Source organism: Anaerovirgula multivorans (assembly GCF_900188145.1).
GTDB lineage: Bacteria > Bacillota > Clostridia > Peptostreptococcales > Natronincolaceae > Anaerovirgula > Anaerovirgula multivorans.
Genome location: NZ_FZOJ01000007.1, coordinates 57,672 through 115,342, shown reverse-complemented (window position 1 = coordinate 115,342; position 57,671 = coordinate 57,672). Strand labels below are relative to the sequence as shown.

The following is a 57,671-nucleotide window of genomic DNA, read 5'->3' as shown; positions in this document are numbered from 1 at the left end:
AGAAACAAATTTGAAAATAGTAGCGAACAAGGATAGTAAGGTAACAAAAGAGGTGATAGAATATTTTGATCGAATATGGGAAAATCAAGGGGGAGACTACACCGTTGACTTTTCAAAATATCAAGAAGATAATTTTCTCAAAAATATGATTTATCGTTTTCAAGAATGGAGTGGACTATCTACTTTTTAATTATTTAATCAATGATTTTTTCTCAAGAAAAGATATTTTGCAATGAAACTGAAGCAGATGCAGACATTGGCATGCAAATTATTAGAAAAGAGGTACAGTAAGATGGAATTAATGGAAGACAAGAAGCATTTTGAATACGGGCAAAAGGAAATAGACTACCTAAAAAGAAGAGATAAAAAGCTTGGTGTAGCTGTTGATAGAATAGGGATGATTAAGCGGGAAATTACACCTGATCCATTTATAGCACTTGTTTCAAGTGTTGTTAGTCAGCAGATTTCTAATAAGGCTGCCGAGACGGTATGGAATAGATTTAATAATCTAGTAGGAAACATCACACCAGAAGGTATTATAAAAGCAGAAATATCAGAAATTCAAGGCTGTGGTATGTCTTTAAGAAAAGCTGAATATATAAAAGGGATTGCAGAGGCTGCAATATCTGAGAAGATAACTTTTAACTTACTGCATACTTTGACGGATGAGGAGATAATAAAAACCCTTACCTCTCTAAAGGGAGTAGGTGTTTGGACGGCTGAGATGCTATTGATTTTTTCCCTCCATCGACCGGATGTGGTAAGCTACAAAGATTTAGCCATCTGTAGAGGGATGATGAATCTATATGGACTTAAGGAGCTTCCAAAAGAAAAATTTCAGGTATATAGAAAACGGTATTCCCCCTATGGTTCCGTTGCATCTTTATATTTATGGGCACTCTCTGTACTATAGTTTTTACATGTTTTCACAAAATTTGTTTGTTAAGCATTTTAAATACTTAGATTCTTCGCCAAGGCTCAGAATGACTTGCAAAAAAAATTTATCAACCTATTGACAATTTTGCATGAAAATGATATTCTTTATCAATAAGAGGGATGTTAATAATTAAACTATAAAGTAGGGTGAGTTCATTATGGTATTATCAAAAACAAAGATTGGTCAGACTTTTAATATTAAACAAGTTGAAGGGAAAGAAAAAGTAAAAAAATTTCTTTTTACTTTAGGATGCTTTGAAGGAGAAGAAATTACACTTATTTCCAAACTTGCAGGAAATTATATAGTTAATATTAAAGACAGTAGATATGCACTTGATGAAAATATGGCAAAATCTATTGTGATAGAAGCATAGGCTAGCGTTTTTGTTTCTTATTAAATATTATATTGCTAATATGCTATGGATTATAGCATATTATATTTTTGTTAATGCTGATAATGATTATCAATATAAATAAGCGGTTATAATGAGGGGGGGATTTACGATGAGAATAGCATTAACGGGTAATCCTAATTCAGGGAAAACTACACTGTTTAATGCAATTACAGGGAAAACAGAGTTTGTAGGAAACTGGCCTGGTGTTACTGTAGCAAAGAAGGAAGCAGAGCTTAAAAAGAAGTATAATCCGAAGGGGCTTGACGTTAGAATTGTTGACCTTCCAGGTACATATTCTATTTCACCATTTACTGGTGAAGAAGCAATTACTAGAGATTTCATCTTGGGAGAAGAGCCAGATGTAATCATTAATATTGTTGATGGTGCTAATGTTAGTAGAAGCTTGTTTTTTACAACACAGCTTCTAGAATTAGGGGTTCCAGTAGTTATTGCTCTTAATAAGAGCGACATTGTATCTAAAAGAGGAGATACTGTAGATCAGACTGCTTTAAGTCAGGAATTAAATTGTAAAGTTGTTGCTACTACCGCCACATCGGAAGATGGGTTATTGAATTTAATGAATGAAGCTGTTAAATTGGGCAAGGAAAAGAAAACTCAAATTGCGCCAGATTTCACAGGCAAAGACTCTGATGATTCTGATAAGGCAAGACAAAAGTTTGTAGATGGAATTGTTGAAAAGTGTCAAGTTAAGAAAAGAGATGCAAGCAAGGTTACTTCTTCTGATAAATTAGATAGAATTATAGCCCATAAATGGTTAGGATTACCAATATTTTTCTTGGTAATGTGGGCAGTGTTTTCATTTTCTATCGAAGGGCTGGGGGGGTACTTATCAGAATACTTTAATGAGGTAGTGTTCGGAGAAATAGTGCCGGATGCGGTCAATGGTTTTTTAGAGGGCGTAGGAATTAATCCACTCTTGCAAGCCCTTATCGTAGATGGTGCCATTGGTGGTGTGGGAGCTGTTGTAGGGTTCTTACCTCTAGTTATGGTATTGTTTTTTTGTCTATCCCTTCTTGAGGACTGTGGATATATGGCTAGAGTGGCAGTTGTAATGGATCGGTTTTTCAAGAAAATCGGACTATCTGGTAAGTCTATTATACCAATGATTGTAGGTTCTGGTTGCGCTATTCCCGGTGTTATGGCAACAAGAACGATTGAAGATGTTAATGAAAGGAGAATGACTACAATTCTTACTCCTTTTGTACCTTGCGGCGCTAAACTTCCAATTATAGCTCTTTTTGCGGCAGTATTTTTTCCGGGAAGTTCTTGGGTTGGACCCAGCATGTATCTTATTGCAATTATAATGATTGTACTCGGCGGACTTTTATTAAAGAAAATCTTTGTATGGGAGAATTCATCTCAATTTATTATGGAGCTTCCGGAATATAAATTGCCCAGCTTAAAATATGCTTTTCTTCAAATGATAGACAAAGCAAAAGCGTTTATTTATAAAGCTACAACGATTATACTTGTGTGTAATACGTTAGTATGGTTTGCACAAGCATATAGTTGGGGATTTAAGCCAGTAGAAGATCAAAGCCTAAGTATACTTGCTTCAATTGGGACAGTGATTGCTCCGCTTTTGATTCCACTTGGATTTGTTGGATGGCAGCTTGCAGCTGCGGCAATAACAGGCTTTATTGCCAAAGAAAATGTTGTTGCTACATTTGCAGTACTTTTAGCTGTGGCTTCAGAAGAGGCCTTACATTTACCCGGAGGTGCTTTAATACAATTTTTCACACCGGTGACAGCTTTTGCTTATCTTGTGTTTAATTTGTTTACTCCACCTTGTTTTGCAGCAATTGGAGCTATGAATTCGGAAATGGGTTCAAAAAAATGGTTATTAAAAGCTCTTGCTTTCCAGTTCGGGGTTGGATACATTTTGGCGATGATGGTAACTCAAGTTGGCTCGTTGATCGTATATGGAGCACCGGCAGTAGGTTTCGTGCCAGCGATAATAATACTAGCTGGCACTACAATTTACCTTGTTTTAACGATTAGAAAAGCAGATTCTAAACGTGCTGCGTTAGGAGTTGAAGCATAATGTTAGGAAATGTTATCGTTGGTTTAATATTTGCGATGATTATCGTATTTGCTTCAAAAAAAGTATACAAAGATGCCAAAGATAATAAATGTAGCTGCGGCAGTAGTTGTTCTGATAAAAGCAAGTGCAATAAACACTAGTTAACATCAATATATAAAGAGAATAGTCATCAAAACAAGAATGTGATGACTAGGGAAAATTCAGAAACCCATGAGCAATTTTTCGTGGGTTTCTATTTATTTTTGAGAATTAGGGAACTTAAAAGGAATTTTTGCGTCTTACCTATGTAAGAGCATATAAAAGAGAAGTAAATAAGATGCTCTGGTGTTGTAGACTTTTTATGGATATGACATCAAGATAAATAAGCTTATATAATACTTAAGCGAATTACGTAAAACTAACATAATTTGAAAAAATCAAGTGAATGAGGAGGAATGATTTTATGATTAAATCAAAGTTTACAAAGGTGTGTGTCGTTGGGATATGCTTAACCACAATTTCATCAAGTGCTGTTTTTGCTAATTCAGAAAATTTAGAGTTGCGTACAAGTCCAAGTATAGAAGTAGGTATTGAAAGCCAGCTAACTCAGAAACATAGGGAGATTGACAAGTACATTTTTGAGGAGAACTCCGAAAAAATGGCAGAGATAGGATTTACTGTAACCCACACAGGGCCAAGGGAGGACTATATTGAAATAGGAGTCACACCCTACAGTGAAGAAAATGCTGATTTTCTTTATGAGATTTTTGGAAAAGATAGTGTAAAGATTGTTGAAGGTCAACAGGCTTATACGTTGAAGATGTGGGTGGATTCTGATGACTCAGGAGTGAATAATACAGATAACAAATTTTTAATGGAAAATAGAATAATAAAGGATCGGGATATTCGAGTGCAAGTAGATGGTGAGTGGTTAGAGACAGAAGTTGCCCCTTTCATCGAAAATAACCGAACATTAGTCCCACTAAAAGGAATTATGGAAAAATTGGGTGCTACGGTAGAATGGGATCAAGATCAGAAAGCGGTTAAGGTACTTACGGAGGACATGAGTATTGTATTAGCTATTGGAAAAGATACTGCTGAAATAACCAAAAGTGTGGATGGAGTAGTGAACGTAGAAACCTTAAAGCTGGAAGTGCCTGCTAAGGTTGTAGAGGGACGCACCTTTATTCCGGGACGTTTTGTTGCAGAAACTTTAGGAGCTTCAGTGGGATGGGATGATTCAAACCGTGCAGTTACCATTGAAACCGAGGGTGACAAAGATGTGATCATTATAGAAAAGCCAATTCACTTTGAAATAGTAGAGGCCGAAAAGATTGATGAAAATCAGACATTATCTGCTTGGTATGAAGAAAACATAAAAACTCCAGGATTTCATACATTAACTGATGGACAGTGGCATTATGTTTTAGTCACTGCAGGGGAAAAATCAACAGGAGGCTATGATTTGCAAATAGGTAGTGTTACCCAAGTAACACCAGGCACAGCATATATTGATGCTACTTTATTAGCTCCTTCAAAAGACGAAGTCGTCACTCAAGCTCTAACATATCCAAATATATTGATTAGATTTGATAAGGATGGAATAGAAAAGATTCAAGGAAATTTAGCAGATTTACCGCCAAGTGTTGTTGAACCAGGGCAAGATGAAATTGGTGAATCATTGGAGGAAATGGGGAAAGCAATAGCTATTGATGCTATTAAAGAGATGAAATTATATAATTTAATGCAGAAAGAAATGAAAACTTTTAAACAAGATGAAATAGACGACTTGATTAATGTTTTAAATACAAGTCCCACATACAAGGGGGGGTACCCCATGATGCTTGCAGGAAATAGCATCATGATTACTTCAGACGATGAAACGAATATCCAGTTGACCAGCTATGGTTTTGAGGAACACGTTTTGGTTGGAGGACAAATAGACGGTAAAGATGTATCCTATTGCATCGTTAGTCCAGAAATCGGGAAAATTCTCTTGGATATAGCTGAATAAAATGAAAAATCAGCTGTATTCGTCTAATAATTAAAAGCAGATAATAAAGAGGCGAATAAAAATATACTCCAAATCAAAGAAAAATTGACAAATATCTGTTTGAATACTATGCCGAAGAAATGAATAGGAGGGATGGGTTGTTGAAAAAGAGATTTTCAATAATGCTATATTTATTATTAACAGTAACATTAATGGCTTGTAATGCTAGTGCCAGTGAAAATTCTTCGCCAAATGATGCCCCCGGAATTATAGGATACGTCATGGAGAAAGAAGATGATAGAATCCTTGTGATCGATCCAGAGGCACAAGATTTTAGCGAAACTGGTGGAGTTTCAGAATATTATAACGCTATATGGTTTAATAATGCTCCTAAAGATATCGGTATAGGTGAGAAAGTGAAGGTATGGTATGATTATACGAGAGATTCATATCCTGCTCAATCTGAGGTGATGTATATAGAAGTAATTCCAAGTCAGAAACCTGAGGGAGTAAATTTGACTGAAGGGGAAGCTTTATATAAGGCGCTAACATCTCAGTTATTGAATACAGATAGTATCATTGTTGTTAAAACCATTGAGTACAAGAAAGAAACTGACAAGTGGGATATCAAGCTTAAGGAAATTTGGAGTGATATACTACACGATGTTGAAGTAGATGATAGATAAGATAGATAAATGATCCATGATTGTATAAAATCAAATCATGGATCATTTTGTTGCATAAAGAACAATTTACAAATTATATAAATTTGCTTTTATGGCTACCGAAATGATACAGATGTACACAAAATTGAGATGGATTAATTGCTAAAAAGATTATTACTTAAGAGACATTGAGCACTGGCATATTTTTTTACTTTATGATAGGTTATAAATAATATAGTTTTTCATAAAATTAGGAATTGATTGGAGAGATAGGATATGGTTGCAAAAATCTTAATAGTAGACGATGCTGCATTTATGAGAACGGTTTTGAAAAATTTTCTTATAAAGCATAACTTTGAAGTGGTTGGCGAGGCTGCAAACGGAGAAAAAGCAGTTTTCAAATATAAAGAGCTCAGACCAGATTTAGTAATAATGGATATTACTATGCCGGACATGGATGGTCTAGAAGCAGTTAAAGAAATTAAAAAAAGTTTTCCAGAAGCAAAGATCATTATGTGTTCAGCTATGGGACAGAGTCAAATGATACTTGAAGCAATTCAAGCAGGAGCTAAAGACTTTATTGTTAAACCTTTTCAAGAAGATCTGGTGATAGAAAAAATCAAGAAAAATTTAGGAATGTAAGCAATGCACACATTTAAATAGTCGATCATAAAGATAATAAGATCTAGGGAGAGGAAGAAAATCACAGTCCAAGTTGAGTTAAATAGATAAAAAATAAATAAGCTATATATACAAAACATCTGTTTATAGGAGCAGGTGCTTTTTAATATAAACAGATATAGACATACGCCTTTAAATTTTAATAGACTAAGGGCACATTTGCAGCTCACGGTTTTGTGCGAAATCGTAGCCCGTGTATACTAAAATTTAGTTTTAAAAGCGTATGTCTATAAAAATATGGAAAAGCTAGAGTAATATAAATTTTGGAGTTATAAAAGAGGAAGAGTTTATTTATAGAAATAAAAAAAGTTGATAAAAGCAGATTAAAGTTAGAGAAGTGATAAACTTAATAATCGATGGCTATTGGGTCATTATCATATGATTTCAAAGGTAACAAAAAATGAGGCTACAGTTATCTAGAAAAAATGGTTGGCAAATGGTATTATTAAAATATTAAGCAAGTGAGGAGGAAGCTGTTTGAACGATGTTTTAAGATCACACCATATAAATTTCGATCAAAATTTAATGGGCTCTACAAATCAACATTTAGACTTTATGTTGGAAATAGAGGGAAGGATAGAGGAAGGTAAACTTAAATGTTATATAAATCATATTAATAGTCATTATGTTAATTATTTAAAGGTTGAAAAAAGTAAAATTATAGGTAGTAGTATTGATAATATTAAAGATGACTTTACAAATATATATTATAAAATAATAAATTATTTTTTAGAAAATTCTACTGAAGACAGTATGAATATCTACATGAAAAAAGATGATGAAAACTTTGAAATAGCAAATTTAGAAGATATAAAAGATGAAAAATGCCAACTATGGCAAATTAAAGCTTATGCTTTTAGTAGAGATATTGATTTTTTAAAAGCATTTATTTCGGTAAAGGACATTAACAAAGAATTATATTCTGTAAAAGAAAAATGTAGTGTAAAAGATATGAAAAGCTATACTGATAAAATTATGAATTTATCAGATATTGTTTCAAACTTGTCCCATGCCTGGAGGCAACCTCTTAATAGTTTAAATTTTTCCATTATCAATCTCATGGATGAAATCGATAGCGAAACAAAAAATTGCAGATTAATGGAAGAGTATTATAGAGAAATATGGCAAATCATAAAAAATCTTTCTAGTGAAATAGAAAAATTTAACACTTTTTTTGAAATGGATTATAAAAAAGAAAATTTTGATATAAAAAAATATCTAGATTTAGTTTTTGAAATCTTAGAAGAAAAAATCAAAAGGGAACACATAACAGTTGATGTTATCACAAAAGAAAAGATTAGCCAATATGGTTCTCCTAATGAATTTATTCAGATCATGTATTGTATTTTTTTTGATATTATTGAGCATTGTAAAGATGAGTTAGACATTGATAATAGAAAATTAATGATTCAAATAAGCACAAATAATAAAAAAGTTTTTTTTGATATAAAAATTAACTACAATGCAGATAAGTATAAAGAGTATAAATTATATCTCAATCATTTATCGATGTTTAGTAATATAATACATAAAAGGATGGAAGGTACTATTGATTTAATTAATAAAGGAACAGAAAATAGATTAATAATAGGCTTTCCTTTAGACATATAGGAGGAATATTATGAATGAGGAGACTACAATAAAAAAGATAAAGGTGCTTTATGTAGAAGATGAGACGATTACAAGAAATCAAGTTTCAAGATTTCTAAAAAAAAGAGTTGGTAGGGTAATTACAGCAGAAAATGGACAGGATGGAATAAAAAAATTTTTCGAATATCAACCCGATATAATCATAACAGATTTAATCATGCCAGATATAAATGGAATTGAAATGATGAAACAATTGAGAACCAAGGGTTTTCGATGTCCTTGTATTATTACATCAGCATTATCTGATTCAAAAACTATCTTAGAAACAGTAGATTTGAAAATAGAGAAATATTTAATAAAACCAATTGACATAGATTTATTGATGGAAAATCTAACACAAATAGCAAATGAAATTTTAGAGAAAAGAGAAAATTTATTAGTAGTAAATCAAGATTCTATTTTAACAGAAGACATAAAAAATGAATTAGAACTTGAAATTAGGAATCTCTATTCAAAGTATCTGAAAAAAGTGACCGGAAAGGGAGCAAAACTAATTAATGTTTTTATAAATGGAAAAGAGATAGAAATTCTTTTAAAAGAAAGCCTGACTATTTTAGAAGAAAGTTTATTGGCTACAGGCCAACATTACAAAGGTATTGAATTAATTAGAAAAACAATTTATGGAAATACTATCAATGAAGTTGAGGAGCAGATAAGTGATTTGATTGGTAGAAAAATAACAATAAAGAAAATAGATATATATCCTAAAGAAAGATTTGAGAGGATATTACTACAAATTGTATAGAATGAATAATAGAGTTAGTAAATAAAAAAGCACATATTTTACTGTTCAGAAAGACTCAAAGAGATATAAAGAGAGAGAGACCTGAGGGTATACTCTAGCATGGTTTTCCAATACTTCTAATTAATAAATCGTCTCTAAATGCTAAGTAGGAAAGACTAATTTTATATGTACATATATAGACTTTAATATACAATTTTCCCCTCAAAAATATAATGGTTGACAAAAATTGATATTTGAGATATATTGTAACTAAGTTTAAATATTGATATTATTTTATCATAATTGAGTCTTTAAAAATGAATATAGATATACTTTTGTATAAGCTATAGTCCTATTAAGGTCGTCAAACAACTATAAAAACAACATAAATTGATAATTATGGGAAAGCTATATAAATCAAATGTAATGTTTGCAATTTAACTAGTCCATAATAAAGGATTCAAAAGAATCCTTTATTATGGGCTTTTTTATTTTCAAATAGACCTCACTGGCAAATTTGACGACACTATATAAACTTAAATATTTAAAGGGGGGGAAAAGAAAATGTCTTATAAAAAATGGACAGATTACGAAATTCAATATTTAAAAAGAAATTATGGAATAGAAGGTATAAAAGAAATAGCATATAAATTACATAGAACTTCAGATTCTATCTTTAAAAAAGCAAAGCGCTTAGGTTTGACAACGGCTATAAAAAAATGGAATGAAAAGGAAATAAATTATTTAACAGAAAAATGGGGCACATCTTCTATGGAGCTAATAGCAAAAACATTGAGTAGAAGTCCTGTTTCTATTAGGAAAAAAGCAATAGAACTTCAATTAGGACCTTCAAGAATAGGGAATGGAGAATTTTTAACAACTGGAGATATCGGTTTTTTATTGAATAAAGATCCTAACTTAATATATAGATGGGCTAGAGCTGGTTACATAAAAGGACGAAGATTTGGAGAAAAAAAAATATTTCAAATTACGCCAAAAGACTTTGTTTTATTCTTAAAACAATATCCTCAAAAATGGGATGCAATACAAGCAAGGACAGACTTGATTAAAGGATATATTCATGCATCTTTTAGATTACCTGAGTGGTTTGAAAACAAGATCAACTATGATAAAACAACATTTATGAACAGGAGAATAGTTAGTAATGGGAATTGATATATCAAATATATCTAACCGTAAGAAAAGCGGTTGATATCATAGAATTTAACAGAGTACAAGTTTAATTATGATGATAATCTGTTGGTAAATATGAAGGAGGAACGTTTATGAATAATAGGAGCAAAATATTATTGGAAAGTGGTACAAATGAGTTAGAGATTGTAGAATTTAAAATTGGAGAAAATTATTTCGGTATTAATGTAGCTAAAGTAAAAGAAATTATTGGATACAATAACATTACGAAAGTACCAAATGCGCATCCTTGTATACATGGGTTGTTTAAACCTAGAGATTATGTAATTACGGTAATAAATTTACCTAAATATTTAAATTTCAGCTCAAATGAATCTATCAACAAGGACTTTTTTCTTATAACCTACTTTAATAAAATTACCACAGCTTTTCAAGTAAATTCTGTAGTAGGAATTCATCGTTTATCATGGGAGGAGATAGAGAAACCTGATACAACTATTTATGATGGAATAGAAGGAATTGTTACTGGTATTGTAAAAATCAACGATAGATTAGTAGCAATTTTAGATTTTGAGAAAATAGTAAGTGATATCAGCCCAAGAACAGGAATCCAGATCTCTGATATTAAAACAATGAGTGCTAGACAGTATAATGATAAGCCTATTTTAATTGCAGAAGATTCTCAAATGCTATCACAGGTCATAAAAGAATGTTTAACACAAGCTGGATATAAAAACTTAATAATGGTCAATAACGGAAGGGAAGCCTGGGATATACTTGAAAAAGTTAAAGCAAGAAAAGATAAGAAGATCAATGAAATAGTTTCATGTGTGATTACAGATATCGAAATGCCTCAGATAGATGGACATCACTTGACAAAACTTATTAAAGAAGATGCTATACTAGGAACTTTGCCAGTAATAATATTTTCCTCTCTAATTAGTGAAGAGATGATGAGAAAGGGTAAAAAACTAGGAGCAGATGCTCAAATCACTAAGCCAGAAATAAAAAGGTTAGTTGGAGTTGTAGATGAGTTAATTGAAAAGCATGTTTGTTAAAGTAGAGGTTTAGAATTTATTATATTAGCTATTTCCTCCTGCTTTGCTCATAATAAGTTCTTTTATAGAAATCAATCAAGTAGAAAGTGGAGATAAGACCACCATCAATCAAATTACAAAAAAATTACTAAAAGCAGAAAGGACGAAAAAATATGCAAAGATCTTTAAGAGGTAAATTAATATTAATTTTTAGTTTAATTTTTATTATTTCTTTCATAATAGTGACCTATGTATCTATCTATGAATCATCTAAGTTTCTGCAACGAGAGGCAATGGAAGGGCTTTCTGTTGCGCTAGAAGGTAATGCAATGGTTATAAAAGCTAAAATAGATCAAGAAGTAATTTTTATAGAAACTCTTGCCAATAGAAGGATTATTGATGATGATACTCCTTGGGAGGAAAAAGTGGATGTAATGGGAAAAGAGGCTCAGAAGAATGGATACGAAGCTATTGCAGTAGCAAATTTAGACGGAAATTTTACACGTTTTGATAGCACAAAAACTTCAGGGAATATTTCGGATAGAAATTATTTTCAAAAATCCAAAAAGGGTGAAAGTAATATATCAGATGTAATAATCAGTCGTGCTACAAATGAACCAATTATGACAGTAGCTGCACCAATAGAAAGGAATGGTGAGATAACGGGAGTTTTATATGGCGTTAAGAGCCAAGAGGAAATAAATAGCATAATTAGTGATTTTAGCTATGGGGAAACAGGCTCTGCCTATATTATTAATAGACAAGGACAAATAATGGCAAATAGAGACTTGCAAATGGTTTTAGAACAAGTAAATATACTAGAATATGCACAAAAAGATCCTAAACAACAACAATTGGAAGAACTGCTTGAAAATCAAATTTTTTTAGGGAATGCGGGTGTAGGAGAGTATATATCTGAAGGTAAAGAAAAAATATCAGCTTATGGACCCATTGAGGGAACTGACTGGATACTTATAGTATCTATTGATAAAGAAGAAATTTTTAACAACGTTAAAAATTTAAGGAATCTTCTCATGATTATTGGATGGGGTGCTATTATTTTATCAGCTATATGTATATATATTGCAAGTAGTTATATTACAAAGCCTATTGTAGTTCTAACGGAGACAATCGAAAAATTATCAAATTATGATCTGACTTCTGATAAAAATGATAAGGGGACTAAATATCTATATAGAAAAGATGAAATTGGAAAAATGGCTAATTCATTGGTATTTATGAAAAATAATTTTGCTGATCTAATCAAAAAAATAGATGATACTTCTCATCAACTAGCATCCTCTTCAGAAGAGCTGTCTGTTATTATTCAGCAGACAACTTTAGCATCGAATGAGGTGGCAAAAACAATAGAAGATATTGCAAAAGGTGCTACTAATCAAGCACAGGATGCAAGTGAAGGAAGTATACATATTAATGATTTAGGGGTATTGATAGATAGAAATCAAGATTACATGAAAAAACTTAATACACTTATTGATAGAGTGAATGAGTTGAAAGATGAAGGGTTTACTACGTTAAACTTCTTAATAGAAAAAACAACAGAAAGTAATGAAGCATCAATTAAAGTTAATGAAGTTATTATATCAACGAATGAAAATGTAGAAAAAATAGAAAAAGCTAGTTTGATGATAAAAAATATAGCCGACCAAACGAACTTATTAGCACTAAATGCAGCTATAGAAGCAGCTAGGGCAGGGGAGACCGGAAAAGGTTTTGCTGTTGTTGCTGAAGAAATTAGAAAGCTGGCAGAAGAGTCAAATAGTTTTGCAAATGACATTACGAATATTATTCAGCAGTTATTAGTAAAAACAGAAAGTGCCGTAACCACCATGGCAAGTGTAGGTAAGATTTCCAATGAACAAAAAGAAAGTGTAGAAAAAACTAATGAAAAATTTGATGGCATTGCTGATTCCATTGACAAAGTTAAAGAAATGATCGTATCCCTTAATATATCAGGGCGTGAAATGGAAGACAGAAAGGAACAAATTGTACATATCATCATGAATCTTGCATCAATTTCACAGGAAAATGCAGCAAGTACTGAGGAAGTTTCAGCATCAATAGAGGAACAAACGGCATCAATGATTGAAATTGCTAATGGAAGTGAAGAATTAGCTGAAGTAGCAGAGAATATGAAAAAGAGTGTAAATAAGTTTAAGTACTAAAAAGGTAACTTAACCCATGAGATTCTAAGATAAAAACTACATTTGAAGAAAAACATGAAAAATAGGGATCTAGGGAGAGGTTTATTGGTTAGCAGAATAATTGCAAATCAGTAAACCTGTCCCCTTTATTTTTGTCTAGCGGCCCCATTAAGCTTTAAAGATTTCATTTACCATGATATCTAAACCTTCGAAAAAGTAAGAATTTAAAGTGTCTTCAAGCTTATAGGTGGTATATTCATCGATTTCAAAATCCTTAAAGCCATATACTAAAACTGAATGCTTATTAGGGTCCACGATCCAAAATTCCTTCACACCAGACATCATATAGGTATTGAGTTTATCTACCATATCCTTTGAGCGAGTGCTTTTTGATAAAATTTCAATACAAAGTGTGGGGGTACCCATATATCGCCCTTTTTCATTAAGAGTATCCTCTAAATCGCATGCAATGAGCAAATCAGGTTGCATTACATCAGGTGTTTTGAGTCTCTTTTTATAGAAATGAACATCAAAAGGTGCATAAAAGACCTTGCATTTTTTGCCTTTCAGATAGGATCTTAGGTGTATATGTAAATTCCCAGAAATATCCTGATGAAAGGTATTGAGTGAAGCTAAAAGAACGATTTCACCATTGATATACTCCATTCTCAGCTGGCTTTTCTCGTAAATCTCCATAAATTCTTCATAAGATACCTTCTTACCACCATACTGATAATCCAGCGCATTTTCTTTAACCGTATAATATCGCTCGATTTCTGTAACATAAGGTGTAAGTCTCACGGCTTTTTTACCGTTTTTCGTAATAATAACTTCGTTGTCTTCAATTACGTAATCAAGGTACTTGCCTAAATTTGTCTTAAACTCCGTAGCTGTAATAGCCTTTGTGGTATCCTTCATATTCATCACCTCGTACGAAAATCATATCAAATAGAACGAAATAATACAACAACAAAAAAACGTACGAATTTTTCCCTTACTACCTTTTTTGTGGATAACCTGTTAAAATAGAATATAGATGTATCTATGAATCTATAAAATAACTATTTATTGCTAAATGAAACAATAATGACATATTCGCCTTATATAATTAAATGATATATATGTTGATAGCCGATGAATTTTTTCTTTTTATTAAAGTAGCTATGAATTGAAGGAAGGTGGGCATATGAATCAGGAAAAAGTTCTAGTTATAGAAGATGATAAAAATATATGTCATATTATTGCGTTATATTTAAAGAAACGAAATTATTCTGTAGAATGTTGTCATGACGGTCTAGAGGCTTATAGAAAGTTCAAAAGCAACAGATATGATGTAATTGTTTTGGATTTGATGTTGCCAGGATTAGATGGCTACTCCCTCTGTAATAAAGTTAGAGAAGACAGCTCTACACCTATCATTATGCTTACAGCTAAAGGTACTTTGGAGGAAAAGGTGAAGGGTCTAAATTTAGGAGCAGATGATTACCTAACAAAACCCTTCGACATGCATGAATTAATTGCACGTATTGAAGCTATTCTACGTCGTAGGAAGATGGACTACCAGGAAGTGAAAATTAAGCATTCCAATCGCTTGACCTATGATAACCTAGTATTTGATGTTGATTCCTTTATTATTTATTTAAATGAACAAATCATTGATGTTCCTCGAAGAGAGGCACAACTACTTCAATATCTAATGCAGCATCCAAATCAAGTTTTAAAGAGAAATGAACTCATTGAAAACATATGGGGTTGGGATTTTGAAGGTGAGGATCGAGTAATTGACCTATATGTTAAGCGTCTGAGAAAGAGGCTAAAAACTGCTCAAAAGCAAAATTGGTCTATTAAAACCGTATGGGGAATTGGTTACAAATTTGAGGTGAATAGAATTGTTTAAATCAGTTTTTAAAAAATTTCTATTAAGCTATATGAGCTTGTCTCTCATCAGTTTATTGTTAATTGCATCAGTAATTAGTTATTTTATGGAGCAACAGGTATATGATCAGAGAAAACAATTGTTAGAACAGAAGGCAATTTATGTAAACAATCTTTTTTTTCAGCTAAAGGATGATCTTATTACATCAGATTATTTTATACAGGCTTTAAATATAATGCAATCAAATGATGGGGTAGGAGTTTCCGTTATACTTGATGAAGAAAGGAAAGTGGGAATAAAGAGCATTGGCCGAAAACCTGTAAATTTAGATCCTTCTACTATAAACTCTCAAGAACACAGAGGAGAATATTTTATAGCCTACTTTGAGTCAGAGGGAGAAGGGAATGATGTACAGATGTTAACTGTATCCATCCCCTTAAAGGTAAATGACGTTTGGATAGGAGAGGTTTTTATTTATAGTCCCGTCGCAAACATGAAGTTAATTGTCGGTCAAGTAAACAGACTAATTTTTTTAACTTTTCTTTTTACAAGTATTCCCGTAAGCTTTTTGCTTTATATTATTTCCAAAAAATTTACTAAACCCCTTATTGATATGAATGAGGTGGCTTCCAATATTGCTAAAGGTGATTTTTCCCAAAATGCTATAATTAATGGAAGAGATGAAATAAGTCAATTAGGAAAATCATTAAATCATATGGCCTTACAGATCGAAAATTTAGAGGAATTGCGTAAAGACTTAATTGCTAATGCCTCTCATGAGTTGAAAACCCCATTAACCACTATCCAAAACTTTATTCAAGGAATTTTGGATGGAGTCATCGAACCTAATGAATCAGAAGCCTATTTAAATATAGCTTTGGACGAAACAAAAAGGCTAGGCAATTTAGTGGCAGAACTTATTGAATTATCCTCCTTTGAGAAAAAAATTGCAGTGCTTGATAAATCCTCTACCAATATAACTCAATTGGTTAATGAAATCATTTTACAAATGGGATTTCATTTTCAAAAGAAAAACATTAAAATATATAGTGAAAAGCAGGATAATATTATAGCTTGTGTGGATCAGGAACGTTTTAGACAAGTAATCATCAATGTATTAGATAATGCTATTCGCTATACTCCTGACAATGGACAAATTAGTATAAGTTTAAGTCAAGAAACTGATCAGGGCTTTGTATTGAAAATACGAGATAACGGTTATGGCATTCAAGAGAAGGATCTACCCTATATCTTCGAGAGATTTTTTAAAGGGGATCGTAGTAGACAGAAAACTTCTGGTTTTGGATTAGGATTAACCATTAGTAAGCATATTATAGAAGCCCATGATGGTACAATAACCATCGCTAAAACAGAACCTTCAGGAACAGAAGTCCTTATCAAAATCGGCACTATAGAAACGAGGTATTCTTAGATTTTCTAAGAATACCTCGTTTTATATATAAAAGAGAGGGAGGGCAATTTTATAATGGACTTTATTTATAGACCACCTTCTTCTAATGCATTGTTGATTGCTTCAATAACTAAACCTATGTTTTCGGATTCTCCTGGAATTTCTTCTAAACTTAGAAACCTAGCATCTTCTATCGTAGCAAACTGCGTATTAAAGCCTTCTATGGTTTCTTCTGAAATCTCCACTCCTTCTTGTTCTGCTATGTGTAATAATGCAATTTTGCCATCTGAAACAGTAATTTCGACTTCAATTTCACCTTCAGTGTTACTGGCTTTCCCTACATAACTTCCATCGAGTAACAAGGGGGTTTCTTCCTCCATGCCTAGGTCAGATTCCTCTTCACCTAATTCTAAATCATCTCCTTCACTATATTCATTACCTAAAGAATCCTCTAGCTCTGATAATCCCTCATCACTACTACATGCAACAAAGGCTACCATACTCATCATTAGCACAGCAATAAATATTAGTTTTCTCATTTTCATCATTGATCTCCTCCTTTAAAAAATGTATAAGCTAGTTAATATTTATTTACTAGCTTGTATATAGAATAGCAACTAAATATGTCATTGATATGTCATGATAAAAACTTTTTAGAGTAACATAATCTTAAAGATTTTATAACGACTGTCCCACAAAGTTTCAAGTTGTATGGTATGTGAAAATAGATTTTGTGAATAGTTACAAATTTTCTTGTTTCTGGGAAGCCTGTCATCTGTGTTCCTTGTAGGAGTAGAACTTTTCCCTGCATCAGACGAAGGGATGGTAAATATCAGTGTAGCTTTACCAACAGGAGCAGGACTCCATCAAATCAACGAAGTGCTTTTAGAGGTAGAAGAGGGCATAAAAAACGAACAAATTTTTAGTAGCTTTTAAAGTCGAGAGTTTGAAATTGCAGCATTCCAAGGTGTTATGGTTGAACTGCTCCCTGTCTACTTGACAGGGGAGGTAGTTCAAAATGTATACATGACGGACTGTTAAACAAATGTTCTAGATTATAAGCATAATTTATTAGTAACTCCATATAATATGTAAAATTAGTAGAATTATCAAATAAATCAATTTTTCCACCTAAAACTGAAGACTAGAGATTCTACTCCACCTGAATGCAACACCATTTATATAATTAGATAATCCTGATTTAAATTTGGTGTTAGATAGTTAGTTGTTTTCCCCTTAAAATGGGTATGTAACAATCATAAAGAAGAGGAGGTAACGATATGAAAAAACTAGCTATTTTGCTATTCGCTTTAAGTTTTTTTGTTGCATGTCGAGCTGAATCTCCATCACCTGAAACTCCTCCGGTAGATGATCATGATGAACCGGCAGTAACTATCGAAGATTTTTACCCTTTTTTGGCTGACACTTATTTAACCTATGAAGGGATTGGGATGGAGTTTGCAGAAAGAGAGACCTATTTTGATTTTATCCATGATGGGAGAACCCAAATCCGTAATCACTCCACTGGAACAACAGTGGTGCAAATATTGGAATATCAAGAGGCGGCTTTAAAACTATTTTTAAGTCGTGAAGAAGCTTATTACTTATCAGATTATACCAATACAGAATTTGTTGAAGAGGGAGAAATTCTTTTGATAGAACCCATAGAGGTAGGGACAAACTGGGAACTGTCTGATGGACGAACAAGAGAAATAACAGGAATAAATGTTGCCATTGAAACCCCTTCTGGTAACTATGAAGCATTGGAGGTGACAACGGAGGGGCCCGAAACCGGACAGACAAAAACCTATTATGTAGAAGGGTTAGGTATGGTACTCACCATCTTTCAAGCTGAGGATGATGAAGTAATCACAACTCTAGCAAATATTGAAGAGGAAACTGATGTTACTTATATACTTCGTTGTTATTATCCTGATCTTGAAAATGAGCAAGTGGTTTATAAGGATTTTGACATTCCATTTCATACCAACGATGAGATTGAACCTACATACACAGAATATCTACAACGTTCTACCAATGAATCTATATCCTCAGTATTTAGTGAAAATGTCACACTACAATCCTTCTCATATAACCCTGAGGAAGAGCTGGTTGTGGTAGACTTATCAAAAAATTTTCTCGCTGAGCTGAATTTGGGTGCCGGATATGAATCATTGGTTATCCAAAGTATCGTAAATACGGTAGGTTTCAATTTTGGGGTTGAAAAAGTAGTTATTACCCTCGATGGAGCACTTTATGAATCAGGACATTTTCAGCTAGTAGAAGGAGATTACTTCCAAGTGCATTATGAAAACGTAGTACCTTTTGACTAAAAGATTGAAGTATAAATAATACCTCTTGGTAAGAGAAAAAATTTTCTCTTCAGTGATATCATTAATATCATCGTAAGGCTTATTAATGATGTTACCATCGGTACTTTTGAGGAGAACAACTCAGATAATTAATAAGTATTTTCATTAATTTAATGAACCTAGGTAAAGTGTTACTTTACCTAGGTTCATTTTTGTTCAATTCACTTTTTATGTATTTTGAATTCCTTCGAGAGTAAGAGAGGTTAAAACATGTAGAAAGAAAAGATAAATTAAAGTAAATAATATTCAATATAATGAATTTCATTTATTATATTGAATATTCGGTAATTATATAGTATAATTAATTTTAGTTTAATATATTAAACATTAAAAGGGGGAACATTTATGCAAAACTCATTTATCAGCCCAGATAATACTTGGATTTTATGGGCATTTTTAACGGGATGGGCAGCTGTAAGCATTTATCTGGAACAAAAATATCGGTGGGCTGCAAAAATTTCTGGAGCAATTATCGCACTTATTGGAGCACTTATCTTTTCAAATCTTAGAATTATTCCAACGGATGCACCAGCATATGATCAAGTATGGACCTATGTAGTACCACTTGCAATACCTTTACTTCTTTTCAAATGTGACATAAAGAAAATCTGGAGGGAAAGTGGACGGCTTTTAATCATTTTTCTAATTAGTTCAGTTGGAACAATGCTTGGAGCATTTTGGGGATATATTGCTTTGAGCAAATACATACCCGGCTTAAGCAAAGTTGCAGGTATGATGTCCGGATCATACATTGGTGGAGGCGTAAATTTTGCAGCAATGGCTGGCTCGTTTGAAGTTCCTGGTGAACTCGTTTCAGCAGCAGTGGTTGCAGATAATTTGCTAATGGCACTATACTTCTTTGTTCTCATTGCAATCCCTTCAATAGAATTTTTTAGAAAACAGTTTACACATCCTCATATTGATGAAGTAGAACGTGTAGGTACCAATAATAATGAAACATTAGCGGCAAATTATTGGGGCGCAAAAGAAATTTCTTTAATAGATATTGCTTCTTCAATTGCCACTGCATTTGTCATCGTTGCTATATCAGGTGAGGTTGCTAAATGGTTTGGTTTAATAATCCCGACAACAAACCCAGTACTTAACATTTTTAATAGTTTATTGTCAAATAAGTACTTATTAATAACAACATTCACAATGCTTGGTGCCACCTTTTTCTCCGATTATTTTAGTAATATCAAAGGATCGCAAGAGATTGGTACCTTTCTAATTTATATATTCTTTGTAGTTATTGGTGTTCCAGCTTCAATTGCATTGATTCTTGAAAAATCACCATTACTATTGCTTTTCTGTGCTGTCATGGTAGGAATTAATATGCTCGTGACATTTGTGGCAGGGAAACTGCTTAAATTTAATTTAGAAGAGATCATATTAGTATCTAACGCTAATATCGGTGGACCCACGACAGCTGCTGCTATGGCAATTTCAAAAGGTTGGGTAGAGTTGATTGGCCCTATCATGGTAGTAGGAACACTAGGCTATATTTTAGGTAATTATTTCGGAATAATTGTTGGAAATATGCTTATGTAACAATATATTTATTAGGAGGAAGCACAATGATATTTGATGGACATACAGACATCTGGACAGATATAACTAATAAATATATAGTTAATAATATGAAAGATGTATTTAGAAAAAACCATTTTAAAAAATTCAACGCTGGAAATGTTAATGGAGGTATTTTTGTTATTTGGGTGGACCCTCCTTATGATATAGACCCTGCACATAGAGTAACGCAGGTCATTGAGTGTATGCAACGTGAAATAAAATATGCTCAAGACATTTTAAATGTTATAAAGAATCATGAGGATTATTTTAAGATTGAGGACACTCGAATCAAGGTACTTATCGGAATGGAAGGGCTTAGTCATATTGATACAAACATAACTTTGCTACAGCAGTATTATGAGCTTGGTGTACGACACGCATCACTGACTTGGAACGAAGAAAATAAATTAGCTACTGGTGTCCTTGGGGATAAAAATAGAGGTCTTACTTCTGATGGGTGTCTCGCTGTAAAAGAAATTGAGAGGTTGGGTATGCTGTTGGATGTTTCGCATTTAAACAACCGTTCTTTTTGGGATGTAGTCGATATTGTTTCAAAACCAATAATAGCATCCCATTCAAATACACATGCCTTATGTGCGCATGATAGAAACCTTAACGATCTACAGCTCAAATCTATTGCAGATTCTGGAGGGCTAGTTGGCGTAAATAGTTTCAGGACCTTTGTTCATAGGTCAAGAAACAAACAGAATATTGATGGACTAGTTGAACATATTCAATACATAGCAAATTTAATTGGAATAGATCATGTAGCATTTGGCTTTGATTTCTGTGACTATATTGATAACACAACTTTGAATTCATTTTACGACTCAGCAGAACCATCACCAGGAATTGATGGTCTCAATGAAGTATCACAGGTTAATGACCTGATAACAGCCCTAAGAAATGCTGGGTTTACTAAAGATGAAATTGAAAAAATCACATATAAAAATTATGGTCGTGTAATGAAAGCAGTATTAAAATAATTGAACACATTCAAGCCATAAAAGTAGATGACCCAAATCTTTGATTTGGTGTCAGTCACTTTCACAGAGTGCAAAAAGATCACTGCTGACAAATTGTCAGTAATGATCTTTTTGTACATTCTAATGATATATATTTAAAATGTAGGAGGTGTCATTGCCCATATAGAGACACACTTTCCTTCACTTGCATTTTCAAAATAATGAGGAATTGAACTATTAAAAGAAATACTATCTCCCTCATGTAAAACGTACACCGTATTCCCTAAATGAACTTTAAGAACACCATTAATTACATATCCACATTCTTCTCCTTCGTGGTTAAGAAAATCTCTAGTTTTTTGTGATTCATATTCCAAAGTAATGAGAAGGTACTCGATTTTTCTATTTAAATCTGGAGTCAACATTTCATATAAACATTTTGATTTACCAATAAGTATTTTTTTTCTTTCATCTTTACGTACCACTGGATTAGGTAAATCCTCAACCGTTTCATCAAAAAAGTATCCAATATTAACACCTAATGTTTTTGCAATTGTCCACATTACGGTAATAGATGGGACGGCTTTTCTGTTTTCTATCTGACTAATCATTCCTGCACTTATTCCTGATTGTCTTGCTAACGCAGCAATACTCATTTTCTTTTCTTGTCTAATTGCTCTAATCTTTGAACCAACATCTATATCCATGATATACTCCTTTTCTCATTTAATTTGTTATAGTATAATCATATTTTAAAATAAATAGAAAATATATATTCATTATACTATAATCCTTTAGTATTATGATAGCCTATCAAATATTTTGACACTGTCCAAATATTTATGATACAATATATCTTCTGTTCCTATAAATGTTTTTTTTATTTTTAATTTATTTGTAATTTATTTGTAATTTATTTTTAATATTTATATTGCATAATGAGTATATCAAATGAACTTATAGAGGGGCTTATAATGAAAAAACATCATATATATATAGTTCTTACAAGGACGAACACAGCAATATCCAAGCTTATCCAATTCTTCAAAAAAGATGAATATACTCATGCAGCTATCTCGTTAGATAAAGAACTTGATTATATGTACAGTTTTGGGAGAAAACACACCTACAATCCATTTGTTGGTAGGTTCAAGCAGGAAAGTATCAATAAAGGAGTATATAAATTCCATAAAAATTTACCTGGTTTAATAATGGAGGTTGAAGTATCAAAACAGCAGTACGAAAATGCTGAAGGTCTATTGAATCATTTCATCTCTAATAGTAATCTTTATAAGTATAACTATAAAGGGTTATTCTATGGTTTATTTAACAAGGAAGCATTTTATGATAATAGATTTTTATGCTCGGAGTTTGTATATTACATTTTAAAAGAAAGTGGTATTATAGATTTTGAAATATCACGGAACCTTGTTAGACCTCAAAGTCTATTAAAGATAAATAGTAAGATTATTTATAGAGGCAATTTGAAAGAGCTAAAATCTACAAATAGCAATGATAATGCAAAAGGAATAAACATAAATGGATTGAGTGTTATTTATGAGTAGATATAGTAATAAACCTATTAATATAGCAAAAGCTATATTTAGTAAAATAGAATTTATAAAAATATATAATAATATGGTGCTTCTTGATCTAATGCTTTCAGGAATAACAGGAGAAGAGGTTCTTTCAAAGATAAAAAAATGGAGATCAGTACCTGATATTATCCCTGTCAAGTAGACAGGCTTAAAAATCTTATAGTATTTATGGGAGGAACAATTCTTCTTACAGGACTTGGCCTAAGCTTCTTTAAACAGCGTAATCAAGATTTGTAGTGGGGGCAGACATATGAGTCTGCTCCCACAATTACCATAATTTCGTGAAAATGATTAAATTAATATGTTCATCAATTGCTGCTAAAAAATATTGTAAATTAAGTGTTAAGCTGTCCTTGCTTTACTATAACTAAATCCTTTCTGCGATATACCCCCAACAATACACCTATTAAAGCCATATTCACAACAAAATTAATACCGCCATAGGAGATAAAGGGTAAAGAAAATCCTAATATAGGAGCCATCCCAATATTCATTAAAATATTTCCTAATGCTTGCAATGTAAATACAGATACTATGGAACATGCTAAATATTTACCATATAAATGATTAATTTTTCTTGTTGCTAAAAACATACGGACTACAGCTAAGGTAATGACCATAATAGTTACCATCCCTATTATCCATCCAAAGGCAGATACAATATAGGCAAATACAAAATCTGTATTTATTTCTGGTAGCGCTATTCTGTTAACACCTTCGATAGTTAAATAGAGATTATCACTTTTTCCAAACAATTTAGCACTGGATAGCATCTCATTTAAAAGAAAGTTGATATACCCTGCTCCGCTTGGATCTGAATTAGGGTTTAAGAACACCAATAGCCTAGCTGCCTTGTAACCACCCTGTCCTAATATGTGTAGCAATAATAAAAGTATTCCCAAAGTTACACTCCCATAGATAGAGGTTAAAATCCTCTTTCTATTTCCAACAAACCCTTTACCCATAACTGCTATTGTAATAAGAATAATAAATCCACCACTAAGCAGCATAGCATTTGAAAAAGAAGGGTGGAACAGTAATGTAAGCACAGCTAAAGATGCTAATCCTAATATTTTTAACATATCCATTATATTTCCGGGAACCCATTTATTTGTAAGTCCTGAAAAGGATATAAGATAAAATGGCAGTGCTATGGAGACAGGATTAAAGCTAAATCCTCCAATCCTTATGTATGGTACGCCGTACACATGGGCACTAGATTTTTGACTAATAAATAAAAAAGCAATGGTGACTATAAAAATAAACAGCGAATATTTCTCAAGCTTCGTATAATCGAAGAAATAACAAGCTGTACACACGCCAATACCTATGAATGTATAAATTAAATAGGATTTTAGAAATTGATCAAGATTTAATAATGAGGCTTGATCACTGGCAATAGAAAATAAAGCAATCCCACCAATTAAAACCATAGCACCAAGTAAGGATATGATGGACCATTCAGTTTTAGGTCTATGGGTTTTATTGAGCTCTTTTCCTATATGTACAGGATTCCCCATTTGTTTTACTGCTTTTTGTATTGCCTCATCTTCACTCATTCCATCTTCAATATAGCCATCTGTTAATTCGTAAATATGAGATTTCAATTCTTCAGAAATACTCCCTAGTACACTTTTATATTGTATCTGTTCAGAGACCTTATTTAGAAAATTAGAAATATGTTTATTCAAAGCACATACCCCCCATCACTTTATTAACAGTCTTACTATAAATTTCCCATTCTTTTTTCTTTTCCTTTAGTAATTTTTCACCCTTGCCGGTAATATGGTAATACTTTCGCTTCCGGCTTGAAGCACCTTCATCCCAATAGGCTTCAACCATGCCTTCACTTTCTAAGGAATGAAGAATTGGATACATGGTGCCTTCCTTTAAAGTAAAGGTATTATCAGAACGCTTTTCTAATTCCTTTACCATCTGATAACCATACATATCACCATTGCTCAGCAGATTAAGTATTAACATGGTTGTACTGCCCTTCATAAGATCCTTATCAATTTTCATAATATTACCTCCTCAAACTATGCATCGATAATCTATGTATAGTTTATGTTTATTTTAATAAATTGTCAAGGCTTAAAAACTTCTATAATGCTTGCCACTTTAGGGGTTTTATTATTTATGAGTTTACATGCCATAAAGGATTTATTAAGGACATCAAAAGAAACTGAATCTGTTGGTTTATTAAGTGCAAAATAAGGTATAATATAATTCAAATCAAATTGTGACGAGCAAATAGGAGGAGTGAGGGCATGAAATTTTGTTGGTGTACCATTACGGTTAAAAACATGGAAGATTCTTTGAAGTTTTATCAAGAGATTGTGGGTCTGTCGATTAGCGGTAGATTTCAAGCAGGTCCAGGGATGGAAAATTCTTTTTTAGGTGATGACCTAACAAAAGCGGCTAGTTTGTCTAAATTGTAGTGAAAATATCTTTTAAGGGTATCTCCAGAACCTCAAAAGAAGTTGATTTTACTGTATCTCCTTCCTTAAGGACTATTAAGCAATCTATATCTCTTTCTTGAGAAAAGGAGTATTGAATAATGCTTCTGTTTTCTAGATCTACAATCCAGTATTCAGAAACACCGCTTTTCATATATAGATTTAATTTCGAAACCATATCCTTGCCTTTAGTGGATGGAGACAATACCTCCACAATCAGGGTGGGTATGCCTTCATACTTGTTATTTTCATTGACCTTATCTTCATCACAAATCACGATAATATCTGGTTGGACAACATTTGGGTCTTCCTCGAACTTAGTGGCATAACCGAAAAGCCGTACATCTAATGGTGCTGTTAATGATCGACAAGGCTTTTTCCTAAAATAATTATTAAAGTGCCATGCTATTTCGTTTACCACAATTTGATGGTTAAAACTAGGAGAAGCCAACAGATAGATCTCACCATCGATGAGTTCGTACCTTTGATCACATGAATTAACCAGATTCATATATTCTTCATAACTGATTTTTTTTGTCGCTTTATATTTTTTTGATTCTTCGTGAACAAGAAAATGGTTAGGTTCATTATAGCGGATGAGTTTGGCGACACTTCTTCCGTTTTTAGTAATAATAATATCTTCCTTCTCTACTAAGGAAAGATATTTTCCAAAAGCATTCTGCAAATCCGTGGTATTAATACGCATGCTAGCACCCCACATTTCTTATTTTAGCTATTATTATAAATATTATTAGCTATTTTGTCAATTTTTATTAGCTAACAATAATTAAAGCCTACCAACAACATCATATAGCATGAAACTGTACAGTCCTTTGAGCAATTTTTTATTCTCATTATAATGAAGTCGGATTTTGCACTTTATAAATACGGTCTAACTATTGCTCAGAAGTACGTCGATCCATTTGCTCGAATTATTGAACAGGGGGTAGAGGAAGGTGTTTTTAATGTAGAATTTCTCTGTGAAACTACAGATATATTGCTAAGAGCTGTGACTTCTGTTCCACAAAGTATGTTTTTTAATGAATATATGGAGGACAAAACCAAATCATTAAAGTATAAAGCTTCTTTTGAAGCAATAATGGCCAGAGTCCTTGGAATAGACAGCAAGGAAATACGTATATATCCAAAGATGGATTAGTGATATAGTATGATTGAATAAATGGGTTTTAAACTTCTATACAGTAATCACATATCTATATTTATGGTATAATTAAATTCTAAGAATCAAAATTTAATTATTATTAATGGCTTGAGGAAAGGAGTTGTTATTTTATGTTTAATCATAGTACGGTGGAGATTGTAGCAAGTGGGGAGGTGTATACAGAATAATTTAGTGTATAAACCTCCCAGAAGTGATTATTAAAACTTGAGGAGGATAAAAAATTGAGTAAAATAGATATGAAAAATTTAGGACTCAGCGAAAGATTTATGATTGAGGCTACTTTATATACAGGTCTTTATATTGGGCGAGTAGTTTCCCAGTACAAAGATCTATACAAGGTTATAACAGAAAATGGTGAGCTAACGGCAGAGATTTCCGGAAAATTTCGTTTTGATGTAAAAACTTTATCTGATTACCCTGCAGTAGGAGATTTTGTTATGCTTGATCGAAATGAGGGTATTGGAGGAAATGCAATTATTCATCACGTTCTGACAAGAAAAAGTGCCTTTATTAGAAGGGCCGCGGGAACATCAAATGATGAACAGATTGTAGCTTCAAACATTGATACAGTGTTTATCTGTATGTCTCTTAACAATGATTTTAATCTTCGTAGAGTAGAGCGCTACCTTGGGATTGCCTGGGATAGTGGAGCAACTCCAGTTGTTGTGCTTACTAAAGCTGACTTATGTGATAATCTTTCCCAAAGGCTATCTGAGCTCGATGCTGTTGCCTATGGGGTGGATGTACTTGTTACTTCAAGTATGAGTGTGGACGGATATTTGTCTATCAAAAACTATCTTGGCAGTGGCAAAACCATTGCTTTTATAGGCTCCTCTGGTGTTGGAAAATCCACCTTGATTAATAAGCTTATTGGAGAAAATACGCTGGAAACCAAAGAAATAGGAAATGATGATAAAGGCAGGCATACTACTACTAGGCGAGAGATCATTATTCTTTCCAACGAGGGTGCCGTTATTGATACTCCAGGGATGAGAGAAATTGGGATTGATAGCGCTGATTTATCAAAAACCTTTTCAGATATTGATGAACTATCAACAAAATGTAAATTTAATGATTGTACTCATTCTAGTGAGCCCAGCTGTGCAGTACAAAAGGCCATAGAGGAGGGTTTGTTGTCTGAGGATAGGCTTGCAAATTATTTAAAATTAAAAAAAGAAGCTAAATATGAGGGCTTAAATTCTAAACAGATTGAAACAGAAAAGATTACTTCTATGTTCAAAGAAGTGGGCGGAATCAAAAATGCACGAAAGTTTATCAAGGAGAAAAATAGGAGAAGGTAGAATTTTAAAAAAAGGATGGTTTTCCTAAAGGGAAAATCATCCTTTTTTTAAAAACAACCTCATAAAATGAACTGGTCTAAATTTCAACCCCTTCTGAACAAAGTGAAGGGTCTCCTGCGAAGTAAGCTTGTTCTTAAGAAAATAGAAAGTTCAATATTGAAATCATATGCAGTCTTTAGGAGCATTGAAATTTTTAGGAGAAAAATAGTTGCGAAAGCAACTAGGTTTGGTTTATACTATAAATAGTTGCTTGTGCAACTATTTATATGGAGGGGATAAAGTGCATACAAATCATAAATCCGTGGGGAAATATATATCGATTCTTTATCGTCAAGCACAATCCTATATTGCAAATCAAATGAAACCCTACAATATAGGTGGAGGACAATATATGTTTCTAACGATTTTATATGAACGTGATGGAATTAATCAGGAAGAGCTGTCAAATCAGCTGAAGATGGATAAGGGAACTACAGCAAGGGCAATAGATAAGCTGGAGAAGGCAGGATATGTCATCCGAAAAAGAAATACTGAAGACCGAAGAGCCTACAACGTTTTCATTACCGATAAGGCTAGGGAGATAGAGCCTATATTATATCGTACATTGATTTCATGGACGAATATTTTAGTAGGAGATTTAAATCAAGAAGAGAGAGAGAGTCTTTATATGATTCTTGAAAAAATGGTTAACAGCACGATGCTTTTTGCCAAAGAAGACTCAGAAGATCAGCTTCAATTATAGAAAGAGGTGAAATACAATGGAAAGAAACCATAGACTTGAGAATCAGAAAATGATTAAACTATTGATGGATTTGTCCTTGCCAGCTACGGTGGGAATGCTTGTGAATGCATTGTATAATATTGTAGATACAATTTTTATCGGGAGAGGTATTGGATACCTAGCCATAGGAGGGTTAACCATTGCGTTTCCTGTTCAAATGATAATTATGGCAGTTGCACAGATGGTAGGCATTGGAGCAGCCTCGGTTATTTCACGGAGTTTGGGTGCCAAAAATAGCGAGAGGGCTAATCATGTGGCAGGAAATTCCTTTTTATCAGTTGCTGTTCTAGGAATACTTATATGTGTTCTGGGCTCGATCTTTATAGACCCTTTGTTAAGAATTTTTGGTGCTACGGATATACTGCTGCCCTATGCTAAAGAATATTTACAGGTAATTTTAATCGGAAGCATTTATTTTCCCTTTGCAGTTTCTGGTAATAATTTAATCCGTGCAGAAGGAAATGCAAAGGCTGCTATGTTTTCGATGATGATTGGTGCCGTTACAAATATATTTTTAGATTATCTATTTATTTTCCCTATGAACATGGGAATTCGTGGTGCCGCTTTAGCTACGATTTTGTCACAGCTGGTTTCAGTAATATATGTATTGTCCTATATGTACGGAAAACAGAGTACGTTAAAAGTAAAACTGCATCATTTAAAACCAGATTGGAAAATTATCTATGAAACTATGACCATTGGCTTTTCTTCCTTCGCCAGACAGGTGGCAGGCAGTGCTATGGCAATAATATTGAATAATTCCCTTACTTTTTATGGTGGAGAATTGGCTTTATCTGTATATGGTGTTGTCCAGAGGGTAATCATGTTCTTATTTATGCCGCTGTTTGGCATTGTCCAAGGAATGCAGCCAATTGTAGGGTATAATTATGGTGCCAAGAAAATTAGCCGGGTAAAAGAAGCGGTGAAATTATCCATTATTGCTACAACGATATTTGCATTGGTGAGTACTTTATTTGGAGAGCTTTTTCCAAACTTTATTATAGGGATGTTTGATAAGAATCCAGAACTAATCGAAAATGGTGTTTTTGCTTTGCGAATCGTTATCTCTATGGTACCTATTATAGGTGTGCAAATTATAGGTGCAGCTTTATTTCAATCCATTGGTAAAGCTATACCATCATTAATATTAACTCTTTCCAGACAAGTACTCTTTTTTATTCCTCTTGTTCTCATTCTGCCAAGAATTTATGGATTAGGATTATTAGGAATCTGGCTTACGTTTCCATTAGCAGATTTCCTAGCCACAATATTCACAGCAGTAATGCTGAAAAAGGAAATGAGAGTGATGGAAAGGCAGTGTAGTGAAGGGAACTAAAATGATGTTTTCTTACGGTGCAATTTAAGATGAAAAACCGTTGTTAAAACGATATGGAGAGCATGATCGTAAATAATGGCGGTTTCCCATGTACTTAACTTTTATATGGATAATATAGTATTTAAAGCAAATAATAACTATATAACATAGAAGAAGTGGGAGGAACACATATATGAAAAAATTGAAAGAAGATGTATATTGGGTTGGAGCTAATGATTGGGAAGTTAGATATTTCCATGGCTATGAATTATCAACCCATAGAGGATCAACATATAATGCATATTTGATTAAAGATGAAAAAAATGTTCTCATAGACACAGTATGGGAACCACTTACTGAAATATTTTTAGAGAGGCTAAAAGAAGTGATTGATATAGCCAAGATTGACTATGTGGTAATTAATCATGCAGAACCTGACCATTCTGGAGCATTACCTACGATTATGGAATATTGTCCTAATGTAACCATTATCTCATCTAAAAGTGGGGAGGAAAGTATTAAGAGACACTATCATAAAGAATGGAACATTCAAGTCGTAAAAACCGGCGATAAAATTAATATTGGTGAAAATAATATGATATTTGTTGAAGCACCTATGCTGCATTGGCCAGATAGTATGTTTACCTATTTAACAGGAAAAAATATATTATTTTCTAATGATGCCTTTGGGCAGCACTTTGCTTCTTCTGATGTATTTAATGACGAGGTTGATGAAACAGAAGTGTATCAAGAGGCTTTAAAATATTATGCCAACATCTTAACACCTTTTAGTAAGCTAGTTGTTAAGAAAATAGATGAATTAAAAACCTTTAATTTACCTATAGATATGATTGCACCAAGTCATGGCATAATATGGAGAGAAGATCCAATGAGAATAGTTGAAAAGTATTATGAATGGGCAAGTGGCAAGTCAGACAATAGCGTAGTTATATTTTACAATTCTATGTGGGGAGCCACAAAAAAGATGGCTGAGCATATAGGTCAGGGCTTAGATGAAGTAGATATAAGTTATAAAATCTATAATGTTGCCACTGCAGATAAAAATGATGTATTGACTGAAATATTTAAGGCGAAAGGGATTATATGTGGTTCTTCTACAGTGAACAATGGAATACTTAGCTCGTTGACTCCTGTATTAGAGGAAATGCAAGGACTTAAATTCATAGATAAAGTCGGAGCATCCTTTGGAAGCTATGGATGGAGCGGAGAATCACCAAAAGTATTAGATGAATATCTAAAAAAAGCTAGAGTTAAAATTATTCAAGATAGTATTAAATTCAAATATATGCCCAATGAAGAAGAGCTACAGGAATGTATTAATTTTGGGAAGGGTTTCGGAGATAAAATGCTATCATAACTGTGAGCAGGAGAATTGTAAAGTCTATATACAAATCGTTATAAAATAGTAATTAGCAAATGGGACAATGAATTGAATCATTGTCTCAAAATTTTGCATTGAAAAAGGGTTAAAGACAAGAGAGCGGGTATCTCTCAAGAGCATATTAAAAAGCTATTTGAACTTTTTTCATGTGAATGACAACTTAGATGGGAGTGAAATACTAAGATTTACTCTTAGTAGAGGGCAGGAAACATAGGTTGACAGCAAAATGAATAATTTGTATAATAACATTGAAAGATGACATTTACTATTTAAAGAAAGGGCAAGGTATTTGCAGAAATGAAGATATAATTCACTTTAAGCATTTGTGTAAAATGAAAATATCAATAAGGTCCTAAGTAGGGGTTTTATTGTCGTGCATTTTATTTGAGCTTGTGGGTGGATAGTATTTTTGTAACTGTTGATAGCTTGCTGATGTAGTATGTTTTAAATCCGAATGTTTCATTCAAATCTTAACATGTGTGTAGGATTTTTATTGCACATTTCTTTGATTTGCAAAAGCATATTAGGACGATACTATAATTAGGATACTATCCTCTCCAGGTTACAAGGAGGGGTTTTTTTATGTTATTAATGGAGTGTAGTAATATTAAGAAATATTTTAGAGATAGATTGATAGTAGAGATAGAAAATCTAAAAATCTATTCCGAAGACAGAATTGGAATTGTGGGAGTCAATGGAGTGGGGAAAACCACTTTCATGAATATGATGAGTCAGAGATTAGAACCTGATGAAGGATGGGTTAAGCTATATAGAAAATTGGCATATATATCACAATTGGGAGAGCCTGAAAATAAAAATATCAGTAGTGAAATGGCTTCGAAGTTTGGAATTTCAAATACCTGGGATGCAAGGATGAGTGGAGGGGAGAAGACCAGATTTAAGGTTGCGCAGGGCTTAGAGAAGGATACTCCAATGATATTTGCAGATGAGCCCACCAGTAATGTAGATATGGAAGGCATTGAATTAATGGAAAGCAGATTTGAAGAATACAAAGGTGCTCTGTTGATGATATCCCATGACAGAAGTTTTTTAGATAAACTATGCAATAAAATATTAGAAATAGAAAATGGTAAGATAAAAATATATCATGGCAACTATAGTGAATATAGTGTTCAAAAGGCTGAAGAGAGAGAAAGAAAGGAATTTGAATATCAGCAATATACAAAGAAAAAGAAGAGACTAGAGGAAGTCATTGAAGGTACAAAGCATAAAATAAAGGGAACAAGAAATGCACCTAAAAGAATGGGTAACTCTGAAGCTAGGCTTCATAAGATGGGAAATCAAAAGGCAAAGGCAAATCTTGATAGAGCAGTAAAAAACATAGAGGCACGAATAGAGCATCTAGAAGTTAAAGAAAAGCCTAAAAAACAAGAAAAAATTAAATTAGAGGTTACAGATTCTAGTAAGGTGCATAGTAAAATAATCATACAAGGAGAAAATATTAATAAAGCATTTGAAGAAAAAATTGTATTTAGGCAGGCAAACTTCATCATTTATAATGGTGCTAAGATCGCATTAATTGGGTCCAACGGATGTGGGAAAAGCACCTTAATTAAGATGATTATGGAGAAGGATGATGCTATAAAAATTGCCCAAGGAGCAAAAATAGGATATTTTAGCCAGGACATGAGTATTTTAAAAGAGAAGTGTAGCATAATAGAAAATGTCATGGAAAGTAGCATGTATGATGAGACCTATGGGAGAATATTATTAGCAAGGCTGTTGTTTAAAAGAGAGGATATTTATAAAAAAGTAAATATACTAAGTGGAGGAGAACGAGTTAAGGTCTCTTTTGCTAAAATACTATTACAGGATATCAATCTTCTTGTACTAGACGAGCCCACCAATTATATGGATATAAGCTCTCTTGAAGTAATAGAGGAAGCCCTTAAAGAATATGACAGAACTTTACTATTAGTTTCCCATGATAGAAGCTTTGTAACTTCCGTTGCAGATCATATTATGACAATAGAAAACCATGAAATAAAGATGTTTCAGGGAAATTACCAAGAATATTTAACAAGTAAAAATAAATGCCCGAATAATGCTAAGGAGGAAATTGAAAAAGAGATACTTGTACTGCAAAATCGCCTTACTGAAGTCACTGGAAGACTATCAATGCCATCAAAAAAAGATGACATTGCAGCGTTAGATAAAGAATACTATGAAGTGCTAAATCAACTAAAAAAGCTTAAGCTACACATAAGGGTAGAAGACGAATGATGCCTATGTTTGCTAGCTATTCAAGAGAAATTCCTCTTGCAGAATTATTTTAGACTATGAAGATTTTCAACTTCATAGAGAGAGAGTACAAGTCTATCCTTGACAAAATCCGGTAATTTCTTTCATTATCTACCTCCATCCATTCGTTTTTAATTCATATTTTGAGGAATCTTCATAAACAAGCCTGATTACAATAGTAAGATAAAATCAGCAAAGGTGTTTAAATAGTATGAGTAGAGGGAGATCTATAGAAGTATAGCATGTGGTGGAGTAATTTCCACCACTTTTTCTATAGGTTAGATAATATTTTTAGGACAGAATTTGTTATAATTAAGGTGAAGATATTAATGGAGGGAGGAGATAGAAAATGAAATGTTCAGATGTAGAAAAAAACTGGCAAGAATACCTAGAGGGTTCTTTGGATATGGAAAAGGAAAAGGAAATAGAAAACCATATAAATTCCTGTAAGCAATGCAACAATAAATTAGATAATGAACTAGAAAAAAACACAGCTAATACCAATGATAGAGAAGAAATAATAAGAGAAGAAAAGCAAATTAAAATTCTCAAGACGGCAAAATGGAAAAATAGATTTTCAACCACTGCCTCTGCGATCTCTACAGTAGTGGTGATAACATTGATCAGTGGACTTTTATCAGGCATATTCTTTGGATTAGGAGGGAGAAATAGTCGTGCCGAAAGAATGATTCAAACTGCTAACATGGTAACGGAACTAACCATGCCCAATGTTACCCCAGGAAGTGGGGGTAGCAATATAAAAAGTTTTTTCAGAATGGAGAGTAATGTTGAGTTGAGAAAACGAGTAGGTCGTGAGGAACAATCTATTGGTAGATTGAAAAGTAATATGTTTTTTAATTGGATGAATGTAGAAAGAGACTGGTCTGATGGTTCTTTAGATGTGAAGTTGTATTTTGTTTATCCTGAGATTTCAGAAGAAATTTTTGATGAAGGAAGAGAAATTGCTGCTTGGAATACTTTAGAAATCCTGCCGGAGGGAACAGTATCAGAGCTAGCAGTTTCCTTTGATAAAAGCTACTCTCTTGAAGAAGCCTATAATATTTTTGGAGAATATGATTTGGATTTACTTTGGTTTGCTGTTGATACAGGAGTAGAGACCGACTTGGGAAGAGGAGAATTTATAAGTGTAACCGGTGGACTACTGGGTTTCCCTCATTTTGCTCATTCGTTGGTTTACGAACCAGAAAGTCCAGGGAATCATTCAATGAAAGTCTATGGGGATGAAGATAAAAAAACTACGGCATTCATCAGAGGATTAGAATTTTTAGTTGAAAATGAAGCTTGGGCCCAAAAAGCTTACAGAGGAAATAGGAATCACCTTATGTTACAGGAACGATTAGATTATGTAACGAAAAATGGGGTAAAAATTTATGGTGTAGTAGTCACTGGCCCCACGAAGGAATTATTATCCTTAAAGGAGGTTGAGGAGATTAGATTTCCAGTGGTGGGAGAAGTAGACTGGTGGAATTGGGAGAGTAGATATTATAGAGGAACCATCTATAATTAATTTTCATTTACTTTTTTTCATCTTCTAAATATGTTAAACTAATGAACAAAAGGGCTGAAGATATATGAAGGGATAAAATTTTACAACAATTTATAACCTAAACGCAGCCAGTTGCCTTTTGCAAAACAGGAGGAAACTGGCTGTATAATATTTTTCATTTAAAGGAGGAATAAGCTTGTTATATAGAAGGTTTGGCAAGACAGAGGAAATGGTTTCAGTGTTAGGCTTTGGATGTATGAGATTTCCTATTATAGATGGAGATTCCACCAAAATCCATGAGGAGAAAGCAACAAAGATGATTCGTCATGCAATTGATGAAGGGGTAAATTATATAGATACTGCTTATCCCTATCATGGTTCAGGCATGGATAAGGGGGGAGAAAGTGAACCCTTTGTAGGTAAGGCCTTGAAGAATGGTTACAGAGAGAAGGTAAAGCTGGCTACTAAGCTTCCCAGTTGGTTAATAAAAACAAGAGAAGATATGGATAAATATCTAAATCAACAATTAGAGCGACTTCAGACGGATACCATAGACTTTTATTTAGTACATACCCTCAATACATCTACTTGGTATACCTTGAAGGAAGCCGGCATCAGTGAATTTTTAGATGCAGCCATTAAGGATGGAAGAATTAAACACGCAGGTTTTTCATTTCATGATCATATTGAACTCTTTAAGGAAATTGTAGACTATTATGATTGGAGCTTTTGTCAGATCCAGTATAATTATTTAGATGAAAATTTCCAAGCTGGAAAAGAAGGCTTAGAATATGCTTCTAAGAAAGACTTAGGAATTGCAATTATGGAACCCCTCAGGGGAGGAAACATCGTCAATAATCTTCCGGAAACAGTAAAAAATATTTTTAACCAAGCAGAGATAAAAAGAACACCGGCGGAATGGGGATTAAGATGGGTATGGAATCATCCAGAGGTGTCAGTGGTACTAAGCGGCATGACCATCATGGATCATGTAACAGAAAATATAAAGGTGACAAAGGAAGCCGATGCCAATTCATTAACAGAAAAGGAACTAGGTATCATTGAAGAAGTAAAGATGTTTTTTAAAGAGAGAATCAAAGTTCATTGTACAGGCTGTGGCTACTGTATGCCTTGTCCTATAGGCGTAGATATCCCTAAAAACTTTACCACCTATAATGATTATCACGTATTTGAAAATGCAAAGGCACGATACAAGTTCTTATATAATTTCATATTTAAACAAGAAGAGCAGGCATCTAAATGTGTAGCCTGTGGAAAGTGCGAAGGGCATTGCCCACAAGGTATTCCTATCCGTAAAGAGCTTAAAAAAGTTAAGGCATTACTAGAATAGCAGTTCCTTAAACAAAGAAAAACTGCAAAAATGGGGTTGTACAGCCCTACGACCTGATGACTTTATTTGTATTAATGGACATAAATCTGCCCTATCATGATGGCTTTTATTGGTGTGGAAGGATCAGGTAGCTTTCAAACGTGTCTGATCAATCTAATTCCCATGTTAAGTTTTTCTGTGTAAAGGACCCCGATGGTGTTAGGATACAATTTGTAGAAAACATGTAAAATAATTGATCGAATTTTGAACAGTAGATTAATGTAACCAAATTATATAGGGAATCAACAAAATTCCCACTTGATTTTAAGAAAATTCCATAACAAGTAAAAGAATCCTATCAATAAATTTTAAAATAGGGTTCTTTTTTATTCCCTTATATGAGTGCACCTGCAGCTATGGAGGAGGATGCCATAGAAATCCATCCAGAAACCCCAAATGTATACTTTAAAACACAAAGAGTAAAAGGGGAAGATACAAAACCTTTAATGAAAAGTTTACCTTATGTTATTGAAGATGACTTTTATGTTGGAAGACAACCCCATCTTGTTTTGGAACCAGACGTGGGCTTCACCTACATGGATGAAGAAGGCAAGTTGATTGTTCATTCTAAAAGTATTGCCATGCATTTTCACCATTTAATGATAGCGGAAGGTATTGGAATCGACCCTGACAAATATATTATTGTTCAGAAGCCTACAGGAGCTACTTTACTTAGGTAGTTAGATATCCATGTAAGGCTAAGAATATAAAACCTGTACTATGGCGTACATTGAGTTCGTAGATGGATGTTTCAACCTGATCTTTTGCTTTTTTTGAAAAAAATTTTCGTTACAAAATTTAATTTATTTTCGCAAGAAATAGGTCGGGAATTCAAAAAAATGAGAGAGTGATAAAAAGCACATTCATTCTAATAGAAGGAAAATATTAGGAAAATTTACCATAAGTCCATTAAAGCCTATAGGTATAGAACTAACATAAGGGTAACACCAATGGATAGAAGTTATAAATTTTTTATAATTCTCGCCAACAAAAAAACAGAAGCAGAATCAATAGGTCCAATTTTTCTAAATTGGACCTATTGATTCTGGACATTTTTATAAAATCACTTGCAAATAACAGAAAAAGCACAGGATGAAAGATTGAAATTACAAGGATTCATTTATTGAAAACAAGAGAAAAACCGCTTAAATGGCAGAAAAATTAAGAAACCATAGGCAAGATCAATCTGAAACCGTTTTCAATATTGAAAATCAAGATATATGGCAGAATATGAACATAAACAAATTTTCAAAAGCGTGTTAGAATATGAAATTAATTGGACTAATCCAATGAGCAATTAGATGAATGTCGGAAAGAGGTGGTGGTCAGGAAATGAAAATCGAAAGAAAAAGTGGTGTGCCAATTTATACACAAGTAAAAAATCATATTATAGACGATATAAAAAATGGCAGATTAAAAATAGGTGAGAAGCTACCGACAGAAAGAGAATTATCTCAAAAACTAAAAGTAAGTAGAAATACCATCTCAGCTGCTTATAACCTATTGGAACAAGAAGGTGTACTTATATCTTATCAAGGTAGAGGAACCTTTGTTGCAGAAGAAGGCAATACATGGAAACAACATACAACAAAAAATAAAGTGGTTAGATTTATTGATATAGCGTTAGAAGAAGCTATAGAGATGGGCTTAAACACAAAAGAGTTTATTGCCCTTGTACAAGAAAGGGTAAGAGAGAAAGAACTTTTAATAAAAAATATTAATGCTGTATTTGTAGAGTGTAACATAGAGCAGGCAAGATATTTTGCTGATGAATTAAGCCGAGTTACGCATCTTAATGTATTACCTATGACGGTATCTCAACTTCAAAATAGAAGCGAAGTTGTTGAAGAAACCATTAATAAAACCCAAATTATTATTACTGCCTTTAATCATGTAAATGAAATAAAGGGCTTGATTGTAGATTTGAAAAAAGAAGTGTTTGGTATTGCCAGCAACCCTAACCTAGAAACCATTGTAAAAATTGCAAAATATTCTAAAGGAACAAAGTTTGGACAAATAAGTCTTTCAAAGGAATTTTATTTTAAGGTTCAATATGCATTAAAATCAGCGGGTTTAGAAAATCTTGCGATGAATGCCACCACCAGTAAAGACGAAAAAGAAGTACTTAGGGTAATTGAGGGATCTGACGTAATTATCGTTTCTCCTGGAAGGGGAGAAGAGATCAGGCGGTTAGTTGGTAAGGGAAAAGACGTTATACAATTTGATTATGTTCTTGACCAAGGTTCAGTTAAAGCAATCCTATCTAGGATTATGGAAATAAAAAGTTATTTATAAGGGGAGAAAATACTATGAAAAATAATATTGTACTAGGTGTTATAGGAGCAGATTGTCACGCAGTTGGAAATAAGGTGCTTGACTATGCCTTTACAGAAGCAGGATTTGAAGTAATCAATATAGGAGTACTTAGCTCCCAAGAGGATTTTATCAATGCAGCAATTGAAACCAATGCATGTGCCATTTTGGTATCATCACTTTATGGTCATGGAGAAATTGATTGTAGAGGATTAAGAGAAAAATGTGAAGAAGCAGGGTTAAAGGATATACTATTATATGCTGGAGGAAATCTTGTAGTTGGAAAGCAGGAGTGGACACCAGTACAAAAGAGATTTGAAAATATGGGCTTCAATCGTGTCTATGCTCCAGGAACCTCACCAGAAGTAGGAATAAAAGATTTAAAAGAAGATTTAAAATCTATTTAATCTAAGGGTGATAATATGAATGCTCTATTACTGATTGACTTTGGTAGTACATATACAAAGCTTACTGCTGTTGACATGGAAAATGAGGAGATCATCGCCAATGCAAAGGCACTGACAACCGTGCAAAGTGATATTATGGTTGGTTTTCAAAATGCATACGGTATTATGAAGGACAAGTGCAAAGGTAAAGATATCCAATTTAATGAAATGCTGGCATGCAGCAGTGCGGCAGGAGGATTAAAAATGATCGCTGTTGGGTTGGTACCGGACCTTACAGCTGAGGCAGCAAAAAGAGCTGCTTTAGGGGCAGGTTCTAGGATATTAGAGGTATATAGTCATGAACTGACCCTCAGAGAGATTAGAGATATGATTCAAAAGAAGCCTGATATCATCTTATTAGCCGGTGGAACAGATGGTGGCAATAAAGATTGCATCCTACATAATGCAAAAATGATTGCGATGAATATAAAAGATGTGCCAGTAGTGGTTGCAGGGAATAAAAAAGCTAATGATGAGATTGAAGAAATCTTTATGCAACAGGGCATTGATTATGAAATAACAGATAATGTCATGCCAAAACTCAATGTATTAAATGTTGAACCTGCGAGAGAAGCTATTCGAGACGTCTTTATGAAAAAGATTATAGAGGCTAAAGGAATGAAGGGTGTAGAATCCTTTATCAATGGTATTCTTATGCCAACCCCGGCAGCGGTCTTAAACGCAGCAAAGATTTTAGCTAATGGAACCGATGAAGAAGAGGGTATTGGGGATTTAATTATTGTGGATATTGGAGGAGCAACAACAGATATTCACTCTATAGCAGAGGGAGAACCAACAAAACCTGGTATTATGAAAACCGGTTTGCAGGAACCCTATGCAAAGAGAACCGTAGAAGGGGATCTTGGGATGCGAGTAAGTGCTGAATCTCTTTGGCAAACAGTGGCAACAAGAAAAATCAAAAAATTTGCTCCTAATTTGACCTATAATGTTCAGGAAAGATGTAACTATCTTGCGCAGCATGTCAATGAAATTCCTAAAACTCCTGAAGAGATAGAATTTGATGAGGCAATGAGTATGGCAGCTACAGAAGTAGCGATGGAACGACATGTAGGTGTTTTGGAAGATGTTTATACACCGATGGGGAAGGTGTATTCTCTAAATGGCAAGGATTTATCTAATGCCAAATATGTAATAGGTACCGGAGGGGTATTGATTTACAGTGAAAATCCAGGAAAAATATTAAAGGCTGGCTTATACAGTGAAGAAAACCCTAAATATTTAAAACCAATGAAACCAAAGCTGTTAGTAGATAAAACCTATATTCTTTCAGCAATGGGTTTGATGGCAGTAAAATATCCGAATCAAGCAATTAGAATATTAAAAAAATACCTTATAAATGTATAATGGGAGGAAAAATAATGGAACTTAAAAATAAAAAGTTGACAGAAGCGGAATTTTCGAAGCAAAGAGAGGAAGTACTAACCCATTGGACAACAGGGAAAGATGTAGATTTACAAGAGGCAGTGGAATATTTGAAAAAAGTTCCTGAGCATAAAAACTTTGCAGCAAAGCTTAGAAAAGCAAATCAAGAAGATATAACTTTAGCACAACCTAGAGCAGGGGTTGCATTAGTGGATGAACATATTAAACTTTTACAATATCTTCAAAATGAAGGTGGAGCAGATCTTCTACCAAATACCATTGATAGTTACACAAGACAAAATAGATACAATGAATGTGAGATTGGTATTCAAGAAAGTATTAAAGAAAATCGTTCCATGTTAAATGGGTTCCCCGTAGTAAACCATGGAGTAGAAAATTGTAGAAAAGTATTAGAGGCAGTAGAACTTCCTCTTCAAGCGAGACACGGTACACCTGACGCAAGATTATTGACAGAAATTATTCATGCAGGGGGATGGACCTCTAACGAGGGTGGTGGAATCTCCTACAATATCCCTTATGCAAAAAGTGTTAGCTTAGAAAAAACAATTTTGGACTGGCAATATTGTGACAGATTGACAGGGATGTATGAAGAAATGGGTATTGAAATTAATAGAGAGCCTTTTGGACCTCTAACAGGAACCCTTGTACCTCCTAGTATGTCCAATGTAGTAGCTATCATTGAAGGACTTCTTGCTGCAGAACAGGGTGTTAAAAACCTTACATTAGGATATGGACAATGTGGGAACTTAGTACAGGACGTTGCAGCAATCAGAGCTTTAGTAGAACAGGCATCGGAATACTTCAAGACCTATGGTTATCATGTAGAACTTACAACTGTATTCCATCAATGGATGGGTGGTTTCCCCGCTGATGAGTCAAAGGCATTTGGTGTGATTTCATGGGGAGCTGCTACAGCAGCATTAGCTGGAGCAACAAAGGTAATTGTTAAAACTCCACATGAAGCTATTGGAATTCCTACAATGGAGGCGAATGCACAAGGAATCAAGGCAACAAAACAAACATTAAACCTATTAAAAGGTCAAAGACTGCCGATGTCCAAAGAACTTGAATTAGAAATGAAACTTATTAAAGCAGAAACAAAATGTATTTTAGATAAAGTATTTGAATTAGGTAAGGGAGATCTTGCAGTAGGAGCCGTAAAAGCTTTTGAAACAGGAGTGATGGATATTCCTTTTGCCCCAAGTAAATATAATGCAGGAAAAATTCTTCCGGCTAGAGATAACAATGGAGCCGTTAGATACTTGGAGTTTGGTAATATTCCTATGTCAAAGGAGATCAAAGATTTCAATAGACAATTATTAGAAGCAAGAGCAAAAACTGAAGGAAGAGATGTTAGCTTCCAAATGGTTGTTGATGATATTTATGCTGTAGGTAAAGGAACACTTGTAGGTAGACCATAAAATAAAATGAGACTTAATTCAGAGGACGTTTTTCCCTCTGAATTGTAGCTGAATTTATTTCGAGGATGTAGTGCTTAGACTGGCACTTGTCAAAGGGGAGTCTTAGCAATACACCGAAGTACAAATAATATAAAAACTTGGGGGAATCGTTGACATGAAAATTATTGATATTGTATGCTCATCTGGAAGAACAGGATTTTACTTTGATGATCAAAGAGCTATTAAGCAGGGGGCGGAGCATGACGGGTTTACCTATCTAGGTGAAGCTGTTACAGAGGGATTTACAAGCGTTAGACAAGCTGGAGAGTCCATTTCGGTGATGTTTATTCTAGAAGATGGTCAAGTAGCCTATGGAGACTGTGCTGCTGTTCAATATTCAGGAGCAGGTGGAAGAGATCCTCTATTCTTAGCGGATGAATTCATTCCAATTATCGAAAAACATATTGCACCAAAGCTTATTGGAAGAGAACTTACAAGTTTTAAAGAGCTGGCTGAAGAAGTTGATAACATGGTGGTAGATGGTAAAAAGCTTCATACAGCCATCAGATATGGTATCACCCAAGGAATTCTTGATGCAGCTTCTAAAGCAAAAAAGATAACAATGGCAGAAGTCATTAAAAAAGAGTACAATACAAATGTAGAGTTTAAAAGAATTCCTATTTTTACCCAATCCGGGGATGATAGATACAATAATGTAGATAAAATGATCATCAAGGGGGCAGATGTTCTTCCTCATGCATTGATCAATCACGTTGATACAAAACTAGGGAAAAATGGTGAAAAGCTTAAGGAATATGTTGGCTGGTTAAAAAACAGAATAGAAACCTTAAGAGCTAGTGAAGAAGATAGTTTTATAATGCATATCGATGTTTATGGTACCATTGGTATAGCTTTTGATAATGATACTGAAAAAATGGCAAACTATCTTGGAGAACTTGAAGAAGCTGCGGCTCCTTTCAAACTTCGAATAGAAGGACCTATGGATGTTGAAAATAGAGGGGGACAAGTAAAAGCCTTAAAAGACTTGAGAATTGCTTTAAAGGCTAAAAACATTGGTGTTGAACTTGTTGCGGATGAATGGTGTAATACATGGGAAGACATCAAATTATTTGTAGATGAGGGTGCAGCAGATATGATTCAAATTAAAACCCCAGACCTTGGAGGAATTAACAACATCGTAGAGTCTATCTTATATTGTAAAGAAAATGGAGTAGGTGCCTATAGTGGTGGAACCTGTAACGAAACTGATAGATCGGCTCAAGTGTGTACGAATATAGCTATCGCTTGCGGTGCGGACCAATGTCTTGCAAAACCGGGAATGGGTGTTGATGAAGGATTTATGATCGTGAATAACGAAATGAATAGAGTGTTGGCATTAGCAAAAAGAAGAGAACTTGCACTAGCGTAAGGAGAAGAATAAATAAATAGGAGTGCTGTACAATGAAGGAAATCCACGTCTCTGAAATTACCAAAACCGTAAAAAAACTTTGTATTGATGCAAATTACTATCTGACAGAGGATATAAGGGCAAGACTTAAGGAAGCAAGGTCTAATGAAAACTTTGCCATCGCACAAAATATCCTAGATGTATTAATGGAAAATGCAGATATTGCTAAAAATGAAGCAAGGCCCATGTGTCAAGATACAGGGATGGCTGTAGTATTTTTAGAAATCGGTCAAGAGGTGCATGTTGTTGGAGGTAGCTTAGAGGATGCCATTAACGAAGGAGTAAGGCGGGGTTATACAGAGGGATATTTAAGAAAATCTGTGGTAGATGACCCTATTGAAAGAATAAATACCAAGGATAACACTCCTGCCATTATCTACTATGATATCATTCCGGGAGATACCTTTAAGGTCACAGTTGCCCCAAAAGGATTTGGCAGTGAAAACATGAGTCAGATTAAAATGTTAAAGCCATCGGATGGAATTGAAGGGGTTAAGGATTTCGTTCTTAAGGTAGTAAAGGAGGCGGGGCCAAACCCCTGTCCTCCTATTGTTGTAGGAATAGGAATCGGAGGAACCTTTGATAAAGCTGCTTTCCTTGCCAAAAAAGCCCTTTTAAGATCCACAAATGAAAGAAATTCGAAGCCTTTTTATGCAGAATTAGAAAAAGAGTTATTAGGGACAATCAATGATTTAGGAATAGGACCACAGGGATTTGGCGGTAGAACAACAGCTTTGGCAGTAAATGTAGAAACCTACGGAACTCATATTGCAGGATTGCCTGTTGCAGTGAATATAAACTGTCATGCAACAAGACACGGGGAAGCCCATCTATAGGAGGTTGATGAAATGAGTAAAAGAATAACAATGCCCCTAACCAAGGAAAAAATAGAAGATCTGGAGGCAGGAGACAGTGTTTTACTTACAGGAACCATCTATACTGCTAGAGACGCTGCCCATAAAAGGTTGGTTGAACTTTTAGCAGAAGGAAAGGATCTACCTTTTGATGTAGAAGATCAAGCGATTTATTATGTAGGGCCTACTCCAGCAAAGGAAGGACAACCGATAGGTTCAGCTGGACCTACAACCAGCTATCGAATGGATGCCTATACCCCCCAACTTTTAGAAAAAGGTTTAAAGGGAATGATTGGAAAAGGAATGCGGAGTGGGGAAGTGATAGAAGCCATGAAGACCTTTGGGGCTGTTTATTTTGGAGCTATAGGTGGTGCGGCTGCTTTAACAGCTAAATGTGTTAAGTCGGCTGAAGTCATTGCCTACGAAGATTTAGGTGCAGAGGCCATAAGAAAGCTCTATGTTGAAGAGCTTCCACTAGTTGTGGTAATTGATGCAAAAGGTAACAATTATTATAAAATAGGACAGCAAGAATATTTAGAAACACAAAGGTAGGTGTCAGGTATGAAGATTAAAGCTCCAGCAAAGGCAGGTACGATGGAATCCAATGACATATATATCATGATTCAGCCTAATGATGAGGATGGGATTATCATTGAACTTGAAAGCATTGTGATGAAACAGTTCGGAAAGCAAATTAAACAGGTGATTTTAGAAACATTAGAAAGCATGGAGATCAAAAATATTCATGTTGTTGCTAAAGATAGAGGAGCGCTAGATTATACCATAAGAGCAAGAGTAGAAACTGCAGTGAAAAGAGCAATGTAAGGGGTGATTTCATGGAGAGACTTAGAAGAACAATGCTATTTATGCCAGGAAACAATCCTAGTATGCTGCAAAGTGCTGGCATTCTTGGGGCAGACAGCATTATATTAGATCTTGAAGATGCAGTAAGTATTACAGAAAAGGATGCAGCTAGGGTATTAGTAAGAAATGCCATAAAGGATGTAGATTTTTATGATACTGAAGTTGTTGCAAGAATCAATCCCCTTTCATCTGGCTTTGGTTTAAAAGATGCTGAGGAAATAGGGAGAGTAAAACCTGATGCTTTAATGGTAACAAAAGCAACGGAAGAAGATGTATCGACAGTATGTGAAATTTTAACAAAAGTCGAGATAGAGGAAGGATTTGAAGCGGGAAGTATCAAGATTTTTCCCTTAATCGAAACCGCCTATGGACTTGAAAATATACACAGCATCATAAAAGCCTCTCCTAGGGTAATAGGAATTCTGCTAGGAGCAGAGGATTTAACCGCTGATCTTGGGATTAAAAGAACGAGAGAAGGGGAAGAGATTTTCTACGCAAGAAGTAAGGTTGCTGCCGCCTGCAGAGCCCATAAGATAGATGCTATTGATACACCCTTTGCTGATATGAATGATTGTAAAGGTTTTGCAAAGGATATTCATACATCTAAATCATTAGGTATGACAGGAAAAGCTGCTATTAATCCAAGGCAAGTGGATACAATTCATGAAATTTTTGCACCTTCAGAGGAAGAGATAGACTATGCCCAAAGGGTAATTCGTGCAATGGAAGAAGCGCAAAAAGAGGGTAAGGGTGTATTTTCTTTAGATGGAAAAATGGTGGACGCACCGATTATTGCAAGGGCGGAAAATGTAATGAAAAAAGCAAAGCTTGCAGGCTTGATAAAATGAAACTTAATTCATAAGTAGACAACCGAAAGTTTGGTTTGCAACTTTCGTGTTGGTCAATTATGGGTAACTAACTATAGAACTTAATTTTGATATACTAAGGGCTACATTTGCAGCCCATGGTTTTGGGCGAAACCGTAGACCGTGTATATCAAAATTAAAGTTTAACATTGATTATCTATAGGTTGTTCATCTATAGGAAATTTTGTCCCCGCTGAATTGTAGTTGAATTTACTTCGAGGATGTAGTGCTTAGACTAGCGGGAGTCTTAGCACTGCAGCGAAGGAAAAAGGAGTGGTAGATATGAAAAATATACTTCGAAGAGAAATTCCTGAATCTATCCAAGGCTACGGAACCGTCAGACCATTTAAAGGAGCTTTTGCAAGCTTAGGAGAGATAGAGAAGAAATCTGTGATGCTAAAATCTACAGTACCAGGGGAAAAGAAGGTGTTAGCATCTATTCAAGAAGCTATCAGAAAATGTAATATCAAGGATGGTATGACGATTTCCTTTCATCATCACTTGCGAAATGGTGATTACGTATTAAATATGGTATTAGAAGAAATTGCTAAAGTCGGAGTAAAGGATATCAAGGTTGCAGCCAGTTCTATATTCCCTATTCATGCTCCCTTAGTTCGACATATGAAAGATGGTACGGTAACTGGGATCTATGCAAACTATATGTCAGGACCTGTAGCAGAAGCGATTTCAAAAGGAGAATTAAAAAATCCAGCTATTATGCATACCCATGGAGGAAGAGCAAGGGCAATTGAATCTGGAGACATTTCCATTGATATAGCATTTATTGCGGCACCTACCTGTGATACCTATGGTAATATCAATGGTGTAGATGGAGAGGCTGCCTGTGGTTCTTTAGGCTATGCTGTTCCAGACGCTGTATATGCTGCAAAAACAGTAGCAATCACCGACAATCTTGTCGTCTATCCTGCATGTCCTATTGAGATTACTCAAGAACATATAGATTATGTTGTACAAGTAGAGAGTATAGGAGATCCAAAGGGCATCGTATCGGGAACAACCCAAATCACCAAGGATCCTGTAGGATTGAAAATTGCTAAGATGACTTCAACGGTGATAGAAACATCGGGACTATTAAAGAATGGTTTTTCCTTCCAAACAGGAGCTGGTGGAACCTCTCTAGCGGTTGCTGCTTATGTGAAAGAATTGATGGAAAAGAAGGATATCAAAGGTAGCTTTGCAGCCGGAGGAATTACTGGTTATATGGTAGAAATGTTTGAGGTAGGATTATTTGAATCCCTTTTCGATGTTCAGTGCTTTGATTTAAAAGCAGTTGAATCCTACAGAGACAATAAAAAACACCAAGGTATGTCAGCATCTATGTACGGGAATCCCCATAATAAAGGTGCTGTTGTAAACAATCTTGATGTAATGATCTTAGGAGCAACAGAAATAGATACAGACTTTAACGTCAATGTTACAACTGGTTCAAGCGGTATGATTATGGGAGGGTCAGGGGGACATAGTGATACGGCAGCAGGATCAAAGCTAGCTATTGTTGTTACACAGCTGGTAAAAGGAAGACTTCCTATTGTTGTAGACGCTGTTACCACAGTTACTACTCCTGGAGAAACCATTGACGTCCTAGTAACAGAAAGAGGTATTGCCATAAATCCTAAAAGACAGGATCTAATAGAAAAACTAAAAGCTACTAACCTACCGATTATGACGATTAAAGCTTTAAAGGAAATAGCAGAAGGAATGACAGGCGTACCAGAAAAAATTGATCTAGATGATGAAGTGGTGGCTGTTGTTGAATATCGAGATGGTACTGTGATTGATGTTGTTAAAAAGATAAGGGATTGATTTTATGCAGGATATTCGCATTGAAAAAATAGATTTGAACACCAACCAAAGGCTAGAAGTTGAAGGTTTTCTTTCAACTTTTAACCTATTTTTTGATAAAGATATAGAGTACACAGTTGTAGCAAAAGTTAAAGATGAAATTTTAGGTACGTGCTCTTATGCAGGAAAGGTGTTAAAGTGTTTTGCGGTAAAAGAAGGGCTGCAGGGGGAAGGTATAGCTTCGAAACTGGTTACCCATATCATTAATCAGCTTTTTGACAGAGGGATATATGAGTCCTTCGTATTTACAGAGCCCAAAAATTTACCTATATTTAAAGGACTTAATTATCATGAGGTTCACACGGTGGAGGAAGTTTCCTTACTAGAAGGTGGTATGGCTAATGTAAAAAAATATACAGAAAGAATGCTTATGAATAGTGAGCTTTCTGCAGAGAAAAAAGCTGCTCTTGTAATGAATTGTAATCCCTTTACTTTAGGACATAGGTACTTGATAGAAAAAGCAGCTGAAGAAAATGAAGAAGTAGTGGTGTTTATAGTAGAAGAAAATCGTTCTCTTTTTCCCTTTGAAATGAGACTAGAGCTTGTCAGGAAAGGAACGGCAGATTTAGAAAACGTCCATGTTTTGGCAGGAGGAAGCTATATTATTTCCTCCACTACCTTCCCATCCTATTTTTTAAGACTAGAAGGAGAGCGGTTAGAAGCCTATACAAAGCTGGATGCAGGTATATTTGGAAAATACATTGCTCCAGTTTTTAATATCGAAAAACGATATATTGGAACAGAACCCTACTGTAGGGTTACAAGCCAATATAATGAAGCATTGCTTCAAATATTACCAAAGCAGGGAATAGAAATAGTGGAAGTAGATAGGCTTCATGTTCAAGATAAAGCGATTAGTGCTTCAGAAATAAGAAGGCTAATAAAAATTGGAGATTGGCACAGTATACAGAGCTTAGTTCATTCAGCAACCTATGGATTTTTAAGATCAGATGAGGCAAAACCTATCATAGAAAGAATAAAAAGGAGTGACTCTCCCCATTGATGAATAACATTTTAAAGGCCAGGGAAGATAGATACAACACTATATTGGACTTAATAAATAGATATCAATTACCGGTGGTTTCTGGTAAGATCAATTATCCCGGCAATAATAAAAATACCATGGAATCCCTAAAAGCCTTCGGAGTTTTACAGCAGTTATTAATTGCTAGATACACTCAGCATAGTATATTTACAGAAACCCTTTCAGGAGAGGACGGTAAGAGTCTTTTAATGGTGGTGCAGTTAACATCATTGGAGGCTAAAAAAACAGCGCTGAATTTAGAAACCAATCATCCACTGGGAAGAATCTTTGATATAGATGTATATAGGGAAGATGGTCGCTCAATAGGGCGAGAGAATGTAGGCTTGGAAAGCAGGCGGTGCTTCCTTTGCAATGAGGATGCCAGAGTATGTATGAGAACAAAAAATCATAGTCTCCAGCAAATAATAGATGGAGTAAACAAACTGATTATGGATATATGCTTATAAAACTAAATTTTAATAGGCACCAGTCTACGGTTTTGAAAGTGAAAATTTTTTTTTGAGGGAAACAATGTGCCTAAAGATCTTGAAGTTTGTCAGTACATCTGAACGTAGTGAAGAATCTAGGGTTTAATGATCCTTCGCTAGTGTTCAGGATGACAAAAACATTTTTCAGTGGTCTTCAAAATCAGAGTTCAACACATAAAAAAGGCGACTGAGAAATTTAAAAGGAAATTTCAGTCGTCTTTTTATACGCAATGATTTAATTTTTATTTGCTGTCACTCGTCGAATTAAATCTAAAATAAATTTACAAAAGCAGTAATAATCCCAGCATTGGCAAAGTCAATAAATAAACTTCCTACTAGAGGTATGATGAAAAATGCTGCGGGAGCTGGACCATATTTGCTTGAGATAGCTTCCATATTTGCGATAGCATTAGGAGTAGCTCCCATACCAAATCCGCAATGTCCTCCTGCTAAAACCGCTGCATCATAATTTCTTCCCATTACGTTAAAGGTTATAAAATAAGCAAATAATCCCATAAGAAGCGCTTGTACAAATAACATTACAAACATTGGAACGGCTAAGTCAGCCAACTCCCATAGTTTTAATCCCATTAGAGCCATAGACAAGAAAATAGACAAAGAAATATTACCTAAAATATCTATTTCAGTGCTTGTCACTTTGTAGGCATGGGTTATATCTGATATGTTTCTTATAATCGCCGCCGCAAACATAGCACCTATGTAAGAGGGGAATGTTAAGCCAGTTTTTTGGATAAGTATTGAAAAAATTGTACCAATGCCCATAGCTAAAATAATTTGGAATGCTGCTGTAGAGAAGTTCTTAGGGACCAAAGCTTCTGTTGTTGTTTCCTCATTCGCTTGAGTAGAAGCCACCATAGTTAGGTCTTGCATCAAATTGTTTTTTTCAATTAATCTCTTTGCAATAGGCCCTCCTAACATACTTCCGCAGATTAAGCCAAAGGTAGCAGAAGCCATAGCAACTGTTGATGCACCTACAGCCCCTCTTTCTTCAAATAAAGGAGCAAAGGCACCTGAGGTTCCATGCCCTCCTGTCATAGGAACAGATCCGGTAGAAAGACCGATTAAAGCATTTAAATCAAAAACCTTTGCAAGGGCAACCCCAATAACATTTTGTAGAGATACTAAAACAATCGCCAAAATTAAGAATAATAAAACTTGAAATCCGCCTTTCTTCAACAGCTTTAAGCTAGCAGTAAAACCTACAGTGGTGAAAAAAGCTGTCATTAAGACACTTTGAAGCGTAGTGTCAATTTGGAATTGTAAGATATTGGCTTGTCTTAAAAATAAAGCTAATATTGCAAAAATCAATCCACCTATAACAGGTGCAGGAATACAGAACTTTTCCAATACCTTTACTTTTCCTCGGATTGTTTGTCCTAAAAGTAAGACCACTACTGCTAAAGCTACCGATTGAATGACATCTAGTTGTAATACCATATGCATACCTCCTATAATTTTATAAGACAACGTTTACATATTAATTATAAGGAGTACACTACAATATACGACTAGTTGTAACAAGACTCGACAAAAGTGAGAGGGAAATTTCAAATAATTCAATCCCTTTATGAATTATGCAAGAAATAATTCATGATTCTAAAAATTCAATTTAGAAACAACCCCCTCCACAAATTTTTTCACACTAATTTTTCCTCTATCTTCTCTAGAATTGTTTATATGGTTGATTTCTTGTTTTACTTGTTTAAAATCAAATAGAACACCACTATGTTCTATAAATTTACTATTATAATAGTCATCATTACCTAATGCAGCAATATTTTCTAATGCCTTCAAGATCGTTCTTCTGATTCTTTGCTCAATGGTTCTTGCGTGAATAACAGTATTGTTAAGAAGCCTTTCTTCTTCAGCAATTTGTTGATAGATATCCTGTAGTTGATAATTGGAAGACTTTTTTTTCTTCTTTAGAGAAACAATTTCTTCAATAAGCTTTATCAAATCTTTACACCCAGATTCTCCTATGATTCCTATGTCTGTAAAAATATAATCAATCTGTTCTCTCCAATTGTCTTGAACATTTGTCTGTTTTTCTCGTTCAATATGAAAGACTGCATCCTTAATCATTGCGACAGATCTTTCTAATTGAAGGGTTTGACATACGCCTTTTATAACATTAATAGCTTCAATATTATTAATAGGTTTATGTATAAAGAAAATAATGCCATTTTCGTAAGCCTTTGCAATCATGTTATCATTATCTACTTGAGAAATCATAATAAATTTTCCTTTATATCCAAGAGAACGGCAGGATTGTATTATCTCAATACCATCTTTTTGTGGTAACAGAAAGTCAATGAGGACAATATCAGGTTGATAAAACATAATTTCTTCAGGTGCATGCTCTCCGTTGTCTAGTTCTTCTACAACCTTGCCTAAATTATTTTTTATAATTAAGTAAGTCAGCATTTTTCTTACATTGATATCATCATCAATAATCAAAAAAGTACTTGTCATCAATATCACCCAATCAGTATTTGTTTTGGTATTACAATTTCAAAAATCGTTCCTTCTTTTATTTCATAGGTCACGTTTATTTGCCCTTTTAATTCATCCACCATGCTTTTTACATGAGATAAGCCAATTCCTGTAGAGGGGGTTCCACATTTTTCATCATACTTTGTAGTAAATCCTGGATTAAAGATATAAGGAAGAATCTCTTCTTCAATGCCTTTGCCATTATCAATAACTTGAAATACGATATGATCTTGAATGGTTTTTTGAAATACTTGGATTTTTCCATCGCCTTCACAAGCGTCTATGGCGTTGATAATTAGGTTATTTAAAATGGTAAATAGATGATAATATTTTTGTACTTGAAAATTATCTTCATAACTAAAGGCAATAGAAATATTAAGGTGGTTTTCCTTTAGATATCGCCAGGTGTTTTCGCGGATAATAGCAAACATATCTGTCAGCATCATTCTGCCATTTTCTTCGAAATTATCTAAAAAGCTTTCAAAACCCTTTAGCACCCTATAATAATCTTTTTTTATCTCGTGGATCTCTAAGGCAATGTTTAGCGTTTTCTCTTTTAGAGCGCTATCCTCTTTAGAATCTTCATAAAGAGCATAGCTTTTTTTCATAACATTTTCAATATCACGAGTAGATTTTTTTAAATAAAACATCTCTGCTTGGATACTAGAAACCAAGAGGTTTAACTGTGCATACTTTTTCCGATGTTCTCGAGTAACCAAGGAAAGCTCTTGCCTCCGATAAAAAAGAAAAAGCAAATAAGCACTCACACTTCGAGTAATTCCTACTAAAATAATCATTTGAAGAAAAGGAGCAAGAAATTTATCTTGTCTGATGAGAATTTCAGTCGTATTACTTATTATATCACTAAAGGCTAAAAAGATAATCATCTTTATAAGACTGTGTTTGTTTTCTTGTATCTTCAAAAGTGATACAAATATTCCATAGATAATATAGTAGACAATAGAAGGACCATGCAGGAGAAAAATATCTTGTGGTGCTAAGGAGTAGAATAGTACCCCCAGTAAACTTCTTTGCAAGAACACAGCAATACCTGAGAAGACACAAGTGAAAAAAGGAGAAATTTCTTCATCTACCAAGAGAATTAAATTTAGTGCAATAATGGCTGCTGAAAATCGCAGCGTACTATTAAAGGGATAAAAATAAATTTCACCGAAGACTGCTACAGCTAGGGAAAAAATTAAATATTTTTTAAAATTCTTCATAATCTCCTCCAATGTAGTATTCTATAGAACCATTAGCTGCCTCATGAAGGCGTTACTCCGATATCCATTGATAGTAACAACTTGCTCAGACATAATTATCCCCTATACAAGTTGAAGAGATACAAGAAGATAATTTGGCAACAAGCATCAGTCTTTATTGATTCATTTTTATATTTTATCATAATTAAAGCATTGAGAACTACTCCTTTTGGCAATCAATGGGACGGTTCTGCCGATTAATTACTCCTGTTGTAGTATAATAAAAGAAAACATAAAGGAGCAATCAATATGCCACGAACTGCCAGAGAGAAAAGCAAAAGCGGTATATATCATGATTTAATCAAAAGAACCGTCTCTACGATAAAAGAAATGTACCCTGCAGAGTAGGCTCTTTTGAGGATCTATTCTATAGGGTGCATTTTAAAGTTTGGGGGAATGCTTTGTTATGGAAATTGTTTTCTAGTGTGTTCATAGCCTTTATTAAAGTATTTTCTTCTTTATGCTTGGTATATATTTCTGATTAAGATAGTTCATATTGAGTTCACATTGACTTTTTATAATAGAAACACAACAAGCTAAGGAGGAAGACAAAATGAAAAGAAAAAAATCTAATAAAAACAAGACCATGATTATAGGGATTGTGTGTGTGCTGATAGCAGCTTTAATGATAGGGGGTACATTGAGACCACAGGCAGAAAGCTATAACGAAGAAACAGTAAGAAAACAAGACATTGAAACCTATTATCGTTTCAACGGTAATATTGAAGCAAAGAATAGACAAATGGTGATAGCAGAGAGTATGATGCAAATAAAAACAATTCATGTTGAAGAGGGAGACATTGTAGAAAAAGATGATATATTGGTTGAAAGCACCCAAGGCCAACAAATAAAAGCGAAGATTGACGGCCAGGTTGGCGAAGTTTTAATTGAAGAAAGTGCTACCCTAATGGCAGGAGCAAATATGGTAACTCTTACAGATTACTCAGATTTACAAGTGGTGATCAAGGTTGATGAATATGATATTGCCTCATTGTCACCAGGTCAAGAAGTAACTGTACTAGTCAATGCACTGGGTGAGGAAATTACAGGTGAAATTGCTAAGGTATCCAAAGAAGCAACATCGGTAAATGATATCGCTTATTTCACAGCTTCCATCGATCTGGAGGATCATAGTGAGTTATTAATGGGCATGTCCACAGAGGTAAGCATCCTTAGTCAAAGCGCTCCTAATGCCACTACCCTCTCTATGAAAGCACTACAATTTGATCATCAAAATCAGCCTTTTGTATATTATAGGGACAACAGCGATAAAGTTGTTACCAAAGCTGTTAAAGTAGGAATCAATGATGGTAATACTGTTGAAATTCTTGAAGGAGTAAAGATAGGTGAAGTCGTTCTCATTCCTAGGGACAATAGGACAATTACATCTCCTTCTAGTATGATGAGAAACCAATAGGAGGTGCTAAATGATGAGTAAAGAAATTCTTTGTATGAAAGACATTGTAAAAGTTTATCAAATGGGAGATGAAGAGCAGGCTATTTTAAAAGGAATTGATCTTAAGGTTTGCAAGGGAGAATTTATTTCTATCCTAGGGCCTTCAGGTTCAGGGAAATCTACAATGATGAATATTATCGGTTGCTTAGACATGCCTACCAGTGGAGAATATATTCTTTCTAATCGTATCATTGCGGACCTTGGTGAAACTGAATTGGCTCAAATACGTAGTAAAGAGATAGGCTTTATCTTTCAATCCTTTCAACTATTACCAAGACTTACAGCAATTCAAAATGTAGAACTCTCATTAATTTATTCAGGAGTCCCCGCAGTTGAGAGAAGAAAAAAAGCCCAGAAGATGCTGGAGCGGGTTGGACTAGAAGAAAAAGTAAACCATTATCCAAACCAATTATCTGGTGGTCAGCAGCAACGGGTGGCAATTGCACGGGCATTGGCTACTGATCCAACCATTCTTCTGGCAGACGAACCAACAGGAGCCCTGGATCAAAAAACAGGACAGCAAGTGATGGAGCTTTTTCGTGAACTACATGAAGAAGGGCGAACCATTATTATGATTACTCATGACGTGAATATTGCTAAAAAAGCAAGTAGACTTGTAAAAATTCTTGATGGTAATTTGTTAGAGGAGGTAGTTGAGGATGATTAGAGAAAGTATAAAGATGTCATGGCAGAATATATCTCATAATAAAATGCGGTCCTTTCTGACAACACTAGGTATTGTCATTGGTGTCACCTCTATTATTGCCTTGATTACAATTGTACAAGGCGTAACAGGTGAGGTTACTAACCAGTTTGAAAGTTTAGGTGCTGGTAAAATTACGATACAAGCTCCTGGTACTCCTCTCAAACAAGGGTTAACCGACAACGATATTAAGAGACTCTCTGATATTGAAGATGTCGAAGGGGTATCTCCCACACTTTCTATTCAGGGCTCCGTTGTTAGAAATGCCTCGGTAGAGGAAGGAATTAGAATTGAAGGTAAAAACGAAGTCTATTTTCAGCATAACCCTGATTTGATTTCTCGAGGTAGAGGATTCAATATTTTGGATATGGAAAGTAAAAATAGGGTAGCCATCATCAATGAGACTCTTGAAGAAGATTTATTTTGGGGAGAAGATTCCATCGGTGAAGCAATGCAAATTAATGGGACCACCTATACTGTAGTAGGTGTAACAAATAATGATATTTCAACAGATATGATGTCTATGGGAGGGTCGGGCTCGGAAAGTAAAGTAATTATTCCTTATCAAACTGCAATGGGAATCGCAGGGGTTGGAAATACATCCTCTCTTGAATTACTGGTTTCTGATTCAAATAAAACAGATGAAGTCATTCAAAACGTAGAGCTCATATTGAATCAAGCTTTCAATTATAAAGAAAACAGTTACAGTATTATTAATATGGAGGATTTGCTGGATGTGATGAATAGTATGACTGATATGATGACTATGATGTTGGCAGGTATTGCATCCATTGCATTGTTAGTAGGTGGCATTGGGATTATGAATATGATGTTAGTATCTGTGACAGAACGAACCACAGAAATTGGGTTACGTAAAGCACTAGGGGCAGAACCGAAGCGTATTCAGCTACAATTCTTGATTGAGTCTATTTTTCTTTCTCTACTGGGTGGTCTGATTGGACTTGTATTAGGTTTAGGTATATCATGGATTGTATCGAATGTAATTGGGTTTACCTTTGTTCCATCTAGTGGAGCCATAGGTCTAGGCGTTGGTTTTTCTGCTGCAGTGGGAATCATCTTTGGATGGGCACCTGCAAGAAAGGCAAGTGTGTTAAATCCAATTGATGCCTTGAGAAGTGTGTAAATAAATCAATTAAAAACTTATTTTATGACGAAAGGTAAGCCCTTGATTGGTATCTTGTTTATATTTTAAAGGAATACTATTGGCTAGGGGTGAGATATATGGTTAATATTCTAGTGGTTGAAGATGATAAAAATCTTCAAAAATTGATGATGGCTGTTTTAAAACAACATGGGTATGAGGTCGTAAGTGCTAAAGATGGGTTACAGGCTTTAGAGATGCTGGATGCATCCCATGTAGATTTGATGATTAGTGATATTATGATGCCAAATATGGACGGGTATACTTTAACCGATGCACTCAGAAAATCAAATTATAATTTACCAATTCTGATGGTGACTGCAAAGGAAACCCTTGATGATAAAAAGAGAGGGTTTTTTGTGGGAACTGACGATTATATGGTAAAACCCATTGATATGGATGAGATGGTTTTACGAGTAGCGGCATTATTACGTCGCTCCCGGATCATCAATGAGCATCGTCTAACAATTGGTGAAGTAGAACTTGATTATGATACTTTAACTGTTAATAAAAAAGGGAGTTCTATCCTTCTACCTAAAAAAGAATTTTATCTCCTATTTAAGCTTTTGAGCTATCCTAAACACATATTTACAAGGCAACAGCTCATGGATGAAATATGGGGGTTGGAATCAGAAGCTGACGAACGTACAGTAGATGTTCATATTAAGAGATTAAGAGAAAAATTTGCTGATTTTCCAGAGTTTCAGATCGTGACAGTTCGAGGTTTAGGGTATAAGGTGGAGATAAA

56 protein-coding genes (2 of these 56 cut by a window edge) are annotated in these 57,671 nt (G+C 34.3%); 47 read left to right on the top strand and 9 right to left on the bottom strand.

Annotated features, from left to right (window positions below; genetic code table 11):
- The 13 genes from CHB72_RS09315 to CHB72_RS09255 all read left to right on the top strand — a co-directional run.
- Positions 1–190, top strand: the 3' end of a protein-coding gene (locus CHB72_RS09315; protein WP_176431290.1) for a phospholipase D family protein. It extends 1,262 nt beyond the left edge of the window; only the last 190 of its 1,452 coding nucleotides appear in the window; its start codon lies off the left edge, out of view; the stop codon is at positions 188–190.
- A gap of 102 nt (positions 191–292) precedes the next feature.
- Positions 293–913: a DNA-3-methyladenine glycosylase family protein gene (locus tag CHB72_RS09310; protein ID WP_242975085.1), complete on the top strand. Its 621-nt coding sequence runs from the start codon at positions 293–295 to the stop codon at positions 911–913.
- Between the two features lie 181 nt (positions 914–1,094).
- Complete coding sequence (locus CHB72_RS09305) at positions 1,095–1,310, top strand: FeoA family protein (RefSeq protein WP_089282616.1); 216 nt, start codon at positions 1,095–1,097, stop codon at positions 1,308–1,310.
- A gap of 130 nt (positions 1,311–1,440) precedes the next feature.
- Positions 1,441–3,396, top strand: a complete 1,956-nt coding sequence (gene feoB / locus CHB72_RS09300; protein ID WP_089282615.1) for a ferrous iron transport protein B — start codon at positions 1,441–1,443, stop codon at positions 3,394–3,396.
- Positions 3,396–3,536, top strand: a complete 141-nt coding sequence (locus tag CHB72_RS09295; RefSeq protein ID WP_089282614.1) for a FeoB-associated Cys-rich membrane protein — start codon at positions 3,396–3,398, stop codon at positions 3,534–3,536. Before feoB ends, CHB72_RS09295 begins: the two co-directional genes overlap by 1 nt.
- Positions 3,537–3,838: 302 nt before the next feature.
- Positions 3,839–5,389, top strand: a complete 1,551-nt coding sequence (locus CHB72_RS09290; protein WP_176431289.1) for a stalk domain-containing protein — start codon at positions 3,839–3,841, stop codon at positions 5,387–5,389.
- A 140-nt stretch (positions 5,390–5,529) separates the two neighbouring features.
- Positions 5,530–6,054 (top strand): DUF3221 domain-containing protein, encoded by a 525-nt coding sequence (locus CHB72_RS09285; protein ID WP_176431288.1) that lies wholly within the window; start codon positions 5,530–5,532, stop codon positions 6,052–6,054.
- Positions 6,055–6,309: 255 nt separating this feature from the next.
- Entirely contained in the window at positions 6,310–6,675 is a 366-nt protein-coding gene (locus tag CHB72_RS09280) for a response regulator (RefSeq protein WP_089282611.1), read from the top strand.
- Positions 6,676–7,191: 516 nt separating this feature from the next.
- Positions 7,192–8,325, top strand: a complete 1,134-nt coding sequence (locus tag CHB72_RS09275; RefSeq protein ID WP_089282610.1) for an ATP-binding protein — start codon at positions 7,192–7,194, stop codon at positions 8,323–8,325.
- 10 nt (positions 8,326–8,335) lie between these two features.
- Positions 8,336–9,109, top strand: a complete 774-nt coding sequence (locus CHB72_RS09270) for a response regulator (RefSeq protein ID WP_089282609.1) — start codon at positions 8,336–8,338, stop codon at positions 9,107–9,109.
- A 543-nt stretch (positions 9,110–9,652) separates the two neighbouring features.
- A complete protein-coding gene (locus CHB72_RS09265) occupies positions 9,653–10,264 on the top strand; it encodes a hypothetical protein (protein WP_089282608.1) in 612 nt (203 codons plus the stop codon).
- A 110-nt stretch (positions 10,265–10,374) separates the two neighbouring features.
- On the top strand, positions 10,375–11,298 hold the full coding sequence (locus CHB72_RS09260; protein WP_089282607.1) for a chemotaxis protein: 924 nt from the start codon (positions 10,375–10,377) through the stop codon (positions 11,296–11,298).
- 152 nt (positions 11,299–11,450) lie between these two features.
- Positions 11,451–13,463, top strand: coding sequence for a methyl-accepting chemotaxis protein (locus CHB72_RS09255; RefSeq protein ID WP_089282606.1), 2,013 nt, complete (start codon positions 11,451–11,453; stop codon positions 13,461–13,463).
- Between the two features lie 147 nt (positions 13,464–13,610).
- On the opposite strand, the gene CHB72_RS09250 is transcribed toward CHB72_RS09255, so the two are convergent.
- Positions 13,611–14,360, bottom strand: a complete 750-nt coding sequence (locus CHB72_RS09250) for a type II toxin-antitoxin system Phd/YefM family antitoxin (protein WP_330397026.1) — start codon at positions 14,358–14,360, stop codon at positions 13,611–13,613.
- 268 nt (positions 14,361–14,628) lie between these two features.
- Between CHB72_RS09250 and CHB72_RS09245 the strand changes: the two genes are divergently transcribed.
- Together CHB72_RS09245 and CHB72_RS09240 are read left to right on the top strand one after the other, a co-directional pair.
- Positions 14,629–15,339 (top strand): response regulator transcription factor, encoded by a 711-nt coding sequence (locus tag CHB72_RS09245; protein ID WP_089282604.1) that lies wholly within the window; start codon positions 14,629–14,631, stop codon positions 15,337–15,339.
- Complete coding sequence (locus CHB72_RS09240) at positions 15,332–16,750, top strand: sensor histidine kinase (protein WP_089282603.1); 1,419 nt, start codon at positions 15,332–15,334, stop codon at positions 16,748–16,750. Before CHB72_RS09245 ends, CHB72_RS09240 begins: the two co-directional genes overlap by 8 nt.
- A gap of 65 nt (positions 16,751–16,815) precedes the next feature.
- On the opposite strand, the gene CHB72_RS09235 is transcribed toward CHB72_RS09240, so the two are convergent.
- A complete protein-coding gene (locus CHB72_RS09235; RefSeq protein ID WP_089282602.1) occupies positions 16,816–17,277 on the bottom strand; it encodes a hypothetical protein in 462 nt (153 codons plus the stop codon).
- 229 nt (positions 17,278–17,506) lie between these two features.
- Here CHB72_RS09235 and CHB72_RS09230 point away from each other — a divergent pair, with 229 nt between their 5' ends.
- The 4 genes from CHB72_RS09230 to CHB72_RS09215 all read left to right on the top strand — a co-directional run bounded on the left by CHB72_RS09230 (position 17,507) and on the right by CHB72_RS09215 (position 21,659).
- Positions 17,507–17,665, top strand: a complete 159-nt coding sequence (locus CHB72_RS09230) for an efflux RND transporter permease subunit (RefSeq protein WP_176431286.1) — start codon at positions 17,507–17,509, stop codon at positions 17,663–17,665.
- A gap of 344 nt (positions 17,666–18,009) precedes the next feature.
- Positions 18,010–19,062, top strand: a complete 1,053-nt coding sequence (locus CHB72_RS09225; protein WP_089282600.1) for a GerMN domain-containing protein — start codon at positions 18,010–18,012, stop codon at positions 19,060–19,062.
- A 384-nt stretch (positions 19,063–19,446) separates the two neighbouring features.
- On the top strand, positions 19,447–20,652 hold the full coding sequence (locus tag CHB72_RS09220) for a DUF819 family protein (RefSeq protein WP_089282599.1): 1,206 nt from the start codon (positions 19,447–19,449) through the stop codon (positions 20,650–20,652).
- 26 nt (positions 20,653–20,678) lie between these two features.
- Positions 20,679–21,659 (top strand): dipeptidase, encoded by a 981-nt coding sequence (locus tag CHB72_RS09215; RefSeq protein WP_089282598.1) that lies wholly within the window; start codon positions 20,679–20,681, stop codon positions 21,657–21,659.
- Between the two features lie 134 nt (positions 21,660–21,793).
- On the opposite strand, the gene CHB72_RS09210 is transcribed toward CHB72_RS09215, so the two are convergent.
- Positions 21,794–22,345: a cupin domain-containing protein gene (locus CHB72_RS09210; RefSeq protein ID WP_089282597.1), complete on the bottom strand. Its 552-nt coding sequence runs from the start codon at positions 22,343–22,345 to the stop codon at positions 21,794–21,796.
- Positions 22,346–22,612: 267 nt separating this feature from the next.
- On the opposite strand from CHB72_RS09210, the gene CHB72_RS09205 reads away from it, so the two are divergent.
- Positions 22,613–23,203 (top strand): hypothetical protein, encoded by a 591-nt coding sequence (locus CHB72_RS09205; protein WP_089282596.1) that lies wholly within the window; start codon positions 22,613–22,615, stop codon positions 23,201–23,203.
- Positions 23,196–23,378 (top strand): response regulator, encoded by a 183-nt coding sequence (locus CHB72_RS09200; RefSeq protein ID WP_089282595.1) that lies wholly within the window; start codon positions 23,196–23,198, stop codon positions 23,376–23,378. The genes CHB72_RS09205 and CHB72_RS09200 overlap by 8 nt, the downstream gene beginning before the upstream one ends.
- Positions 23,379–23,571: 193 nt before the next feature.
- Here the strand turns inward: CHB72_RS09200 and CHB72_RS09195 are convergent, their stop codons facing one another.
- Together CHB72_RS09195 and CHB72_RS09190 are read right to left on the bottom strand one after the other, a co-directional pair.
- A complete protein-coding gene (locus CHB72_RS09195; RefSeq protein WP_089282594.1) occupies positions 23,572–24,927 on the bottom strand; it encodes an FtsW/RodA/SpoVE family cell cycle protein in 1,356 nt (451 codons plus the stop codon).
- A complete protein-coding gene (locus tag CHB72_RS09190; RefSeq protein WP_089282593.1) occupies positions 24,920–25,258 on the bottom strand; it encodes a PadR family transcriptional regulator in 339 nt (112 codons plus the stop codon). Before CHB72_RS09190 ends, CHB72_RS09195 begins: the two co-directional genes overlap by 8 nt.
- 248 nt (positions 25,259–25,506) lie before the next feature.
- Here CHB72_RS09190 and CHB72_RS09185 point away from each other — a divergent pair, with 248 nt between their 5' ends.
- On the top strand, positions 25,507–25,677 hold the full coding sequence (locus CHB72_RS09185) for a VOC family protein (protein WP_330397025.1): 171 nt from the start codon (positions 25,507–25,509) through the stop codon (positions 25,675–25,677).
- On the opposite strand, the gene CHB72_RS09180 is transcribed toward CHB72_RS09185, so the two are convergent.
- Complete coding sequence (locus CHB72_RS09180) at positions 25,667–26,401, bottom strand: type II toxin-antitoxin system prevent-host-death family antitoxin (protein WP_089282592.1); 735 nt, start codon at positions 26,399–26,401, stop codon at positions 25,667–25,669. The two genes, CHB72_RS09185 and CHB72_RS09180, sit on opposite strands and share 11 nt — an antisense overlap.
- A gap of 153 nt (positions 26,402–26,554) precedes the next feature.
- On the opposite strand from CHB72_RS09180, the gene CHB72_RS09175 reads away from it, so the two are divergent.
- The 21 genes from CHB72_RS09175 (at position 26,555) to citX (ending at position 49,805) form a co-directional block, all read left to right on the top strand.
- Positions 26,555–26,854: a hypothetical protein gene (locus CHB72_RS09175; RefSeq protein WP_089282591.1), complete on the top strand. Its 300-nt coding sequence runs from the start codon at positions 26,555–26,557 to the stop codon at positions 26,852–26,854.
- A 245-nt stretch (positions 26,855–27,099) separates the two neighbouring features.
- Entirely contained in the window at positions 27,100–28,179 is a 1,080-nt protein-coding gene (gene rsgA / locus CHB72_RS09170) for a ribosome small subunit-dependent GTPase A (RefSeq protein ID WP_089282590.1), read from the top strand.
- A gap of 280 nt (positions 28,180–28,459) precedes the next feature.
- Entirely contained in the window at positions 28,460–28,921 is a 462-nt protein-coding gene (locus tag CHB72_RS09165) for a MarR family winged helix-turn-helix transcriptional regulator (RefSeq protein ID WP_089282682.1), read from the top strand.
- Positions 28,922–28,937: 16 nt separating this feature from the next.
- The gene (locus CHB72_RS09160; RefSeq protein WP_089282589.1) at positions 28,938–30,296 is read left to right on the top strand and encodes an MATE family efflux transporter; all 1,359 of its coding nucleotides are present in this window, start codon (positions 28,938–28,940) and stop codon (positions 30,294–30,296) included.
- Positions 30,297–30,468: 172 nt separating this feature from the next.
- Positions 30,469–31,653, top strand: coding sequence for an oxygen-binding di-iron domain-containing protein (locus tag CHB72_RS09155; protein ID WP_089282588.1), 1,185 nt, complete (start codon positions 30,469–30,471; stop codon positions 31,651–31,653).
- A gap of 606 nt (positions 31,654–32,259) precedes the next feature.
- A complete protein-coding gene (abc-f, locus tag CHB72_RS09150; protein WP_089282587.1) occupies positions 32,260–33,921 on the top strand; it encodes a ribosomal protection-like ABC-F family protein in 1,662 nt (553 codons plus the stop codon).
- Between the two features lie 367 nt (positions 33,922–34,288).
- Complete coding sequence (locus CHB72_RS09145) at positions 34,289–35,467, top strand: anti-sigma factor (RefSeq protein WP_089282586.1); 1,179 nt, start codon at positions 34,289–34,291, stop codon at positions 35,465–35,467.
- A gap of 175 nt (positions 35,468–35,642) precedes the next feature.
- Positions 35,643–36,797 (top strand): aldo/keto reductase, encoded by a 1,155-nt coding sequence (locus CHB72_RS09140; RefSeq protein ID WP_089282585.1) that lies wholly within the window; start codon positions 35,643–35,645, stop codon positions 36,795–36,797.
- A 395-nt stretch (positions 36,798–37,192) separates the two neighbouring features.
- Complete coding sequence (locus CHB72_RS09135; RefSeq protein ID WP_330397024.1) at positions 37,193–37,516, top strand: molybdopterin cofactor-binding domain-containing protein; 324 nt, start codon at positions 37,193–37,195, stop codon at positions 37,514–37,516.
- Between the two features lie 652 nt (positions 37,517–38,168).
- Positions 38,169–39,131 carry a GntR family transcriptional regulator gene (locus CHB72_RS09130; RefSeq protein WP_089282583.1) on the top strand — a complete coding sequence of 321 codons (963 nt, stop codon included), beginning with the start codon at positions 38,169–38,171 and terminating at the stop codon, positions 39,129–39,131.
- A 14-nt stretch (positions 39,132–39,145) separates the two neighbouring features.
- Positions 39,146–39,556 carry a methylaspartate mutase subunit S gene (glmS, locus tag CHB72_RS09125; protein ID WP_089282582.1) on the top strand — a complete coding sequence of 137 codons (411 nt, stop codon included), beginning with the start codon at positions 39,146–39,148 and terminating at the stop codon, positions 39,554–39,556.
- Positions 39,557–39,571: 15 nt separating this feature from the next.
- A complete protein-coding gene (gene glmL / locus CHB72_RS09120; protein WP_089282581.1) occupies positions 39,572–40,960 on the top strand; it encodes a methylaspartate mutase accessory protein GlmL in 1,389 nt (462 codons plus the stop codon).
- 14 nt (positions 40,961–40,974) lie between these two features.
- Entirely contained in the window at positions 40,975–42,420 is a 1,446-nt protein-coding gene (locus CHB72_RS09115) for a methylaspartate mutase subunit E (RefSeq protein ID WP_089282580.1), read from the top strand.
- Between the two features lie 154 nt (positions 42,421–42,574).
- Entirely contained in the window at positions 42,575–43,828 is a 1,254-nt protein-coding gene (locus CHB72_RS09110) for a methylaspartate ammonia-lyase (RefSeq protein WP_089282579.1), read from the top strand.
- 32 nt (positions 43,829–43,860) lie between these two features.
- Positions 43,861–44,703, top strand: coding sequence for a fumarate hydratase (locus CHB72_RS09105; RefSeq protein ID WP_089282578.1), 843 nt, complete (start codon positions 43,861–43,863; stop codon positions 44,701–44,703).
- Positions 44,704–44,715: 12 nt separating this feature from the next.
- The gene (locus tag CHB72_RS09100) at positions 44,716–45,273 is read left to right on the top strand and encodes a Fe-S-containing hydro-lyase (protein WP_089282577.1); all 558 of its coding nucleotides are present in this window, start codon (positions 44,716–44,718) and stop codon (positions 45,271–45,273) included.
- A 9-nt stretch (positions 45,274–45,282) separates the two neighbouring features.
- Complete coding sequence (gene citD / locus CHB72_RS09095) at positions 45,283–45,546, top strand: citrate lyase acyl carrier protein (protein ID WP_089282576.1); 264 nt, start codon at positions 45,283–45,285, stop codon at positions 45,544–45,546.
- Positions 45,547–45,557: 11 nt separating this feature from the next.
- Positions 45,558–46,433 carry an HpcH/HpaI aldolase/citrate lyase family protein gene (locus CHB72_RS09090; RefSeq protein ID WP_089282575.1) on the top strand — a complete coding sequence of 292 codons (876 nt, stop codon included), beginning with the start codon at positions 45,558–45,560 and terminating at the stop codon, positions 46,431–46,433.
- A 300-nt stretch (positions 46,434–46,733) separates the two neighbouring features.
- Entirely contained in the window at positions 46,734–48,275 is a 1,542-nt protein-coding gene (citF, locus tag CHB72_RS09085) for a citrate lyase subunit alpha (RefSeq protein ID WP_089282574.1), read from the top strand.
- A gap of 4 nt (positions 48,276–48,279) precedes the next feature.
- Positions 48,280–49,317: a [citrate (pro-3S)-lyase] ligase gene (citC, locus tag CHB72_RS09080; RefSeq protein ID WP_089282573.1), complete on the top strand. Its 1,038-nt coding sequence runs from the start codon at positions 48,280–48,282 to the stop codon at positions 49,315–49,317.
- Positions 49,317–49,805 carry a citrate lyase holo-[acyl-carrier protein] synthase gene (gene citX / locus CHB72_RS09075; protein ID WP_141131374.1) on the top strand — a complete coding sequence of 163 codons (489 nt, stop codon included), beginning with the start codon at positions 49,317–49,319 and terminating at the stop codon, positions 49,803–49,805. The genes citC and citX overlap by 1 nt, the downstream gene beginning before the upstream one ends.
- 291 nt (positions 49,806–50,096) lie before the next feature.
- On the opposite strand, the gene gltS is transcribed toward citX, so the two are convergent.
- From gltS to CHB72_RS09060, 3 genes are all read right to left on the bottom strand, one after another.
- Positions 50,097–51,284, bottom strand: a complete 1,188-nt coding sequence (gltS, locus tag CHB72_RS09070) for a sodium/glutamate symporter (protein WP_089282571.1) — start codon at positions 51,282–51,284, stop codon at positions 50,097–50,099.
- Positions 51,285–51,443: 159 nt separating this feature from the next.
- On the bottom strand, positions 51,444–52,319 hold the full coding sequence (locus CHB72_RS09065) for a response regulator (RefSeq protein ID WP_089282570.1): 876 nt from the start codon (positions 52,317–52,319) through the stop codon (positions 51,444–51,446).
- A gap of 5 nt (positions 52,320–52,324) precedes the next feature.
- Positions 52,325–53,563: an ATP-binding protein gene (locus CHB72_RS09060; protein ID WP_089282569.1), complete on the bottom strand. Its 1,239-nt coding sequence runs from the start codon at positions 53,561–53,563 to the stop codon at positions 52,325–52,327.
- Positions 53,564–54,155: 592 nt separating this feature from the next.
- Here CHB72_RS09060 and CHB72_RS09055 point away from each other — a divergent pair.
- The 4 genes from CHB72_RS09055 to CHB72_RS09040 all read left to right on the top strand — a co-directional run.
- The gene (locus tag CHB72_RS09055; RefSeq protein WP_089282568.1) at positions 54,156–55,019 is read left to right on the top strand and encodes an efflux RND transporter periplasmic adaptor subunit; all 864 of its coding nucleotides are present in this window, start codon (positions 54,156–54,158) and stop codon (positions 55,017–55,019) included.
- A gap of 10 nt (positions 55,020–55,029) precedes the next feature.
- Positions 55,030–55,725 carry an ABC transporter ATP-binding protein gene (locus CHB72_RS09050; protein WP_330397023.1) on the top strand — a complete coding sequence of 232 codons (696 nt, stop codon included), beginning with the start codon at positions 55,030–55,032 and terminating at the stop codon, positions 55,723–55,725.
- Complete coding sequence (locus CHB72_RS09045; RefSeq protein ID WP_089282567.1) at positions 55,718–56,905, top strand: ABC transporter permease; 1,188 nt, start codon at positions 55,718–55,720, stop codon at positions 56,903–56,905. Before CHB72_RS09050 ends, CHB72_RS09045 begins: the two co-directional genes overlap by 8 nt.
- Before the next feature lie 98 nt (positions 56,906–57,003).
- On the top strand, positions 57,004–57,671 hold the 5' portion of the coding sequence (locus CHB72_RS09040; RefSeq protein ID WP_089282566.1) for a response regulator transcription factor. It continues 7 nt past the right edge of the window; 668 of the gene's 675 nt are visible here — the first part of the coding sequence; the start codon lies at positions 57,004–57,006; its stop codon lies beyond the right edge, outside the window.

Bases quoted from the DNA above. Each gene is read 5' to 3' on its own strand.
- CHB72_RS09310 (WP_242975085.1), top strand. From the start codon at position 293: ATGGAATTAATGGAAGACAAGAAGCATTTTGAATACGGGCAAAAGGAA.
- CHB72_RS09305 (WP_089282616.1), top strand. From the start codon at position 1,095: ATGGTATTATCAAAAACAAAGATTGGTCAGACTTTTAATATTAAACAA.
- feoB (WP_089282615.1), top strand. From the start codon at position 1,441: ATGAGAATAGCATTAACGGGTAATCCTAATTCAGGGAAAACTACACTG.
- CHB72_RS09295 (WP_089282614.1), top strand. From the start codon at position 3,396: ATGTTAGGAAATGTTATCGTTGGTTTAATATTTGCGATGATTATCGTA.
- CHB72_RS09290 (WP_176431289.1), top strand. From the start codon at position 3,839: ATGATTAAATCAAAGTTTACAAAGGTGTGTGTCGTTGGGATATGCTTA.
- CHB72_RS09280 (WP_089282611.1), top strand. From the start codon at position 6,310: ATGGTTGCAAAAATCTTAATAGTAGACGATGCTGCATTTATGAGAACG.
- CHB72_RS09270 (WP_089282609.1), top strand. From the start codon at position 8,336: ATGAATGAGGAGACTACAATAAAAAAGATAAAGGTGCTTTATGTAGAA.
- CHB72_RS09265 (WP_089282608.1), top strand. From the start codon at position 9,653: ATGTCTTATAAAAAATGGACAGATTACGAAATTCAATATTTAAAAAGA.
- CHB72_RS09260 (WP_089282607.1), top strand. From the start codon at position 10,375: ATGAATAATAGGAGCAAAATATTATTGGAAAGTGGTACAAATGAGTTA.
- CHB72_RS09255 (WP_089282606.1), top strand. From the start codon at position 11,451: ATGCAAAGATCTTTAAGAGGTAAATTAATATTAATTTTTAGTTTAATT.
- CHB72_RS09250 (WP_330397026.1), bottom strand. From the start codon at position 14,360: ATGAAGGATACCACAAAGGCTATTACAGCTACGGAGTTTAAGACAAAT.
- CHB72_RS09245 (WP_089282604.1), top strand. From the start codon at position 14,629: ATGAATCAGGAAAAAGTTCTAGTTATAGAAGATGATAAAAATATATGT.
- CHB72_RS09235 (WP_089282602.1), bottom strand. From the start codon at position 17,277: ATGATGAAAATGAGAAAACTAATATTTATTGCTGTGCTAATGATGAGT.
- CHB72_RS09225 (WP_089282600.1), top strand. From the start codon at position 18,010: ATGAAAAAACTAGCTATTTTGCTATTCGCTTTAAGTTTTTTTGTTGCA.
- CHB72_RS09220 (WP_089282599.1), top strand. From the start codon at position 19,447: ATGCAAAACTCATTTATCAGCCCAGATAATACTTGGATTTTATGGGCA.
- CHB72_RS09215 (WP_089282598.1), top strand. From the start codon at position 20,679: ATGATATTTGATGGACATACAGACATCTGGACAGATATAACTAATAAA.
- CHB72_RS09210 (WP_089282597.1), bottom strand. From the start codon at position 22,345: ATGGATATAGATGTTGGTTCAAAGATTAGAGCAATTAGACAAGAAAAG.
- CHB72_RS09205 (WP_089282596.1), top strand. From the start codon at position 22,613: ATGAAAAAACATCATATATATATAGTTCTTACAAGGACGAACACAGCA.
- CHB72_RS09200 (WP_089282595.1), top strand. From the start codon at position 23,196: ATGAGTAGATATAGTAATAAACCTATTAATATAGCAAAAGCTATATTT.
- CHB72_RS09190 (WP_089282593.1), bottom strand. From the start codon at position 25,258: ATGAAAATTGATAAGGATCTTATGAAGGGCAGTACAACCATGTTAATA.
- CHB72_RS09185 (WP_330397025.1), top strand. From the start codon at position 25,507: ATGAAATTTTGTTGGTGTACCATTACGGTTAAAAACATGGAAGATTCT.
- CHB72_RS09180 (WP_089282592.1), bottom strand. From the start codon at position 26,401: ATGCGTATTAATACCACGGATTTGCAGAATGCTTTTGGAAAATATCTT.
- CHB72_RS09175 (WP_089282591.1), top strand. From the start codon at position 26,555: ATGAAGTCGGATTTTGCACTTTATAAATACGGTCTAACTATTGCTCAG.
- CHB72_RS09160 (WP_089282589.1), top strand. From the start codon at position 28,938: ATGGAAAGAAACCATAGACTTGAGAATCAGAAAATGATTAAACTATTG.
- CHB72_RS09155 (WP_089282588.1), top strand. From the start codon at position 30,469: ATGAAAAAATTGAAAGAAGATGTATATTGGGTTGGAGCTAATGATTGG.
- abc-f (WP_089282587.1), top strand. From the start codon at position 32,260: ATGTTATTAATGGAGTGTAGTAATATTAAGAAATATTTTAGAGATAGA.
- CHB72_RS09145 (WP_089282586.1), top strand. From the start codon at position 34,289: ATGAAATGTTCAGATGTAGAAAAAAACTGGCAAGAATACCTAGAGGGT.
- CHB72_RS09135 (WP_330397024.1), top strand. From the start codon at position 37,193: ATGGAGGAGGATGCCATAGAAATCCATCCAGAAACCCCAAATGTATAC.
- CHB72_RS09130 (WP_089282583.1), top strand. From the start codon at position 38,169: ATGAAAATCGAAAGAAAAAGTGGTGTGCCAATTTATACACAAGTAAAA.
- glmS (WP_089282582.1), top strand. From the start codon at position 39,146: ATGAAAAATAATATTGTACTAGGTGTTATAGGAGCAGATTGTCACGCA.
- glmL (WP_089282581.1), top strand. From the start codon at position 39,572: ATGAATGCTCTATTACTGATTGACTTTGGTAGTACATATACAAAGCTT.
- CHB72_RS09115 (WP_089282580.1), top strand. From the start codon at position 40,975: ATGGAACTTAAAAATAAAAAGTTGACAGAAGCGGAATTTTCGAAGCAA.
- CHB72_RS09110 (WP_089282579.1), top strand. From the start codon at position 42,575: ATGAAAATTATTGATATTGTATGCTCATCTGGAAGAACAGGATTTTAC.
- CHB72_RS09105 (WP_089282578.1), top strand. From the start codon at position 43,861: ATGAAGGAAATCCACGTCTCTGAAATTACCAAAACCGTAAAAAAACTT.
- CHB72_RS09100 (WP_089282577.1), top strand. From the start codon at position 44,716: ATGAGTAAAAGAATAACAATGCCCCTAACCAAGGAAAAAATAGAAGAT.
- citD (WP_089282576.1), top strand. From the start codon at position 45,283: ATGAAGATTAAAGCTCCAGCAAAGGCAGGTACGATGGAATCCAATGAC.
- CHB72_RS09090 (WP_089282575.1), top strand. From the start codon at position 45,558: ATGGAGAGACTTAGAAGAACAATGCTATTTATGCCAGGAAACAATCCT.
- citF (WP_089282574.1), top strand. From the start codon at position 46,734: ATGAAAAATATACTTCGAAGAGAAATTCCTGAATCTATCCAAGGCTAC.
- citC (WP_089282573.1), top strand. From the start codon at position 48,280: ATGCAGGATATTCGCATTGAAAAAATAGATTTGAACACCAACCAAAGG.
- citX (WP_141131374.1), top strand. From the start codon at position 49,317: ATGAATAACATTTTAAAGGCCAGGGAAGATAGATACAACACTATATTG.
- gltS (WP_089282571.1), bottom strand. From the start codon at position 51,284: ATGGTATTACAACTAGATGTCATTCAATCGGTAGCTTTAGCAGTAGTG.
- CHB72_RS09065 (WP_089282570.1), bottom strand. From the start codon at position 52,319: ATGACAAGTACTTTTTTGATTATTGATGATGATATCAATGTAAGAAAA.
- CHB72_RS09060 (WP_089282569.1), bottom strand. From the start codon at position 53,563: ATGAAGAATTTTAAAAAATATTTAATTTTTTCCCTAGCTGTAGCAGTC.
- CHB72_RS09055 (WP_089282568.1), top strand. From the start codon at position 54,156: ATGAAAAGAAAAAAATCTAATAAAAACAAGACCATGATTATAGGGATT.
- CHB72_RS09050 (WP_330397023.1), top strand. From the start codon at position 55,030: ATGATGAGTAAAGAAATTCTTTGTATGAAAGACATTGTAAAAGTTTAT.
- CHB72_RS09045 (WP_089282567.1), top strand. From the start codon at position 55,718: ATGATTAGAGAAAGTATAAAGATGTCATGGCAGAATATATCTCATAAT.